This is a genomic window from Pedobacter sp. 22163 (assembly GCF_052045595.1).
In the GTDB taxonomy this organism is placed as follows: domain Bacteria; phylum Bacteroidota; class Bacteroidia; order Sphingobacteriales; family Sphingobacteriaceae; genus Pedobacter.
This window is the reverse complement of record NZ_JBQEPM010000007.1, coordinates 173,015-230,685: the sequence shown is the minus strand read 5'-3', so window position 1 is coordinate 230,685 and position 57,671 is coordinate 173,015. Positions and strand designations below refer to the sequence as shown.

Genomic DNA, 57,671 nt, shown 5'->3' with positions numbered 1-57,671 from the left:
CGTATAACAAGTACATGGATGCTTTTCAGTTTATTAAAGATGTGGCGGTAGATTGGGACGATACCAAAGTTTTAGAAGCAGAACCAGGCGATTATATCACTTTTGCGCGTAAAGCGAAAGGTAAAAATAACTGGTTTGTAGGCCGTACCAATGATGAAGTGGCCCGAACATCTAAAATCGATTTTAGCTTTTTGGATCCTGGCAAAAAATATACTGCAACCATTTATGCCGATGCAAAAGATGCCCATTACGAAACCAATCCTAAAGCCTATACCATTCGCAAAATGGAGGTAACCAATAAAACTAAATTAGCTCAATATTGTGCACCAGGTGGAGGATACGCGATTAGCATCATGGCGAAATAATTTTGTGTTTAGAATTGATGTGGTGTCGGTTGTTACCAACTGACACTACGTTATCTATCAGTAAGATGTAACATTCGACTAAACGCTGAATCTAGTCGTAACGTCTCGCTACGGCTTTTTGTGGCTATTTTTTGCCACGGATGTACACAGATAAACACGGATTAAAATCTATTTCAGTATCTGTCATGCTGGTTAGATCCTGAGGTGAAGTCAGAATGGCGATTGAGCGGGGTGCAGATCACACTAATAGCTGCAGAAAACAATCAATTTGCGGTAATCATCTTAATCTGCGGGACTATTTTTTGTATTTGATAATTAATCATGCGATGCCAACTTAACAGATCATAACAGCTGACTGCAGGAAAATACCTTATTTTATAATATCTTAGCAAACACATTTAAACTAAGCAATTTTTAACAGGATTACCATGGCCAGAACCAAAAACCATATCGAACTTCAATTTTTAAGCGAGCCCTCTGATGTTAATTATGGAGGTAAGGTACATGGTGGGATGATGATGAAATGGATTGATCAGGCTGCTTTTGCATGTGCCTTACAATGGAGCCAGACTTATTGCGTAACAGTTTATGTTGGGGGAATCCGTTTTTTTCATCCTGTTCATATCGGGCACTTGGTTAAAATGGAAGCACGCATTATTTACACGGGTAAAACCAGTATGCATATTGCCGTTGATGCTTTTTCGAAACCGGTAGGACAGACCGATTTTGTGAAGAATACACACTGTATTATAGTTTTTGTTGCAGTTGATGACGATGGACAACCAAAAGCAATCCCGGCCTTTAAGCCAAAAACCGAAAAAGAAATTGCCATGCATGGCTACGCCATTAAATTAATGGAACTGCGTAAAAGCATTGATAAAGAAATGGAGCCGTATATTGTGTAGCGCTGTGAGGGTGGCGTTTGGCGTGCGATTTTTCATTGCAAATTTCCTTCTTCCATTTTGCCTCTGCGATACTTTGCGTACAACTTTGCGGTCTTTGCGGTTAAAAGAAATAGAGTCTACTCCACAACTGGCAAGCTAAAACAAAATTTACTGCCTTCGCCAATAGCGCTTACCACCCATATTTTTCCGTTTTCGGCTTCAATAAAATCTTTAGAAATGGCAAGGCCTAAGCCTGAGCCTGATTTATTCTGCCCATCGGTTGGTACCTGGAAATACCTGTCGAACAACCTTTTCTGGTATTTTTCGTCAATACCTTTTCCAAAATCGCGCACAGAGAACTCAATAAATTTATCCTTTTGGAAAACATCGATCATCACTTTCGATTTTTCTGAACTGTACCGCAATGCATTCGATAAAAAGTTAACCAGTACCCAGGCTGTTTTCTGGATATCGGCATTCACATTCGGCAAGTTATGATTGCAGTTTAATACCAGTTGAATTGATTTTTGTTCGGCTTGAAATTTAACGGCATCAATGGCATAACTTACAATTTCTTCAGGTTTGGTTATGGCAAGAGTGAGTTTTAAATTACCGGTTTCTACCTGCGAAAGATCTAAAAGTTCGCTGGTGATTTTTAACAGTCTGTCGCTATCCTCTTTGATGTGGTTGAGCAACTCATGCTGTTCTTCGTTCATGGCACCCACACGCTCATCGTTTAGCAATTTTAAGCTCATTTTGATAGATGATAGTGGTGTTTTTAACTCGTGCGAAACTGTAGCGATAAAATTTGTTTTGGCTTCATCGAGTTCTTTAAACTGCGTAATATTTTTTAACGTGTAAACGCTTCCTGCAGATTTAGAAGAGGCTATTAAAGTGTTTTCATCCTGCTCTTCATAATTTGGAATGATGATTTCGCGGTTTTCCAACAGGAAATAAGATTCTTTATCATCAGCATAAATTTTTAGGGTATTATCATTTGTTTCGGGTTTAATGATCCGTTTAAGCAGCTCGTTCTTTTGCATCAGTTCGGCCACATTCTGGCCAATAACCTTATCCTCATCAAGACTCATCAGTTTTGCAGCGAGATGATTTAGAAAGAGTACTTCTCCCTGTTCATTTAAGCCGATTATGGCATCCTGCATTTGTGCAATAATGGCTTCGATACGGGATTTTTCGGATTTAATTTTAGATAAGTTGCTGTTTTCCCATTCGTTTAGTTTAACCACCATGCCGTTAAAGGAATCTGCCAGTTCTGTAAACTCATCTTCATTTTCGAAATGCAGGCGCTGTTTATAATTTTTACGACTGATCTGTTTAATCGCTGCACTAAATTCGGCAAGAGGGTTCGCCACAAAACCTGGAAAGTTTACAATGAACGTAAAGAGGATAATAAAGCTCAGGGTAGCGGCAATCATGATGTAGAGGTTTGCCCTCGATGAGGTTTCGTTAGCCAATTCATTTTTATCGTAAATGGCCTTCATATTTACCTGTTCGATATTTTGCAGCGCCATGCGCAAATTTTTAATGCTATTTTCTTTAATGGTTAACGATTGTGTGCCTTCTAGCGCGTTAAAAGCCGTTTCCAATTTCTGATAAGCCACTTTCTCGCCTGGTTCGGTAATGTTTAACCCTTCATTTTTTAAGTTTTCCTTAAATACGGTCAGTTGAGTACTGCTCAATGGAAATCGGTTCTGATCAATTACATTGCGCATAGCAGCAACATATTTCAGCGATTTGTAGTTGTCTTTAAGGATTACCTTGGATTTATCGGAAAGCTCATTTAAGAAAAAGAGCGCTATTAATCCGAAGGATAAAACGATTATAAAGAGAAACCCGAATCCGAGGCGGAGCTTGGTTTTGATTTTCATCTGTTTATGTTTTTTTTAGTGGTGATGAAGCGATCATGATTTGCTTATTTTATTGTGTGATATTTGAAAATCATTGATGGTTTCATGACTTTTTTAGTTTAACCGCAAAGGGAGGAGAGGTTTTCGCTATTAACGCAAAACAATTCTCTCTTTTTTGTGTAAAAATAGGTTATAATTAAATCTGTTTCCTGATTAACTAAATTATATAACAAAGGTTAGATAAATAGCATCTGTTTAGCCAGTAGTCAATAGCTATGCCAGTAGATTAGTTTATTATTTAAGTTGTTGTATAATAGTATTTTATGATGTTTTTGAGATTGTTTTAAGCAAAAAACATTTTCATTTTGGAAGGGTTTTTATCATTTTGAACCATTGCTTCTGAAGGTTTAATGCGCTGTTTTATGTTCCTAAACCTGATTGAAGTGGAAAGCCCGCAGCGCAGTGAGGACTTGCAACAGAAAGCAGGAGTGACGCTAATATGAAGCACAGGTTTTGCTTTCCAAAAAAAGAATGGATTTTTATTTTTTTGGAAAGCAGGTTTGGTAAAATTTAGGTTTGTACAGTTCCCGCTGTCTGCTTTACTGCGTGCCGCTTCCCATCGGGTTTAGGTGGCGCGGCTGGTAATAAGATTTAGGGCTGCAGGGCGTCTGAGCATAAAAATTTAATATCACTCAAAAGGTTTTAAGGTCATGGCACTTTCTTTTGTCCCTAAACCTGATCGCAGCGAACACGCAGTGCAACGGAGTAAAGCAGAGAGCAGGGACAAACGCTGCTATAAAATACAGGCTTTGCTTTTCAAAAAAAAGAATGGATTTTTATTTTTTCGCAAAGCAGGTTTGGTAAAATTTAGGTTGGTGCAGCCCCGCTGTCCGCTTTACTACGTGCCGCTTCCCATCGGGTTTAGGTGGCACGGTCTGTACCATGATTTAGGGTTGCAAGGTGCAGGAAAAATGAATGACGATTAGAATTTGATAAATTTTTCTATCTGCTCGTTGGTAAACTTAATCGTATCCGGATGATTGAAATTACCTTCCGTATCTAACTCGGTTTTAATATTTGGAATGTGCAAACGTAAGGGTAAAATATGCAGATGAATATAATGACAAACGCCAGTGAAATGATCTACACCACGGATATTGCCATATTTACCAGAAGAAATGCCGATTAAAGCGGCCTTTTTATCATAAAAACTATCAGGAAAATTACAGGCATCTATTAATACTTTTAGTACACCTGGGTAGCTTCCATTGTACTCTGGCATGATAAATAAAAACTTTTCGGTGTTATTAATCATGTTCTGGATTTCTTGAAAAGCTGCTGATCGTTTGCCATACATATCCGTATTCAAAACATCTATAGGCAAGTGCTCCAGGCTGAACAAACTGGCATCAGCGCCTTTTTCTTTTAGTTGCCTTTGGTAATATTTAGCAACTTTTAGCGTATTGCTATTGGGCCTGTTGGTAGCGGCTATAATTGTGATCATGGATAATTGTTAATAAGATGTGTAAAACCCAAACACGCTTCTTGCTAAAATTGCCATATAGTTTGTATCTTAGCTGATTGTGAAAAAGGCCGTAAACAATGCAAAAATAGAACTTTTTGCCAATTAAAACGCATAAATAACACAGCCCAAATAAACGTTAAGTAAATTTCGGATACATAGATGAGCAAAATTATTGCATTAGCAAATCAAAAAGGTGGTGTTGGTAAAACAACTTCATCTATAAACCTGGCTGCGAGTTTGGCCGTACTAGAATACAAAACTTTACTGGTTGATGCTGATCCTCAGGCAAATTCGACTTCAGGTATCGGTTTCGATCCCCGGAATATTAAAGATAGTATTTATGAGTGTATCATTAATGATATCGATCCCTTACAGGCCATCCAAAAAACGGATACGCCAAATTTAGATTTACTGCCCGCCCACATCGATCTGGTTGGTGCAGAGATCGAGATGATTAACCTGAACAACCGCGAGTACAAAATGAAAGCGGTTTTGGAGAAAATCAAAGATCAGTATGATTTTATTATCATCGATTGTTCACCATCCTTAGGTTTAATCACCATCAATGCTTTAACAGCGGCCGATTCGGTTATTATTCCTGTTCAGTGTGAGTACTTCGCGCTGGAAGGTTTGGGTAAGTTATTAAATACCATCAAAATTGTTCAGAACCGTTTAAACCCTGATCTGGAAATTGAAGGTATTTTACTAACCATGTACGATGTGCGTTTACGTTTATCAAACCAGGTGGTAGAAGAGGTAAAAACACATTTCCACGAACTCGTTTTCGATACCATTATTCAACGTAATACACGTTTAAGTGAGGCGCCGAGTTATGGCGTTTCGGTAATTATGCACGATGCCAACTGCAAAGGTGCCATTAACTACCTTAATCTTGCCCGCGAAATTGTAAAGAAAAACGGCCTTTTAAAGGAAGAAGAAAACATAGGAACAGCAACTTTATAAATTATAGATGACATCTTTTCAGCGAAAAACAGGTTTAGGAAGAGGGTTAAGTGCGCTTTTAGATGATAGCGAATCTTCTCATCCGCCGAAACAGCAGGTAAATGCTGTAAGCGAAACCGAGCAGATTGGCAATATCAGTCACGTAAGTTTAACTGAAGTTGAAACCAATCCATACCAGCCACGTACCGAATTTGACCAGGTAGCTTTAAACGAGCTTGCCGATTCGATTAAGATACAAGGTTTAATACAACCCATTACGGTTAGAAAACTTGGCGCAAACAAATACCAGCTCATTTCTGGCGAGCGTAGGTTCAGGGCTTCGAAACTGGCTGGCTTAACACAGATTCCAGCTTACATTCGCAGTGCCAACGACCAACAGATGTTGGAAATGGCCTTGATCGAAAATATTCAACGCGAAAATTTAAATGCCATTGAAGTAGCATTGAGTTTCCAAAGGATGATTGACGAGGTAGGCTTAAAACAAGAGCAATTAGGCGAACGTGTAGGTAAAAACCGTACAACGGTTACCAATTACCTGCGTTTGTTAAAACTTCCGCCAGCTATTCAGGCTTCCATCCGCGATCAGAAAATTAGCATGGGGCATGCAAGAGCCTTAATTAATGTTGATGGTGTTGACAAACAATTGTTTATCCACCAGGAAATTTTAGAAAAAGGATTATCGGTACGTAAGGTAGAAGAGCTTGTACGTAATCTGCAGCATGTACCTTTAAAAGGCAGCGAAAAATCGAAAGAAAAAGCTGTTTCTTTTCAATATCAAAAATTACAGGACGATCTGGCCTCTAAATTTGCTACCCGTGTAAAGTTAAAAGTAAGTCAGAACGGTAAAGGAGCAATAGAAATTCCTTTTATGAGTGATGACGACTTAAACCGAATTTTAGAGTTATTAGACTGGTAATGCAAAAGACTAAGCTTTTAATACTGGTTGCTGCATTTACATTTTTTCTTGTAAACTTAGCCTCGGCGCAGGTTAAGGATACGGTATTAAAACCTGCTGATACTTCAAAAATTAAATTATCTAAATCGTTAGACACTGCGGCTAAAAAACCGATGACCAGAAAGGATTCGATGAAAGCCAAGTATGTTAATCCGGGTAAGGTTGCCGGTAGAAAAGCGGTTTTCAGATCGATGATTATACCCGGCTGGGGGCAGTTGTATAATATGCAATTGCTTAATGACGGTTATGGTACAAGAGCTGGTAAAAGCCAGATATGGCAAAAACTGTACACGAGTGCTAAAATTGCAGGTATTTATGGAGGCATAACCGTACTTACCATGTCGTATATAGAAAGTAGCAAACAATATAATTTAGCACTAACAGAATTACAGTATCGCGACTCGCATGGTGATCAACCTGATCCTAACGGTCCTTTTGGCAGCCGTTATTCTACTACAGGCATAACCCAACGTAAAGATACCTATAGAAGAAATAAACAGATTGTATTGTTCTCTTACGGTTTGGTTTATTTCGCCAATGTAGTTGATGCCTATGTTGCAGCCCGTTTGCATTTTTTTAATATTGATGATAACCTTTCTTTTAAGGTAATGCCATCGATGATTAATACCAATTCGATGTATGGTTTCAATGCAACGCCTGCGTTAAAATTATCACTAACATTTTAATATCAAAAATCATCATGATACTCAATATTATATTACAGATGAAACTATAATTGTTTATCCGCTGCTAAGGGTTAGATATAAAAAGAATAAAAACTGAAAATAAATATAAACACATGAAACCATCATGATTTTTCAAACCAAACTTAAATGAATAAATGGCTCAAGCCTTCTTGAAACACCATTAAAACATCTACATTGGTGAAAAATCTGATAGCTTCATAACGATTAAAACTAAACTATAAACACATGAAAATTGCGCTTTTAGGATACGGTAAAATGGGGCAGATTATCGAAAAATTTGCGGTTGAACGTGGCCACGAAATTGTTCTAAAAATAACGATCGATAATCAGGATGATTTAACCAGACAAAATTTAAAATCGGCTGATGTAGCCATCGATTTTAGTACACCTGATTCGGTTTTAAAAAATATTGACGCCTGCTTTGATGCCAATGTGCCTATAGTTGTAGGTACAACAGGCTGGTATGGCAAACTCCAGGAGGTAAAAGATGATTGCAACAACAGTAACAATACGCTACTTTATGGGTCTAACTTTAGTATTGGCGTAAATTTATTCTTTAAGCTGAACCAAACTTTGGCCAAGCTGATGAATAACTACCCTGCCTATGAGGTTCAGGTTGAAGAAATTCATCATACACAAAAACTGGATGCACCAAGTGGTACGGCCATTACCCTTGCAGAAGGGATTGTAGATAACCTGGACAGAAAACAGGAGTGGTTAAACGAAGTGGTAGGAACTGATGTTGAATTGTTTCCGAAAGCAGAACAATTGCTGATAGAATCGCATAGGATAGAAAATATTCCAGGTACACACACTGTAATTTACAGCAGTGAGGTAGATGAAATAGAAATTAAACACACTGCCCATAATAGAGCTGGTTTTGCTTTAGGTGCAGTTGTGGCGGCAGAATGGTTGAAAGATAAAAAAGGATTTTTCAGCATTACTGATATTTTTGAATAGGAAATAGTTTTCAGTTGAAAATTGGCAGTTTTCAGTTAAGCGATTTATGCAATTAACTGAATAACCAAACAGATAAAAATCTGTGTAATCACACCGAAGGATAACAGGTAACCGATTAATAAATCGCAAACCAAAAATAAGATATATGAATTATAAATTCTGGCAACGAAAAAAAGATGCCCCAAAGAAGAAAAAAACTAAAACCCGTGAGTGGGTTGATGCAATTGTTTTTGCAGTAGTAGCAGCAACCATTATCCGCGTATTTTTTATTGAGGCTTACACCATTCCATCTGGTTCGATGGAAAGATCTTTGCTTATTGGCGATTTTCTTTTTGTGAGTAAAGTTAATTACGGTGCACGTATCCCGATGACTCCGGTTGCTTTTCCGTTTGCTCACCATACTATGCCTTTAACCACTTCTACCAAAGCTTATTGGGATGGTGTGCAGTGGAAATATCATCGTTTACCAGGTTTATCTAAAATTAAGAGAAACGATGTTGTGGTATTCAACTTTCCTGAAGGAGACACTGTGGCTGTAGAAAACCAGGCAGAAAGTTATTATGCATTAGAACGTACCATGGGCAGGCAGCAGGTTAGAAGCACATTTACGATAATAGACCGCCCGGTAGATAAACGGGAAAACTTTATTAAAAGATGTATCGGTATTCCGGGCGATGTAATTTCGATGAGCAATGGTGTTGCCAATGTAAATGGCAAAAATGAGCCTTTAAAAAACACTGGTATGATGCCATATCGCATCGAGTTTAAAACCATGGATTTTAATTATTCTGTACTTGATGAGTTTAAGCTGAATTTAGGCGGATCACCTGCTGTTGCAGATAAGACATACATTGTAGATGCCTCGCCAGAAATTGCTGATAAATTAAAAACATTTGATTTTGTAAAATCAGTTACCTTAAGTCCAGACCCTGCAGGAGCTGTTCCGGGAGGCGTTTTTCCGAACGATCCAAACAGAGTATGGAACAGGGATAACTTCGGGCCGATTAAAATCCCTTCAAAAGGATGGACCGTTAAAATTGATAGTAATACCATGCCGCTGTATTACAGGGCTATTAGAACTTACGAAGGAAACAAAGTAGAGCAAAAAGCAGGTGTTTGGTATATTAATGATAAAGTAGCCACTACTTATACTTTTAAAATGGACTACTATTGGATGATGGGTGATAACCGCCATAATTCGGCTGATTCGCGTTATTGGGGTTTTGTGCCCGAAGACCATATTGTAGGTAAAGCTTTATTTGTTTGGATGAGCTGGGATAGTACCGCATCTTTCTTGCATAAAATAAGATGGAGCAGGTTGTTTATGGGCATCCATTAATAAAATATAATTCTTTAAAAAGGGCGGATAATCAAAGATTATTCGCCCTTTTTGTTTATAGTCAATTGATAATTAACTTTTAAAAAAAATTAAAAAGTATTATGATGTTTTAAAAATATTTTTTAAGTTTGAGCTGTAATCAAATATCATGTCTGTAATTGTAGAGAAAAATCAGCGCCTTAGGGCTGGTGTTATTAAGCATTTATACTATAAGAAATCGCTATCGCTTACAGATTTGAGTAAGCTGACGCAAAAGAGTTTGCCTTTGGTTACCGCTGTGGTTAATAATTTGATAGCAGAAGGTTATATTATAGAAGAGGGTTTTGCACCGTCAACAGGTGGTAGAAGGGCTGCAATGTTCCTGATCAATCCAAATTTAAAAAAATATATTGTAGCCATTGCAATGGATCAGCTAACATCCAGGCTGACCATTTACGACCTTTCAAGAACAATGGTTACACCAGTTCGAACCTTAGAGTTCGAATTGGCGTCAAATGAAAGCAACATAGGCGATCTTGTAAATTTCATCAATACCAGTATCGATCAATCTAAAATCAACAGAACAGATATTTTAGGAGTTGGTATTGGTATGCCAGGTTTTGTTAATGCTGATGAGGGAATTAACCACTCTTTTCTTAAAGTTAAAGAAGGAACAACCTTACAAAATTATCTTTCTTCTAAAATCAATTTACCAGTACATATAGATAACGATTCTAGTCTGATTGCGCTGGCCGAATTAAATTTCGGAGAAGCTGTTAATTTAAAAGATGTGATGGTGGTTAATATTGGCTGGGGAACGGGCTTGGGAATAATTGTAAACGGCAAATTATACCGCGGCAGTAGTGGCAGTGCTGGTGAGTTTAGTCACATCCCACTTTCAGACAGCGACAATTTATGTTCCTGTGGCAGAAGAGGCTGCTTAGAGGTTGATACTTCATTATTAGTGATGGCTAAGCGGGCAGAAGAAGCAATAGCTGGAGGTGCTGAATCGAGTATGAAAAAACTGTTTAAAGACAAAAGTAAACACCCTGCTGATCATTTCTTACATGCTGTAAGCCAACAAGATCCTGTGGCCATATCAGTACTGGCTAAAGCTATTTTTCAATTGGGCAAAGGAGTAGCCACATTAATCCATCTTTTAAACCCTCAGTGTATTGTTTTAAGTGGAAGAGGCGCTAAAGCAGGTAAAATGCTTTTGCCGCCAATTCAACAAGCTATCCATGAGTTTTGTATTCCCCGAATAGCCGAACAGACCGAAATAAAGCTCTCTACCCTAACGGATGAAGCTGAATTATTGGCTGCAGGGAGTTTAACAGTAGAATATAATCAATTTGACTAAAGAGATTCTTAAATATAAAACCAAGGCATATGCAAAAATAAAAAATCAACTTACCAAGTCTCACGCTACCTTAAACTTATTTTAAACTAACTAAACTAAAAATTATGAAAAAAATGTACTTAAAGTGTATAAGTATGTTGTTGTTATGTTTTTTAACAATAACAGCTTTTGCACAGAAGAATATTACCGGTACGGTAAAAGACGCGTCAGGGCCTCTTCCCGGTGTAAGCGTTTCTGTTAAAGGAACTGCAAAAGTAACTCAAACAGATGGCAGTGGGAAATTCTCTATATCAGTAAGCCCTAACGAAATTTTAGTGTTTACTGCAATAGGTTATGCCAAGCAAGAAATTAGCATAAACACTCAAACATCAATAGATGTAATTCTAAAAGAAAGTTCTAATCAGCTAGATGAAGTTAACGTAGTAACAACTGCGTTGGGGATTAAGCGCCAGGAAAAATCTCTTGGTTATGCAGTAAGTACGGTAACGGCTAAGCAATTAACCGAAGCAGGCAACACAAATTTTGCATCAGCGCTCTATGGTAAAGCTGCAGGTGTTAAAATTACAACAGCTCCAGGTGGAGCTAGTAGTGCGGTAAACGTTCAGATCAGGGGTATTAACTCTATTAACTACAATCAACAACCTTTATATGTTGTGGATGGGGTAATGATCAGAAATGATGGGCAAAATGGTGCAGCAGGAGCAAACAACAATAACTATTGGGATGATCAACGTGTTCGTGGTAACGGTATCTTAGATATTAATCCTGCGGATATTGAAAGCTTAACGGTATTAAAGGGCGCAAGTGCTTCTGCGCTGTACGGTTCTGATGCGGCGAGTGGTGTTGTGGTAATTACCACTAAAAAAGGGTCTAAAAACAGAGGTTTGGGTGTTGATTTTAACTATCAGGGATCAATAGATCAGGTTGCTTTCTTACCTAATTTCCAAAATACTTATGGCCCGGGTTATGATAGAGAAACTAACGTAGCAAACGGTGCTACAGAAGAAGGTTGGATTCCTGATGCTAACTCTCCAAGTGGTTTCAGACCTTATTTCAGAGCTTACGGGAATTTTGGTCCTAAAATGGATGGCCAACAAGTAAGATGGTGGGATGGTTCAATTCGTTCATACTCTCCTCAACCAAATAACTACAGAGATGTGTATCAAAATGGATATACTTCTAATGCAAACGTTGCAATTTCTAATCAGACAGAAGGGGTTAACTATCGTTTCTCTGCTTCCCGTTTAGATTATAAAGGTACCCAGCCAGGAAATACCGGTGCTAAAAATACCTTTAATTTAAATTCTACTATCAAACTTGCACCTAAATTATCTGCAGATGTGATTGTAAGTTATGTAAATACCATTACCAAAAACAGGCCTTACCAATTAGGTCAGGTTTTAGGCTCGTTTGCTGGTTTTTTCAGCCGTGCGGAAGATATGGACTTGATGAAAGAGAAATTTCAAACGAGTAATGGTTACAAGTATGCTACTTTTGATCAAATTAATCGTCCTGAACCATTTATTTTTAATATTAGGGCGACAAATTTGTTGGATTTCTATTGGCAGCAATTGAAAAACCAATATGATGAGAACGAAAATAGGTTGTTATCCAGTTTCACTTTAAACTATGATGTGGCTAAAAACCTAAAGTTAAGAGGACGTATTGGTAATGACTATACCGGTGTTAAAACTGAAAATCGCCAGTTTACCGAAATTCCTAGTGCTTTGAATGCAAATAACAGTACAGGTGCTTATACTACAACTCAAGGGCAATACTCAGTTCTTTATGGTGATGCATTATTAACTTATTCAAATAAGATTGGGAAAGATTTTGGTCTTTCTGTGAGCGGTGGTTATCAAGGCAGAAAAGAGACTTATAAGGATTTGAAATCAAATACCACTTTAGGTTTGGTGAATGAAAACTTCTTCACTCTAAAAAATTCTTTCGGTATTTTGGAAACTACTGAAGCGCGTAAAGAGCAGCTAAAATATGCTTACTTAGGAATTATGAACCTTAGCTACAAAGATTTCTTATTTGCAGAAGGTACAGCCAGGCAAGAATATGTTTCAACTCTTCCTCCAGGAAATAACCAATACTCATATTATTCTGTAAACAGTGGTTTTGTATTTAGTGATCTTTGGAAGTTGCCTAAATTCTGGAGTTATGGAAAATTACGAGCTTCTTATGGTGTGGTGGGTAATGCACCCCCAATTTATGAGGCAAATGTTTCTTACACACAAACTTCTCAACAAACTATTAACGGATCTGTTCCTCAGTTGGTACCGGCTAGGAATTATGGAAACTTAAATCTACAACCAGAGAAAAAACATGAAGCAGAATTTGGCTTAGAAACTAGATTCTTAAATGGAAGATTAGGCTTAGATGTAAGTTATTATGATAATAAAATCAAAAATCAAATTTTACCATTAGAAGTGACATCCACAAACGGTGCACAAAATCAGATTGTAAACGTAGGTGAAATTGGTAACAGGGGCTTTGAGGTGGCTTTAAATGCTACTCCGGTTTCTGGTAAATTCAGATGGGATACTCGTTTGAATTTCTCGACTAATAAATCAAAAGTTAATTCTTTAAAAGACCAAAATTCAGAAATTCCATTTTATTATTCTGATCAGTCTACAGCGAAAATCGTAGCTAGAGCAGGAGAGGAATTGGGAAATATCTACATCCGACCAAGAAAAACTGATGCAAATGGCAATTACTTAATCAATGATGATGGTTACTATGTAATGGATAATTCTGTTTATGTTAAGGCAGGAAACATTATGCCTAAAGCGGTTGGCGGTTTCTCAAACACTTTTAGCTACGGAAACTTTGCATTAGACGTAACTATCGATTACCGTTTCGGTGGCAAAATGATTGCGCCTAACTTGAAATATATGCGTGGTGCAGGTATGTTAGAAAATTCAATGGAATTCAGAGATGCAGCTAGCGGCGGTTTAAGTTATAGCAGCAATGGTAAAACCTACAACGATGGTGTAGTTTTGCAGGGCGTAAACCAAACAACAGGATTGCCAAATACTAAGGTACTTTCTGCTGCTGATTATTACTTAACTACCTATAACTGGGGTGAAGGTTCATTAACTGAAGCAGAGATTTTTGATAATGATTATATCAAAATGAGAGAGGTTGTATTAAGCTATAAAATCCCAGCTTCTTTCACTAAAAAACTGAAAATTTCTAATTTAAGATTTTCATTGATCGGACGTAACTTGTTTTACATCCACAGAACTTTGAAAGATCTGGATCCAGAGGCACCGCTTGGAAACAAATGGTGGTCGCAAGGTGTAGATGTGGGCTCAACTGCAGCATCTAGAAACTTTGGATTCTCATTAAACGCAAATTTTTAGTCATTAATAAATAAGATATTATGAAAAAGTTAATCATAAAGGCAAGTTTTCTTGTATTCGCTTTAGCTGCAACGCTAGGCTGCAAGAAAGATATTGATGAAAAGTTTAACAATCCGGAACAGGTATTAGAGCCAAATTTACCCGGGTTATTTACTGCAATGCTCAATAATGATCGAGTAGCGGCAAAGTATTGGAATGTTCGTACTTTCTTGAGCACAATGCCTGGCGTCTATGCTCAAACAGCATATTTCTCGAATGGGAATGCTGCCTATCAACAAAATGATGGATATGCTCAAAATTATTGGGATGATTTTTATAGTACAGGTGGAAATGGAAGTGGTCCTTTAGCGATTTATCGAGTGATGGAGAACAAATTTAACTCACTTTCTACAGCTGATCAAAATAGTCAACGTATAATTTTACAAGCTGCTAAAGTTGTCCTGATTGAACAGGCTGCAAAGATGGTTGATTTGTGGGGAGATATCCCATATTCAGAAGCTGGTAGTCTTCCTGCAAGTAGCACTATTAAAAATCCAAAATACGACGAGCAAAAAGCACTTTACTCAACATTCATTTCTGATTTGTCTAGTTTGGCAACATATTTTAAGGCGACAACCACTACAGCAGCTTTTGCAAAATGTGATATATTGCTCAAGGGAGATGTTTCTAAATGGACTAGATATGCTAATTCATTACGCTTGAGGCTATTAATGCGTATTTCGAAGACTGACGAGGCAACGGCTAAAACTGCCATACTTCAAATGTTAGGCGACCAAACAAATTTCCCACTAGTAGACGGTGGTAATGTAGCAAATTACAGTCCAGTTAATTCTGATGTTTTATTGCAACCTTTAACAACAAGTAATAGTGACTTACATGATGCATTTTTTGAAGGTAGCTGGTATGCAACTGATTATATGTTAAATACTTTAATGCTCCCTGCCAACGACCCACGTATACCAGTGATTTACGACAAGTTTGGCGAGACCGTTAATGGAAAGTTTGTACAAAATGCAACTTATAAAGCAATGCCAAATACATTCACTACTACTGAACAAGAAAGTAATTTTAGAAAGTTTGCAGTATTAGATTCTGGGACATTTGTTTTCAACGTAAAACTTCCTGGAATTCTCATTACCGCCTCAGAAGTTAACTTGTTAAAAGCAGAAGCCTATGAGAGATGGGGAAGTACTACCGATGCGAAAACAGCATATGATTTAGGTCTAAAACAATCAGTCGCTTTCTATTATTATCTTAATAATGTAAATCCAGGTGCTTATGCCAAAGTTGATTTACCATCTACAGCAATAGTTGATGCCTGGGTAAATACTTCAACGGCATCATATAGTGGCACTGCAGCTGAAAAATTGGCTAAGATTGCAACTCAAAAATGGGCACATTTTGGTGTTCTTCAATCAACTGAAGCATGGTCTGAGTATAGAAGAACTGGATACCCTGTATTAACTTTTCAAACAACAGGTAAATTAGTTGGTTTTGAGACGCCACCAACTAGGCTGCTTTATCCAGGTAAAGAGAGAAGTTTAAATAGCGAAAACTATCAGGCAGTAGCATCAAAAGATACCCGCAAAACTAAAATATTCTGGATGCCTTAATCCTTGTAAATTAAATCCCGGCAGAAACTGCCGGGATTTTTAATTATATTAAAATATGAAATTACCTAGCCTTTTAATTGCCTTTATCTGTTGCGTTAATATCGCTTTTGCCCAACGAAACGATATCCTCAAAGAATCAACCAAATACGAATGGCCTAAAGATGAAGCAGTAAAAAAGAAATTAGAACACTGGCAGGATAAAAAGTTTGGGATGATTATCCACTGGGGTTTATATGCTGTTCCTGGAATTATTGAATCTTGGTCAATCTGTTCAGAAGACTGGATTGACAGAGACAGTACAATAAAGTACGATGATTACAAGAAATGGTATTGGGGCTTAAACGAGAAATTTAATCCAACAAAATTCGATCCTGAGCAATGGGCCAAAGCAGGTAAAAGTGCAGGAATGAAATACCTGGTGTTTACCACCAAACATCACGATGGCTTTGCCATGTTCGATACCAAACAATCTGATTTTAGCATTGCAAAAGGTCCTTTTTCAACCAATGCCAAAAAAGACGTAGCTAAATATGTGTTCGATGCTTTCCGTAAGGAAAATTTTATGATCGGTGCTTATTTTTCTAAACCCGATTGGCATTCTCAATACTATTGGTGGGATAAATATGCCACTGCAGATAGAAATAACAATTACGACATCAGAAAGAATCAATGGCGGTGGAATATGTTCAAAAGTTATACCCAGAACCAGATTGGAGAGCTAATGAACAATTACGGAAGTATTGATATTTTATGGTTAGATGGCGGATGGGTCCGTCCACGGGCTAGCGTAAATAAAGAAGTACTTTCTTGGGGAGCACCTATTCCAGAGTGGAGCCAGGATATTGATATGCCTAAGATTGCCGCTGATGCCAGAAAAGCACAACCTGGTTTAATTGTAGTGGATAGAACGGTACATGGCCAGTTTGAAAACTACCAAACCCCCGAACAAAAAATTCCTGAAAACCAGTTGGATTATCCATGGGAAAGCTGCATGACTTTAGGCGGAGCCTGGGGTTTTGTACCCAACGATCAATATAAATCGGCAGGTGAAGTGGTTCATAAATTAGTAGAAATAGTGGCCAAAGGTGGAAGTTTGCTTTTAGGTATTGGACCAAAAGCTGATGGAACGCTGCCTGATCATCTGATTACAAGATTGGATGAAATTGGTAAGTGGACCAGTAAAAATGGTGTTGCCATATACGGAACAAGAATTACCAAAAACTACCATGATGGACAGAACTGGTTTACGCAAAGTAAAGACGGTAAAACTATTTACGGTATCAGTTTAATTAGCAATACGCCAAACAAAGAAATTTCATGGCAAGGGAGTATTCCTAAAAAAGGCAGTCTCATTACTGTTTTAAGCACCAACCAAAAGGTAAAATGGACATTGAAAGATGGCAAGGTACACTTCGATTTTCCTAAAACAGAGGAGAAAACAGCCCTGACTTTTTCTTTTACGCCCGAAACTAATTAGCAATGCCGAAACCGAGAAGATACCTATATTTATTGCCTGCATTATTTTTCTGTAGTAGCCTTTTTGCTCAAGTTAAAGGGCAATCTTTACCCTATAAAAATCCGAAATTAAGTGTCGATTTGAGGGTAAAAGACCTCATTTCGAGAATGACACCAGAAGAAAAATTCTGGCAGTTATTTATGATTCCTGGAGATGTTACAACTGAAAATAAGACACAATTTAAAAACGGTATTTTTGGTTTGCAGGTAAGTGCTGCTGCCCAGGGAAGTGGTAATGCACAACAAATGTTAACCTATAATACCTCTGAAGATGGACTTTCTCTGGCTAAAAAAGTAAATAAAATTCAAAAATTTTTTGTTGAGGAAACCCGTTTGGGCATTCCCATCATTCCATTTGATGAGGCTTTACACGGTTTGGTTAGGCAAGGTGCTACTGCTTTTCCACAATCAATTGGTTTAGCTGCAAGTTTTGATACTACTTTAGTAGCCAAAATTGGTGCCGCTATTGCCAATGAGGCAAGGGCACGTGGCTTGAGAGATCTTTTGGCACCTGTAATCAATATGGCTACAGATGTAAGATGGGGCAGGGTAGAAGAAACCTATGGAGAAGACCCTTATCTAACAACCGTTCTGGGCCATGCTTTTATGAATGCCATAGAAAGGCAGAATATCATTGTTACCCCAAAACATTTTATTGCCAATGTTGGCGATGGCGGGCGGGATAGCTACCCGATAGAGATGGATAAACATTTTTTAGAAGAAATCCACTTTCCTGCATTTAAAGATGGGGTTAAAAACATAGGTATCCGTTCATTAATGACTTCCTATAACAGCGTTTTTGGTACACCGGCAACCTCAAATAAATGGCTGCTCACCACTAAACTAAAAACAGAATGGGGCTTTAAAGGTTTCGTAATTTCTGATGCAGGTGCAGTTGGAGGTGCCAATGTATTACATTTTACAGCTAAAGATTATAAAGATGCTACGGCGCAATCGATTAATGCCGGCCTTGATGTAATCTTCCAGGTAGATTATAACCATTATAAACTTTTTCTGCCCGCATTTTTAGATGGTAGCATTCCCAAATCGAGAATAGATGATGCATTGTCAAGGGTGCTGAAAGCTAAATTCGAGCTGGGGCTGTTTGAGCATCCTTACGTGGATGAAAGTATTGCTGAAAAGATGCTGAGCGATCAAAGTAATCACAATCTAGCCAAAGAGGCCGCTTTAAAATCTTTTGTGCTCCTGAAAAATGATAACAACACGCTTCCGTTAAAAAGTGAAAAGCAGATCTTACTGGTAGGGGAAGATGCGATTGAAGCCAGATTAGGTGGCTACAGCGGTACCGGAAACAATAAGATAAATATATTGGAGGGCTTAAAAAACGCAGTATCCAATAACATTAAGGTTAATTATGTAAAAGGCAGTAGCCGGGAACTGCAATCTTATATTCCGATAGACAGCCAGTTTCTTTCTGCTAATCAGAAAGCAGGATTAACGGGAAGCTATTACAAAGGGCTTCAGTTCTCAGGGAAACCCGTTAAAGAAGTAAATGATAAGGCCGTTAATTTCAGTTGGACATTATACCCGCCAGATGAGCAGCTCCAACTGGATGATTATTCGGTAAGGTGGGCCGGTAAAATCAAGGTGCCACAAAATTCCGATGTTAATATCGGATTGGAGGGAAATGATGGTTACCGATTATATTTGGATAACCAGTTACTGATCGATAATTGGGACAAAAAATCTTTCAATACGAAGACCGTTCCATTTCATTTTGAGAAAAATAAGGAGTATGCAATTAAGGTCGAGTTTTTTGAGCCCAAAGGCAATGGTAAAATCAAACTGATCTGGGATTATAATATCAGGGAATCAAACGAAATAGCTGATGCGGTGACTGCTGCAAAAAATAACGATGCAATCGTATTTGTTGCTGGTATAAAAGAAGGAGAGTTTTTAGATCGGGCGATGTTAAACCTGCCTGGTAATCAAGAAATGCTATTGGAAGAACTCGCAAAAACCGGGAAACCTATTATTGTGGTATTAACCGGTGGAAGTGCCATTAATATGCAGCCTTGGTTAAATAAAGTAAGTGCAGTTTTAAATGTTTGGTACCCAGGCGAAGCAGGCGGTAGCGCCATTGCCGACGTATTGCTTGGCAAGGCAAATCCATCAGGTAAACTTCCAATTACTTACCCGATTGATGAATCGCAGTTACCATTGGTCTACAACCACAAACCTACTGGAAGAGGCGATGATTATAACAACTTAAGCGGCGAACCACTTTTTCCATTTGGATACGGATTAAGTTATACCAACTTTTCTTACCACAATTTGAGGTTTAACCGTAAAAGTATCGCTAAAAATGAAACCGCTAACTTAAGCTTCGAGCTTAAAAATACTGGCAATTATGATGGTGAAGAAGTGGTGCAGTTGTACATGAGGCCGCTATTAAGCAAATTGGCGCAGCCAGTTCTTGCATTGAGGGCTTTTCAGAGGGTACATTTAAAGGTTGGCGAAACAAAGGTAATTTCATTCAAACTGGATAAAGAGGTGCTGCAAACACTCAATATCAATAATGTATGGGAAGTAGCTCCTGGGGAATATAGGATTATGATTGGATCATCAAGTAAATCACTTTATTTAAAAGATAACTTAACTGTTAAGCCTTAAAAAAAATACCTCCTATGGTTGGGGATAAACAATATCAAGTAATTTTGCTGCAGATTCTGGTTAAATCTGCGGCTTTTTTATGTTCAGGATTTTTGCCGCGGAAACATTAATTTACCATGGATGTCATCCTGAGCGTAGTCGAAGGATCTTTAACCTAACTCAGCTATCCCTAACTTCACTGCAAGTTCATTCAGATCCTTTATCACAACATCAATGATCGGAATACCGCTGATTTTCCTTTCCTGTTCAAATTCATGTTCAGGTTCGCCAGGGATGATTACTTTTTTATCAGGATCTATCGTTTTTGCACTTTTAAAGCGTTCTACCCAATTATCTAAATGATTTTTGAAGTCTTCAGCTGGTCTGAAACCATCTACACGCATAGCGCCCAAAAAGTGGCCAAGTCCTTCGCCGACCGGATTGGCCGATGGCTCTAAGAAAGCCACAAATGGAGGTACCCAAGGGCCATAATTCGCGCCAGATAACACCGCTGATAAAATATCGACCGTAGCACTTAACCCATAACCTTTATGACTGCCATGATCTTTATCACTGCCCAAAGGAAGGAGCGAACCGCCATTTTTTAATTCGTTCGGATCGGTAGAGTTTTCTCCATTTTTATCCTGAACCCAGCCATCCGGAATATTTTTATTTGCTCTTTGGGCAATTTCCAGTTTTCCGTTTGCTGCCGCTGCTGTGGCCATATCTACAATTACTGGTGGGTATTTCCCTGCAGGAAAAGCATAACACATAGGGTTGGTGCCCAATAAACGTTCGTTCGCATAAGTAGGGGCAACCAAAGGGCTTGCATTGGTCATACTGATGCCGATCATATCTTTTTCCACCGCCATTAGAGCATGGTAACCTGCAATACCAAAATGGTTGGAGTTTTTAACCGATACCCATCCGCTACCGTATTTTTCTGCTTTTGCTATAGCAACTTTCATGGCAAATGGTGCAACCACTAAGCCTAAGCCTGCATCACCATCTACAGTGGCAGTAGTAGGTGTTTCATGTACGATTTTAATATTAGGTGTCGCATTTATTCTTTTCTTTTCCCAAAGGCGTACATAACCGCTTAAACGGGCAACGCCATGCGAGTCGATTCCACGTAAATCTGAACGGATTAACACATCGGTTGCTAAATTGGCATGCTCATCAGAACAGCCCATTTTTTTAAAAACGTTATAAGTAAAATTCCTAAGATTGGTTTCTGTAAAAGTGATGAAATTCATGTTAGTATTAAGTGTCAAGATTTGATCGCCGGACTCCCGACTCCGGACTAATATTATGGCAATAAAACAGTAAAATCGCCTCCCAGTGGTTCGAAGTTTTCTATGCACGATGAAAGAAAATCTTCTCCATAGTTTACATACATGGGTGCAATATTCAAGGTTCTTTCCTGAAGTGCTCCATTCGGGAAAAGTCTTTTCTTTACATTATCAATCTGCAGCAATGCTGTTTCATGTTTCCTTTTCTCTGCGCGGAATAGTTTCTTCTCCAGGTTAGCCAATAAATGATTGGTCCGCTGTTTTGCTGTGTCTGTTGATACGGAAAGCGTTTTATCTATTTTATAGGCATTTAGCTTAATTTGATCGAAAATGCTGTTAATGGCTCTGGTTTCATCAGCCAGGCTCAATTGGGCAGTTGTATTTCGCTTTACCCAAATGTTTTTTAACGCTTCAACTGGTAAAAATATATCTTCTAAAGAAAAACCTAAATGGTATAAATTCTGCGCACTGCGTTTATCAATCAATAAAGCTGAGTTACGAAGCAATAAAACCGGGAAATCAACTTTATAAAAGTCGAAATTTGCCTTTAACTGCATCCAGTAAGCTACTTCTGCACCGCCACCTATATAAGCCAGGTTTGGTAAAATCACTTCCTGGTACATGGGGCGCATCACCACATTCGGACTAAAACGCTCGGGATGTGATTCAATTTCGGCTTTTAGTTCCGTTTCCGTAAAACTAATGTCTGTATGATTTACAATGTATTTTCCTTTTTCGAAGATCAAACGCTCACGCAGATTGTCGATAAGGTAAAAGAAGTTAATATCACGGCCATTCACCTGGGTTTTATAGCCTAAACTCTCCAGGTTTTTTGAACTTTCGTCGATATTTTTTGCACTATTATGCTGAATGATATCTTCGGTAATGATATTCGCGAATTGCTTTTTTAGTTGTGTATCATCAGCATTTACAATCACCAGGCCATATTTCTCGAATAAGTTATTCACTAGGAACCTGGTGGCATCGGCTAAATTTTCATGTTCTAAATAAGCCTGCTCTACCAATTTGGCAATCCGTTTTCCTTTTTTAGAGATCCCGAGGTATCCTTTATAAGCCGTTACTGCTGCGGCAACTGTTTTGGTGCTTAGTCTTCCGGTGGCGCCATTCGTTTGCTGTATCCAGCTAATGTTCTTTTCATCAACACTTACATGGTTAATTTCATCAAAATCGTGATCCTCTGTCGCCATCCAATAAACCGGAACAAAGTTTTTATCGGGATGTGCCATTTTTAACTCGATGGCTAAATTAATGGTAGTTACAATTTTGTAAATAAAATAAAGCGGCCCGGTAAAAAGATTCAACTGGTGGCCTGTTGTAACCGTAAAGGTATTCGATGAGCCTAAAAGTTCTATGTTTTTGGTAACCGATTTGTTTGGCTGTAAATGTTGGTATTGATCTTGTAAAACCTGAACTAAAGTTTCTCTGTTCCCTAGAAAATTTCTATGCTCAATTGCTTTGGCTAAGCCCTCCATATCAGGACGATAGCTGTAAAAAGCTTTAAGCTGTTCTTCGTCGTTAATATAATCTAAAACCAGTTTTGAAAATGATCCGGTTTCCTGATATGAAATATATTTTGCCTGCATGATGTGCGAAAGTAATGCAATTTAAGGATAATCGTAAAGTCGCGCCACTATTTTACAATTGTTAAATAATTTTTTGCCACGACCACTTGCCGTCATGTCATTAAATTAAGAGTTTTTAACCACAGATGGATACAGATGTTTATATCTGTGTGCATCCTAATTTATCTATGGTAAATTATGTTTACCCATGAGCATGGCTTAACTTAAGGACATTGGCCTTGCTCTTCGGGCACGGAAGCACAGAAACTCTGCATGGTTGCCCTTCTGAGCGGAGTCGAAGGATCTTTAGGATACAAAATAATTAAAGGTTGCTTTCAATCGCGCCAACTTTTTCGCGGTACAAATCAATCGGGCTATCTAAAAGTACTGCAATTACGGTTAATTCAGGATCTAATTTATCTTTAGGTACCTGAATGTAAACAATTCCCGGTATTTTGCTCCAATACAGTTTGTTATAAATTTCGTGCGGCAGCATGGTACCTTCTCCCACAATCCTGATCCTGCTGATGTTGTTTTTTAAACCTTTAATGGCAATTGGCCCGGTTGGTGTGCCTTCTACAAATAAGTAAAGGGTTTGTTTATCTGCAGAAAGTGCCGTATTGCCCTGGTAATGTCCTGCCGGAATTCCACCCGTTGTTTTGTATAATGCTTCTGCATTTTTGATTACCCAGTTGCTAATCTTTTGATCTGCGCTTTTAATTCCAGGGTTAAAGTCTAAGCCATCAGCAGGTAAACCGGTATTTTGAAATACATTTGTACCTGCATTTAAGTTAATGGCCAGCCTGTTCAGATTTAAGTTGGTTAAACCCCGTTGTTTGGGCGCAGCATATAAGTCTGCGAGCGAAAGGATTTCCTGTTTGTCTTCATCGAGCTGGATAGGGCCGTTTAATGATACTTTTAGAACGGTTACATCGCTGTCAAAGTCTGCTTCCTTAAAATTAAGGAGATAATCTGTTTCATTTAGCTTAATTGTATTTGGCTGTGCTTTGCTGCCAACTACTTCAATTTTGTTGATTTTTGATTTTATACCTGATAGTAAAATCCCATTTTTGGTTTTATAATCGAGATACAGGTACAATACATCTTTGTTTTTGGATAAGGTAGTTTTACCGATAATATGCCCATCCGGGATTCCGGCCTGTGTACCATAAATGGCCTCTGCATGTTTTTGAGTCCAGCGGCCTAAATCTTTTAAAATCTTAACCTGTTCTGGCGCAATAGTTCCATCTGCTTTCGGTCCAATATCAAGCAATAAGTTACCGCCCATGCTGATACAATCAACCAGCGTGCGGATGATCATGTTTGATGATTTATAATGATTGTCATAAGGCTGATAGCCCCACGAATCATTCATGGTATAACAAAGTTCCCATTCTGGTGAGCTTGGTTTTACAACGGGAACACCTTGCTCCGGTGTATCGTAATCGCCATGCCCGTTTAAGCGAGAATTGATAATGATGTTCTGATTTACCTTGCGTAAATTTGTCAATATATTCTTGGCCTGCCATTCCTCTCCACTATGTTCCCAATCGCCATCAAACCATACCAAATCAGGATTATACCTGGCCGACAGTTCGTTTAATTGCCCTTGAAAGTAATTCTGGAATTTTTTAAAGCGTACTGGATCCTGTTTATAATCATAACGTTTCCTGTCGCGGGTAAAACCATCATAGTCCGGGTAGCTCCAATCAGGTAAAGAAAAATATAATCCTGTTTTAAGTCCCGATTTTTTAAGTTCAGCCGCAAATGGAGTGATTAAATCTTTTTTTGCAGCGCTATTTTTTAATGTGGTAGTGGCTAAGGGAGCTTTACTATTCCACAGGGCAACACCATCATGATGTTTTGTGGTAATTACAGCATATTTAGCACCACTTTCTTTAATCAGTTTTACCCATTCTTCTGGTTTGTATTTTGCAGCGGTAAAACCATCAAGCTGTTTCATGTAGGCATCATGATTGATATAATTGTTAAAAAACGACCACGATTCGGAAATGCCATTAACCGAATAAATACCCCAATGGATGAAAATGCCCAGTTTGGCATCGGCAAACCATTGCATTTTTTGATCAGAAACCTTTTGTTGAGCAGAAAGCCCGCTGTGGATGAATAGTGAAGATAAAATGATGAAAAACTTTAAATAACGCATGATCGTGTTTAGTATATCTAAACGTTAAATATAATGTTTTACAGCTGTTTTTTAAACAAAAATTGGGTGTGAAGTCAGATATTACCATCTGACTGGAGATTAATTTAGTAAAGGAATTGTAGATGGATATTATATTGATTGAAAGGTAACTATAGAAGCCTTAAATTAAGAATCTGTTATATGTCAGATGGTAACATCTGACATCACATATATCTGTTGATGCGACACCGAACAGATATACTAATAGATTTAGCTTCGCTGAGCACTTCGTGGTTCTCGACTGCGTTGCCCTCCGCTCGAAATGACGATCCTCAAAACAACAAAATTTACCCATAAAAAAAGCCGCTCTGAATAATCAGAACGGCTGTAAAATATTTGGTTTAGTGATTTACCATTTTTTTCTGCGTTCGCCACTGCCACCTTCACGGTTTCCGCCTTCTCTGCGTGGACCTCCGGTGTTGCCACCTTTGTCGTCACGGCTACGTCCAGAGAAATCTCTGAAACCGCCACCGCTATTTCCGCCTTCACGTCTTCCGCTACCGCCGCCAGAACTTCTTCTGTCGCCGCCGCCACGATAACCGCCGCCGCCACCGCCGCTTCTGCGTTCACCGCCGAAACCACCGCCACCGCTACGTCTTTCGCCGCCACCGCGTCTTTCTCCTGCGCCTTCACCACGACCACCGTCTCCACTTTTCTCGATACGTACCTGACGACCGTTAAACTCAACAGATTTAAAGCCTTCAAAAACTTTGTCAGCTACATCGTCTTCCACTTCAAAGAAAGAGAAAACACCTTTTAAATCGATTTTACCAACGCTTTTGCCACCAATTTTACCGTTGTTACAGATAAATGACAACATATCGCCACGGGTAAACTCATCCACAGAACCTAAGTTGATGAACAAACGGGTGTAACCTTCGCTACCACGTCCACGTCCGGCACCTCTTTCGCCTCTGTCTGCACCACGATCGTCGCCAACTGCTGCATTTAAATCAGGTGCTTTAGAATAGTAATCCAAGAAACGGTTAAATTCTAATGAAGCAAAACGTTTAATTACATCTTCTTTTGATAAATCAGCAAATTCATCCATAATACGTGGAATGTACTGATCAATCTGTTCGTTATTAACTTCTACATTGTGTACTTTATGTACCAAAGAGAACAATTGTTTTTCACAAACATCAAATCCTGTAGGAAGCTCAGCTTTGGTAAATTGTTTACCAATAATACGTTCTAACTGACGGATTTTTCCTAATTCTTTAGAGTTGATGATACAGATAGAGATACCGGTTTTACCAGCACGACCAGTACGGCCAGAACGGTGGGTATAACTTTCAATTTCGTCAGGTAAAGAGTAATTGATTACGTGAGTTACGTTGTTTACATCGATACCACGTGCGGCAACATCAGTAGCAATTAATAATTGCATGTTACGCTCACGGAAACGTTGCATAACTTTATCACGTTGTTGTTGCGATAAATCGCCGTGTAAAGCGTCAGCATTGTAACCATCTTTAATTAAGTGCTCGGCAACATCTTGTGTATCCAATTTGGTTTTACAAAATACTACGGCAAAAATTTCAGGGTTAAAATCTACAATACGTTTTAAGGCAGCATATTTATCACGTGCACGAACAATGTAATATTCGTGTTCGATGTTTACGTTACCTGTATTTTTTGTGCCCATGGTTAATTCAACAGGGTTATCCATATAGTTTTTAGCTATACGGCGAACTTCTGCAGGCATTGTAGCCGAGAATAACCAGGTTTTTTTGTCATCAGGAGTAGTTGATAAAATATCGTTGATGTCGTCCTGGAAACCCATGTTCAACATCTCGTCAGCTTCATCAAGCACAACATATTTAACGTTAGTGAAGTCAATGGCTTTACGGCCAATGATATCCAACATACGGCCGGGCGTGGCCACTACGATCTGAACGCCTTGGCGTATTTCGCGTAGTTGTTGCATAATGTTCGCGCCACCGTAAACGGCAACAACGTGGGCATTAGCAACGTTTTTAGAAAAGTTTTTAAGGTCGTTAGCGATTTGCAAGCATAACTCACGGGTAGGGCATAAAATTAATGCCTGCGGTTTTGTTACTTTAAAATCGATTAGTTCTAACAGCGGCAAACCAAATGCGGCTGTTTTTCCTGTTCCTGTTTGGGCCAAACCAACAAAATCATTAGTGCCTTCTAACAGTACAGGAATACTTTGCTCCTGAATAGGTGTTGGAGTTTCAAATCCAAGATCCTTTACGGCATTAACGACGTCATCACTTATCCCCAATAATTGAAATGGGTTTGTCATTCGTCTTTTTATTTTTAATTGAGCCGCAAAGGTAAGGTTAATATTCCGTATTTCACAGATAATCAAGTAAATAGTTTTTTAAGCTAAATATTTGAAAATAAGGAGGTAACAGTCGATGCAAGATGGATGATGAAAAAGGTAAGGTGTAGAAGGTTTTAATTGAGGTCGTGATTGCGATAGGAACATGTGTTTTTTGTTTGGAAAGCGGCTGTCTTGGGCTTAGGTTGCCTCAGTCCCGTTTTTCGTTTCAATCTTTTTAAACCTTTCAGGTTTTTAAAAAGGATTTCCACTTCAACCGGGTTTAGGTGGCTGGGGTAATGCAGCTATTTTCGTTTGTATTTGAATAACCACTTGGGCAGTTCATCAGTTAAAATTGCGGGAGCGAAAATATCGTTGTGGGCCAGATTGTCGAATTCCCAAAACCTGATTTTATTGTTGTATTTTAACTCTTCAAAAAACTTTTCATCACTATTAAAAGGATTCTCCGTATCCATATTTCCGTGGATCAACCAAATTGGAATGTTCGTGAGTGTTTTTACTTTGTCGAATTGCGGTATGCCGGAAATGCTTATACCTGCAGCGAATAAATCAGGCTTTAACGATAGGGCATTGATCACCGAAGAAGCGCCCATCGAAAAACCGATGAGGTAAATCCTTTTCTCATCAATATTTAAAGTGTTTTTTAAGCTATCAATCAGCTGTAATGCGGTTGTTAAACACGGCTGTGGTATAGAAGTAAGTATATTTCTGCTTTGGTCCATCACGTAATTTGACGATCGCGAAGGGAACTGCGGTGCCAAAATAAAAGCTGGGAATTTTGCCTGTGTTTCATCCGTAGCAAATAGTTTTGCCAAAATACCCAGCTGGCTGCTATTGTCGTTTCCAACCGCATTTGATCCATGAAATACAATCACCAGTGGAAGTTTTCTGTTTGTACTTTTTGGTTTTAACAAGCGGTATACAATTGGTGTATCACCAGCGCCTTTGAATTCCCCTTTCGTAAAAATATCGGCATTTAAACCTTTTATTTCCGCTATTCTCTGTTTAAGGTAGATCGAATCGACACTTTTAGCGATTTTGGTTTTCCCAAAAGTATGGATGCTTTTGTTGCAAGCACTTAAAATAGCTGAACTAATCAGTAGAAAAAAAACAGATTGAAAAATTTTCTTAAACATCAGAATGTGTTCTTCTTTTCTAAATTAGGTAGAGATTCATCAATTCTTCTAGCCAGTTCCGGTAATTTGATTGTTGGTACCGCGGGGAATAAATGGTGTTCTAGGTGATAAAACATGCTGAAAGTAACCTTGTTTTTCCATCCCTCTCTTTGTGTTCTCGCAAAATCAGGATTTTCCTCTGTATCATGATGAACTGACCAAACAGCGAAAAATGCCATTAAAAATTCAGCGATTACCATTATAATTACGTGATAAATTAAGAAGTTCACCTGAAAATAAAAGATCAGACTTAAAAATCCAATGATGGATAATAATTCAATAATTACATTTTTGACATATTTCTTATTGCCCAATTGTAAGGTAACTTTATGGATTAAAAACATATGTATAGGGCCGTAAAGTATTGCTCCGTACCAAGTCATTCCCGCAGATTTGCCTTCATAATCTTCTTCAGTTAGGCAATATTTGTGGTGGCGGATATGATTAAATTTGATGGCATGTATTGAAGATACCATTAAGATGCTATTAAAATACAAAGAGAACCACGTTAAGAATTTGTTTGTTCCCAATGAATTGTGAAAGCCATTGTGAACTTGCCGTAATCCGGTTAAGAAAAAGAATGCCGAAAATGGTAGTGCAATTAAATAATAACCATAGTAAGCAAATGTTAAGGAAATCAATAACCATGGGATTGTTAAGTTGTTTTCTATCAACATTTCTTTTATCGAAAGGCTCCTTAAGTCTTTCCATTCAACTTTTTTGAGTATTTCTGAGTGCGTCATATTACGATGATTATGTGAGCGTTTGTCGGTATTCCTATCGCAACCTTTCGGCCGAACGGATCAATCTTTCGTCTTTATTGATACCGAAAATGCCCAGTACAACGAATAAAATAGCCAAAGCAGGTAGGTACGCTCCAGCACCAAAACTAGCACCTTCAATACCGCCAGGTAGTTTTTTAGCATAAATGCTGCACCAAAAAGCAAAACCTCCAATTAGTATCATCGAAATAATTGCAATACGTTTTTGAAAACTTCTTTTTTTATAGTTGAAGATATTCATTAAACAAATAAATGCAACAGCGATATTGGTAATAATTAAAGGTAAAAAAGATTGAACTTTAAGACTTATGCCTGCTTTAATGGTTAAAGTTTGGTATAGCCCGGTGGTGTATACCGCTGATTCTGTTCCTGCAGCATCTTTTGTGGCGATAGGTAAAAACAACATTAAAGTCAAAGTTAATGCAGCTAAAAAAAACCAGATCGATTGTATTCTTTGTATCATGTTAATTTTTTAATTTAAAAGCAAACTTAGATAAAATTGCCATTGCTTGCAATTGTGATTTAATCGGATTTATTTGTTATGCCGTCATTTTTTTACTGGCTGTAAGGCGGTGAAATGCGAATCACTGTAAATGAATTGATAATGGCCATCAGGATATAGTTTTAAAGATGTTCCACAGGTAGCTAATGTATTAAAAATGTTTTTACGTAAAAATCCGTTGTCGATAATGATGTTCTTATTTCTAAGTTTTAATTTGTTAAAGTTTTTGCCTTTTTCCCTAAATTGATATACCGATGATTTAGGATGGGCATTTTGATAGGCCGCAATATAGAGGTTCATCCCATTTACTACATTGGAAATATATTCATTGCTTTGTTGGTCTAACATATTCCAACAGTCGTCATTATTAAAATCGTATTTAATAATAATTGTATCTTTTACAACACTACCAGAAGCATTGAATAAGTAATTTCGAATACTATCTACTTTTGCCAGTTCGTAAACTCCACTATGCTCTTTGTTAGTCCCGTATAATTTAAGTTCTGCACAAGAAAAAATAATCATGCAAATAGTAAGGAAAGCGAGGGTTGTAATGATTTTGATTTTCATAGCGCATTTTAGATTCTTGATGAGAGATTATAAATCTATAATTTTTTTAGCTATTTAATATTTTACAGTCGAAATATATTTAATTCCGCTTTACTAGGCCATCTAATAAAAGGAAAAAAGTATTTTTGCATCGCTTTGAGTAAAAAAAGGTATTTCATCCAATTGGCTTATGATGGCAGCTTGTACCATGGCTGGCAAACACAACCTAATGCAATCACCGTTCAGGAATTGTTAGATAAGGCGATGTCTGTTTTTTTTCGGCAACCAATCGAAACTTTGGGCTGTGGCAGAACGGACGCAGGCGTACACGCTACTGATTTTTATGCGCATTTTGATGTTGAAGGTGTAGAAGAGGCAAAGGTTTTAAGTGCGGTAACCGGTATCAACGCTATGTTGCCTTATCAAATTGCAGCAAAACGGATTATACCGGTACATCATGATGCCCATGCCCGCTTTGATGCCACTGCCCGTGCTTATAAATATTACCTTCACTTCGAAAAGGATCCTTTCAAACTTAACCGATCGTGGTTGGTTAAAGATAAATTGGATATGGAAGCGATGAACAATGCAGCGGCACTGTTATTAAATTATACCGATTTTTCGTGTTTTAGTAAATCAAACACGCAAACTTTTACCAATAACTGTAAAATAACTAAAGCCGTTTTTGAACAACAGGAAGATGGATTGGTTTTTACCATCCAGGCCGACCGTTTTCTACGCAACATGGTGAGGGCCATTATGGGTACTTTGGTACAGATCGGTAAAAAAGAAATAAATTTAACAGATTTTAAAGCAATTATAGAAAGTAAAAACCGTAGTAAGGCTGGTCAATCTGTGCCTGCCTGCGGTTTGTATTTAGTGAAGATAGAATATCCTTATATAAGGTAGAAGGTTAAAGGCGTAAGGCGGAAGGTACAGCGACCGCCATGAAAGAAATAGAAGGCTAGGTCGCCACTTTATTAGAAAGATATTAGTATTTAATTTTTTAAGATTACATAAGGCCTTAAACCCTAAACCTTACACCCTAAACCCTAAGCATGGCAGTTACAGGAGACGTATACAACACCGGATTACTGAAACGTATTTTTCAATACGTAAAGCCTTACCGTGCCGTTTTTGTATGGTCGGTTATTTTAACCATTCTGCTTGCAGCCATTTCTCCCGTACGTCCGTTTTTAATTAAGTATACACTCGATCATTATATTTTAACTGGAAATTATTCTGGCCTGGTGAATATGACCATGTTGATGATTTTTATGTTGATCTTACAAACTTTGATTCAATATAACCACACGCTTTTAACCAATACATTAGGTCAATCGGTTATCCGCGATCTTCGGATCAATGTTTTTAACCACATTACAAAACTCCGCTTAAAGTTCTTCGATAAAACACCCATCGGACAATTAATTACCAGAACGGTTTCAGATCTGGAAACCATTGCCGATATCTTTTCAGAAGGTTTAATCTCGATGATAGGCGATAGTTTGCAGGTGGTGGTAATTGTGTGCGTAATGTTATATACCGATTGGCAATTGAGTTTAGTGGTGCTTTTACCCATTCCGTTATTGATTATTGCTACCCGGAAATTTCAGAAAGCAATTAAGGTGGCTTTTCAGGAAATCAGGAATGAGGTTTCTAACCTGAACACTTTTTTACAGGAACACATTACAGGCGTTTCTATTGTGCAGTATTTTGCCAGGGAGAAACAGGAATACAGAAAATTCTATGCTATTAACAAGCGCTATCGCGATGCTAATATCCGTTCTAATTGGTATTATTCTATCTTTTTTCCGGTGGTGGAGTTAATCTCGGCCATGTCCTTAGGTTTGTTGGTATGGTATGGCGCAAAAAGTATTCTTTCTAAACCATTAGATGTAACACCCGGAACCATTACACAGTTTATTATGTACCTGGGTATGGTTTTTACACCAATCCGCCAGCTGGCCGATAAGTTTAATACGCTGCAGATGGGAATGGTGGGTGCCGAACGTGTTTTTAAAGTTTTGGATACTGATGAAACTACGCCAAATACGGGGACGCAAAAGCCAGCCAAATTAGACGGGGATATTAAATTCGAAAAGGTTTGGTTTGCCTATAACGACGAGAACTACGTGCTGAAAGACCTTACATTCGAAGTGAAGGCTGGCGAAACTGTGGCCTTGGTGGGGGCAACGGGTGCTGGTAAATCTTCCACAATTAATATCCTGAACCGTTTTTATGAAGTGAAAAGGGGAGATATCACTGTAGATGGCATTCATATCGAAGATTTTGATCTGGATTACTTAAGAAGCCACATTGCTACTGTACTTCAGGATGTTTTCTTGTTTTCTGATACGATTTTAAATAACATTACACTAAATAACCCCGAAATTACCATCGAAGAAGTAGTGAATGCGGCCAAAAAAGTTGGTGCGCACGATTTTATCGAACGTTTACCGGGTGGCTATCAATATAATGTGATGGAAAGAGGTGCTACGCTCTCGGCTGGTCAGGCACAGTTGATTTCGTTTATCCGTGCCCTCGTGCATAATCCGGCTATTTTAGTTTTAGATGAGGCCACTTCATCAGTTGATACCGAAACAGAATTACTGATCCAGAAGGCTATTGATAACTTAATGGAAGGCCGTACTTCAATTGTAATCGCTCACCGATTGTCCACCATTCAAAAGGCCGATCAGATTATTGTGCTCGATAAAGGTGAAATTAAAGAGAAAGGCACACATCAACAGTTGTTAAAATTAAATGGCTACTATAAAAAGCTTTACGATCTGCAGTTCTCATCCAAAGGGATAGCCAAAGTTTAAGCGTATTTATTCTCAAGGATTTTCTTAATTTAACAGCTTCTTAAACCCAATAGGAAGATGAAACGGTTAAAATTACTTGCTTTGTTCTTGTTTTCGGCTTTAGCCCTGCAGGTTTCTGCACAGCAGAAAAAATATGTAATGGTGATTCACGGTGGTGCCGGCACCATTCTCAAAAAGAACATGAGTCCCGAAAAAGAGGCTGCTTATATCGCTGCCTTAACAAAAGCACTAAATGCAGGTTATGCAGAAATTAAAGCAGGTAAATCGAGCCTCGATGCCGTTGAAGCAACCATTCATGTTTTAGAAAACGATCCACATTTTAATGCTGGCAAAGGTGCTGTTTTTACACATGATGGCAGAAATGAGCTCGACGCAGCAATAATGGATGGAAAAACCTTAATGGCGGGATCCGTTGCTGGAGTAACTACCATAAAAAATCCAATTTCTGCAGCAAGAGCCGTGATGGAAAAATCAGAACATGTAATGATGGTTGGCGCAGGTGCCGATCAGTTTGCAAAAGAGGTCGGATTGGAAATCGTTAATCCTAAATATTTCTGGACCAAGGAACGTTGGGATGGCTTACAACAGGCCATTAAAGAAGATTCTACCAAAGCAGTGTTAGATCATGGAAGTAAAAAATCGGAATTATTTGGTATTAAAAATCACGATTATAAATTTGGTACAGTGGGCTGCGTGGCTTTAGATCAGGCTGGAAACCTGGCAGCGGGAACTTCAACCGGTGGTATGACGAACAAAAAATACGGACGTGTGGGCGATGCACCAATTATAGGGGCAGGGACCTATTGCAATAATGAAACAGCAGGAATTTCCTGTACAGGTTGGGGCGAGTTTTATATCCGCAATGTGGTAGCCAAAACGATTTCCGATTTAATGGAATATAAGGGCTTATCTGTTGCAGAGGCATCAAAAATTGCTTTAGATAAAGTAGGCAAAATGGGTGGCGACGGTGGTTTGATTGCTTTAGATAAAAAAGGAAATATGACTATGCCCTTTAATACCGAGGGTATGTATAGAGGTGCAATTACTGCCGACGGTAAAATTGAGGTCAGTATTTATAAATAAAATTATTTTAAGCTTACTGTCTGTTCAATATTCAATAGCAAGCCAAAACACCTAAAAAAATAAAGATGACATTTATAGAATTTGTAAAAAAAGTATTCTCCAATTTAACCTTTCAGGTTATCATAGCCATCATCATAGGAATTAATGTTGGGATTTTCTTCCCCGGTTTTGCGCCTACAGCTAAATTAATCAGTCAGGGTTTTATCAACCTGATTAGCATGTTAATTGCACCAATTATATTCTTTACCATTGTTTTAGGTATTGCTCACATGGGCGATATGAAAAAAGTAGGCAGAGTAGGAGGCAAAGCATTATTATATTTCGAAATTGTAAGCACAGTGGCTATTGCAATTGGTTTAGTGGTGGCCAATGTTTTAAAGCCAGGTGCCGGAATGATAACTAAGGCTAGCGATGCTACAAAAATTGTTGGTTATGCCGAGCAAGCTAAAGATATGAACTGGGCAGAATTCTTTCTGCATATTATCCCGCATAATGTGATTGCCGCTTTTGCTGAGGGAAATATTTTACAGATTTTGCTGTTTGCCATTCTTTTTGGTTATGGTTTAAATAAATTAGGAGGAGAAGGAACAAGCGTTTTAAATGCCTTCGATAAAATATCGAAAGTACTCTTCAAAATCATGAAGGTAATTATGCGTTTAGCGCCAATTGGGGCTTTCGGCGGGATGGCTTTTAGCATCGGTACCCATGGTTTGGAAAGTATAGTGGGCATGGCCAAACTAATGGGCTCGGTTTATTTAACCTGCTTCTTGTTTATTTTTATTGTTTTAAATGGAATTTGCAGGTACTATAACTTTAGCTTATGGGCTTACCTGAAGTATATCCGACAGGAAATTTTAATTGTACTGGGTACTTCTTCCTCCGAATCGGCCCTGCCAAGCATGATGCAGAAAATGGAAGCCATTGGTTGCGATAAATCAGTTGTTGGTTTGGTTATCCCTACAGGCTATTCTTTTAATCTTGATGGAACGGCGATTTACCTGGCCATGGCCGTTATATTTCTTTGTCAGGTTTTTCATGTCGACTTATCCTTGGGTCAGCAGATTACGGTTTTGGGCGTACTCATGGTTACTTCTAAAGGTGCAGCTGGGGTAACAGGAAGCGGTTTTATCGTTTTGGTATCAACCTTAACAGCTCTGAAAATTATGCCGATAGAACATATCTCCATATTAATTGGTGTAGACCGTTTTATGAGCGAAGCAAGGGCTATAACCAATGTAATCGGAAACGGAGTGGCTACTATTGTGATTGCTAAAAGTGAAAAGCAATTTGATGAAGCAAAGTATCAGAAAGCAATTCAGCCTGCAATGATAGAAAAAGCAGAGGAGGTGTAGTTTGGCATTTTCAGTTGTGGGTTTCAGTTCTGGGTGCAGATAATTTAGCCACGGAAAATTTCTTGTATTTATGTTATAGTAAATCTTTGTTTTTATAGCACATGTAAAAGCCTTCTACCCTCAATCTTCACACCTTCAACCTTTTTTATGTACCTTTGTGCTAGAAACATGCACACAGCTTGTTTAATTAATCCACAGCACATTGGCTCAAGAAGAACAAAATAACCGCAAGGAAAAAAGCGAGTTACACCCACGCAACAAACACCGTTCGCGTTACAATTTCAAACAACTTATTGCAACCTCAAAAGAATTAAAACGTTTCGTTTTTAAAAACGAACATAATGATGATTCTATCGATTTTGCAGATCAAAGTGCCGTTAAAGCACTTAATAGGGCATTGTTGAAATATTTTTATAACATTTCACAATGGGACATTCCTCAGGATTTTCTTTGTCCGCCTATTCCTGGCCGGGCTGATTATATTCACTATGTTGCCGATCTATTAGGGTCAAGCAATAAAGGTAAAAATCCTAAAGGGGCTAATATTAATGTATTGGATATTGGTGTAGGCGCAAACTGTATTTACCCCATCATTGGTCACCAGGAATATAGCTGGAGTTTCGTAGGTTCTGAGATCGATCCACTTTCGGTCGATTCTGCAAAACGCATTATCGAAGCCAATAAGCCATTACAAGGGGCAGTGGAAATCCGTCAGCAATCTTCAAAAATGGGTATTTTTAGAGGCATTGTTGGTGGCAAAGAAAGGTTCGATGCTGTGGTTTGTAACCCGCCGTTTCATGCTTCTTTAAAAGAAGCCGAGCAGGGTACCCGCCAAAAATGGCGTAATCTGGGTGGAAATGAAAAGGAAGTAAAACACGTATTAAACTTTGGTGGTAACAAGGCAGAGCTTTGGTGTCCGGGTGGTGAACGTGCTTTTGTAGAGCAAATGATTATCCAGAGTGAGCAGATTAAAAATCAGGTTTTATGGTTTACCTCATTGGTATCAAAAAGTGCCAACTTAAAAAGTATCTACAGCGCATTGGTTAAAGCAAATGCTTTTGAGGTAACCACCGTTCAAATGAGCCAGGGACAAAAAATAAGCCGTTTCGTAGCATGGACCTTTCATGACGAAGCTGCACAGGCTGAATGGGTAAAATCCTGGAAAACGGAACCAAAACCAAAGGTAGAAAAGCCTAAGTCTGAAGCCAAAAATCTTTAGGGTGAATTTTATATAGTATATTTTATCTGTTCGTCACCCTGAATTTATTTCAGGGTCTATTTTGATTAGAATAGCATTTAAGATTCTGAAATAAATTCAGAATGACGAATTACGAGAGATAAGTAAAGCAAAGCCGGATTAACGATTAAAGTTGGCCCGGCTTTTCGTTTTTAGGATTATGATGCGGGAAAAGCCAAGCTACATTCTGCGTTTATCATCTAAAATTAGCGGGAATAAATACGTTTGAATGGTTTCCACAGATTACACGGATGCTCGCAGATTTTGCAACTAGAACCGTCAACCGAGAACTGTAAACTGTTTACTAATTAACTGGTCTTTGCCTCGAAAATATACCCGGCAAAAGCAGTTACTGCCATGGCAACCGTTCCCCAGAAACAAATCCGTAATATCCCTTTAATCATACTAGAACCTCCTGCCTTCGCTGCAACTGCACCTGATAAGGCCAGGAACACAATAGCAAACCCGTATTGATAAAACACCATCGACTTTATCGGAGCAAGAAAAGCAACTAAAAAAGGTAAAATACCGCCAGTAATAAAGGAGGCTCCAGATGCAAAAGCAGCTTGAAGCGGTTTGGGTTGTGTAATTTCGTTAATACCCAGTTCATCTCTGGCATGTGTGCCTAAGGCATCTTTCTCGGTCAATTTTATGGCTACCTGCATGGCCAAATCTTCATCAAGCCCCTGCGCAACATATATCTTAGCGAGTTCTTTTAGCTCCAATTCGGGCATAGTTTCGAGTTCTATTTTCTCGCGTGCAAGATCTGCTTTTTCAATGTCGGACTGAGAACTTACCGAAACATATTCTCCTGCTGCCATAGATAATGCTCCAGCAACCAGCCCTGCTAGTGCCGCCAATACAATCGGACTTCTGGTATCACTCGCTGCGGCAATACCAATAACTAAACTGGCTGTAGAAATAATGCCGTCGTTGGCACCAAGCACTGCTGCCCTTAACCAGCCCGTTCTATTGGTATAATGTTTTTCTAATTCCATTTTTGGTGATGTGTTCTCTATTTCTTGTCAGTCTGAGCGGAGTCGAAGACCCTCATCTGCCGAAAATCATCATTTCTTTTCGTAAACAATCAGAATAGTCAAATCATTACCGGCATTTGGGGCAATACCATGCGAACTACCTGGACGGGTTAAAATGGCATCACCAGGTTTAACCGCAAAAGTTTTTCCGTTCATCTGCATGGTTCCGTTTCCGCTGAGTACGTAATAAATCTCATCTTCTTTTTGCAAATGATAGCCTATAGCAGAGCCTGATTTTAAAATTCTTTTTCGGAATGCTGTTTTAAGATTTTTGGCCCCACTAAAAAAGTTAAAGCCGATGGTTTTACCCCCGCCGTTATGCGTACCGGGTTCTTCTTTGGCCACTTCAATATCATTTTGGAGGATGTATTTACTGGTATCAGTACTTTGTGCGCTGGCCTTAACTGAAATAAAGGTTGCAACAAAAATGGTTACGATTGGGATTAGTTTCTTGATCATATACGTTTTATAATTGGCTTAAAGTTTTGTCAGGTTTTTAAGACTTTCCGCCTTGGCCTTTAGTCTTTCCGCTGGTCTTTAGTCTTTCTACTCAAAAGGTAAATTTAAGCGTTTTGCCTGGATGTTGCCACAAGCACCAGCACTTTGTTACTAAACCTGATGGTAGTGGTCCCGACTTTATCTCTGGAGGAGCGGATAGCAGGAGTGTAGCCCTCCAAAAGCGCTGAACTGCTCATTTACTAATCTTAATGTTGATATTTTGATTTGAAAACGTATGGTTTGCCGTTCTTAGGTGGGGTTCCGTCCTGCCACCCACTGTAGCTCCGATAGAAGACCTGTGAAACAAGCAAGCACACCAAAATATAACATAAACCAGTGCTTAAATCGGAGGCTGCCGTTCCTGTCAGGTTTATAATGAAAGGCTTGCTCCAGACATGTTGCCATAAGCACCAGTACTTTGTTACTAAACCCGATCACAGTGGTTCTGGTTTTCACCAGAAGTAACGGAGAGCGGGAGTGCAGCCCTCCAAAAGCACAGGAATGCTCATTTCCTAATCCTAAATGTTGATATTTTAATTTGAAAACGAACGGTTTGTTTTTGCTTCTGAATAAAGCGTATGACGGGCTACCGCTGCCATAAAGCATTTCCTTACATTTTCCTGAAAAAACGGACTAAATAATATGGTTTTAGATTTGAATTCCAGTTCAATAATATTAGCTTTGCACAAAAAAAATATTGATACATGAGCGTTTTAGTAAATAAAGATTCTAAGGTTATCGTTCAGGGTTTTACCGGAAACGAAGGAACTTACCACGCTGAGCAGATGCTGGCCTATGGTACAAACGTAGTTGGTGGTGTAACGCCTGGCAAAGGTGGGCAATTGCATTTAGATAAGCCTGTTTTTAATACTGTTAAAGATGCCGTTGACAAAACGGGTGCAAATGTATCTATCATTTTTGTGCCACCAGCTTTTGCTGCTGATGCAATTATGGAAGCTGCCGAAGGTGGTATTAAAGTTATTGTTTGTATTACTGAGGGTATCCCAACTAAGGATATGATTCAGGTTAAAGAATATATTGCTGACCGTGATGTTACACTTATCGGCCCTAACTGCCCAGGTGTGATTACTGCTGATGAGGCTAAAATTGGTATCATGCCAGGATTTATCTTCAAAAAAGGTCATGTAGGTGTGGTTTCTAAATCAGGAACTTTAACTTACGAAGCTGTAGATCAGGTTGTTAAGGCTGGTTTAGGTATTACAACGGCTATTGGTATCGGTGGTGACCCAATTATTGGAACACCTACTGTAGAAGCAGTTAAATTATTAATGAACGATCCTGAAACTCATGGTATCATCATGATTGGTGAAATTGGTGGTGGGATGGAAGCAGAAGCTGCCCGCTGGATCAAAGAACACGGTACTAAACCTGTTGTTGGTTTCATCGCTGGCCAAACTGCGCCTCCGGGACGTAGAATGGGGCATGCTGGTGCTATTGTTGGTGGTGCTGATGATACTGCGGCTGCTAAAATGAAAATTATGCGCGAGTGTGGTATCCGTGTAGTAGAAAGCCCTGCTGAAATCGGTGCTGCAATGGCAGAAGAATTAGCAAAATAAGATTTAAAAATCTCTTTATAGAAAAGCGTTTCGATTAATTTCGGGACGCTTTTTTGTTTGGTACTATTTTAACCGCAAAGGATGCAAAGTTTATGTCTAACCACTAAGGCGCAAAGAACACAAAGTTGGGGTGTTACTGCCATCTTTCTTCTTATGCCGTCATTCCCGCGTAGGCCTAATTCGTTTAATCAGTTTTTGTTTTCTTTGGACTGATTGAGCCCTTCGGGTTTGTGTTCAATATATCTTACAACTTTAAATTAGCGTCGATGAACACAAAACCACTGCGTTTTAGGTTTAGCAGTGCTATTTGTCTTTCCAGCAACTTTTTTTTGATTTCCTGGCCTTTGGGATTGATGTCGTTCTCCGGTTAAAGCAATGGGTTATGTGAGGAAGCTAGCAAAATGCCTAAAAATTTACCTCAAAAAGATGTGTCCACACGATAGGCGCAGTCGGAAATCTTGAAATTTTAGGTTTAAACCACCAGCCCTCGTTTCCCTCTCCTCCAGGAGAGGGACATGCAGAAAAAGGAAATAACCTACCAACTTTGTCAGGGTGAGGTAAACACTACCCCATTCTCTTAAACCTGCAAACCAAAACAGAATCCATAGCGTATATTGAGGTATGAAAACGATGTTAAATAAACTATTTTTGGTTTCTGCTGTTGTTTTAATAACAGGTATTTCTGCTTGTGCCCAAAAGCAAGATAAGAAAGCCGTAAAACAATCGAAGGAAACAGAACAAATCATACCAAAAAAGAAAATGAACTGGAATCCATTAACACCCGAAGAAGAAAGAGTAATTGTAAATAAAGGTACAGAATACCCTGGTACAGGTAAATATGAACATACAACGGATAAAGGAACTTATACTTGTAAGCGCTGTAATGCGGCCTTATACCGTTCGGAAAGTAAGTTCGATGCACACTGCGGCTGGCCTGCTTTTGATGATGAAATTAAAGGCGCTGTTAAGCGTATTCCTGATGCTGATGGCTCGCGTACAGAAATTGTTTGTGCCAACTGTGGCGCGCATCTTGGTCACGTATTTTTGGGCGAAGGATTTACCAATAAAGACACCCGTCATTGCGTAAATTCGATCTCAATGAATTTCGTGCCAGATCAAAAATAAGGTGGATGTAGAAGGGTTAGGTAGAGGGCGTGCAGCGATAAGTTGTACGCCTTTTTTAATGCACAAAATCAAGCTGTTTTTCCACAAATTATTGATTATAAACTAAATGCTTATATTTGCAGGCTCGATAAAGAAAATTTTAGCCTATGAAGTATCTGCTGTTATTAAGTTTTTGTTTCCTGTTTTTACAAGGTAAAGCACAAGATTCTGGTTCATCAAACGAACCGGATAGTATCAAAAAAACAGTTCTCGCCACTTATTATCACAGAAAATTCGAAGGCCGCCGCACCACCAGCGGCGCCAAGTACAGGGCAAAAAAGCTAACAGCTGCCCATCGTACACTGCCATTCGGCACCTTGGTTACAGTAACCAATCCAGACAACGGAAAATCAGTAGTTGTGAAGGTAAATGACCGCGGTCCTTTCTCTAAAAGATTGGCTATAGATCTATCTGAACGTGCTGCAAAACAGATCGGTATCTTTCGTAAAGGCATAGCTAAAGTAAGCCTTAGTTATACGGTTGAGTGATACTCCTTTTGGCTCTATTTGGAGCCAATTATACCCCTCAAACTTAAGTTATTAACACTCATTTTGGTTTGCTAAGCCCTTGAAAAGAAACGATTAGCTTTTTTTTCGCTTGAAAATGATATTCGACTGATCATTTTTCCCCAGCAATTGAACAGGGTGTTAACAACTTTGGTTCACAAAAAAGGGCCACCGTATATATATTTGTTATAACAAAGTTCTTTAACTTCTTGCGCTTGAAAACAAATATAAAAGCTTAGTTTTTAGTAATTTATACGTACATCACCTGATTGCAATTTTAAATTTTTCCTAACTAAAAACTCAGTTGTTTGCCAGGCAATAGGGTTAGCACTTTCACAACAGCGTTTTGATAAAAGACATTACAATCATCATATAAAATTGATGGATGCGTGCCTTTGTCGGCTCTGTTAAAAAAATAGAATTAAAAAATATCAGCGTATGGAACAGGAATTATTACTACAAGAAAACAAAGATAGATTTGTGCTTTTGCCGATTAAGTATCCGGCAATTTGGGAAATGTATAAAAAGACCGAAGCTAGTTTTTGGACTGCAGAAGAGATTGATCTTTCTGACGACCAGAAACACTGGGACAATTTAAACGATGGCGAAAGACATTTCATTTCGCACATCCTTGCTTTCTTTTCTGCTAGTGATGGTATTGTGAACGAAAATCTTGCGGTAAACTTCATGAGTGAGGTTCAATTGCCAGAAGCACGTTGTTTTTATGGCTTCCAGATTATGATGGAAAATATCCATGCCGAAACCTACGCCCTGTTAATCGATACTTATATTAAAGATCCCGAAGAAAAAGACCGTTTGTTCCATGCTATTGATACCGTACCTGCGGTAAAAAGAAAAGCAGAATGGGCTTTACGCTGGATCGAAAACGGAACTTTTGCCGAACGTTTAGTGGCATTTGCTGCGGTTGAAGGTATTTTCTTCAGCGGAAGTTTCTGCTCTATTTTCTGGTTAAAGAAACGTGGTTTAATGCCGGGATTAACTTTCAGTAACGAACTGATCTCGAGAGACGAGGGTTCACACTGCGAATTTGCTTGTTTACTTTACAGCATGTTAAGCAATAAGTTGAGCGAAGAAGCGGTTCATGGCATTATTAGTGATGCTGTAGAAATTGAAAAAGAATTTATTACTGATGCCTTACCAGTTGCGTTAATTGGTATGAATGCAAAATTAATGAGTCAGTATATTGAGTTTGTAGCCGACAGATGGTTACAGGAGCTGGGTTATAAAAAAATCTACAATGCAACCAATCCATTCGATTTTATGGAAATGATTTCATTGCAGGGTAAAACCAACTTCTTTGAGAAACGTGTTGGCGATTATCAGAAAAGTGGCGTATTAACCTCTGCTGATAATAACAAACAGGCGTTTTCTTTAGATGAAGACTTTTAAGGTGGAAAGCAAAAGGTTTTAATCTCGCTACTTGATACCTGCTACTCGATACTAATAAATAAATATAAAAAATACAAAGTGATGATTAGGTCTTGATACTTGATACTCACGACTTAATAATAAAACTTAAATCTCATAAAATATGTTCGTACTAAAAAGAGATGGCCGCAAAGAAGCGGTGCAATTTGACAAAATCACAGCCCGCATTCAAAAGTTGTGCTATAGTTTAAATTCAGATCTGGTAGACCCAATCGATGTGGCCAAAAAGGTTATCGAAGGTTTATATGATGGTGTAACAACATCTGAGTTGGATAACCTTGCTGCAGAAACTGCTGCCTCGTTAACAACAAAACACCCTGATTACGCTTTGTTGGCATCCCGTATTGCGGTTTCCAACCTACATAAAAACACCACTAAATCATTCTCGGGTACGATGAAAATGTTGTACGAATATTTCGACCCGAAAGCGCAGAAAGATGCTCCTCTTATCGCTGATGATGTTTATGAGATTATAGAAAAAAACAAGGATATTTTAGATAGTTCTATCATTTACGACCGTGATTTCGGTTTCGATTATTTCGGTTTTAAAACGTTAGAAAAATCTTACCTTTTAAAAGTTAACGGTCAGATTGTAGAACGCCCTCAACATTTGTTTATGCGTGTTTCTGTTGGTATCCACAAAGAAGATATCGAGAGTGCAATCAAAACCTATAACTTAATGAGCGAGCGTTGGTTTACACATGCTACACCAACTTTGTTTAACGCAGCTACACCAAAACCTCAAATGTCGTCATGTTTCTTGTTAACCATGCAGGATGATAGCATTGAAGGTATTTACGATACATTAAAGCAAACGGCTAAAATTTCGCAAAGTGCTGGTGGTATTGGGTTAAGCATCCACAACATCCGTGCAACGGGTTCGTATATTGGTGGCACAAACGGTACAAGTAACGGTATTATTCCAATGTTACGTGTATTTAACGATACAGCCCGTTATGTAGATCAGGGTGGAGGTAAACGTAAAGGTGCTTTCGCAATCTATTTAGAACCTTGGCATGCAGATGTTTTCGAATTCTTAGATCTTCGTAAAAACCATGGTAAAGAAGAAATGCGTGCACGTGATTTATTCTATGCCCTTTGGATTAACGATTTGTTTATGCAACGTGTTAAAGATAATGGCGATTGGACATTATTCTGTCCGCACGAAGCACCAGGCTTAGCAGATTGTTTCGGCAAGGAATTCGAAGAATTATACGCTAAATACGAAGCAGAAGGCCGTGGCCGTAAAACCATTAAAGCACAAGAACTTTGGTTTGCTATCTTAGATTCGCAGATTGAAACCGGTACACCTTACATGTTGTTTAAAGATGCAGCGAACAGCAAATCTAACCAACAGAACTTAGGTACCATTAAGAGCTCTAACTTGTGTACCGAAATTATCGAGTACACCTCTAAAGATGAAGTTGCGGTTTGTAACTTAGCATCGTTGGCATTGCCTCGTTTCGTAATCAATGGTGCTTTCGATCACCAAAAATTATACGATGTAACTTATCAGGCTACTTTAAACCTGAACAAAATCATCGATCATAACTATTATCCAGTACCAGAAGCCGAAAACTCAAACATGCGCCATCGTCCCGTTGGTTTAGGTGTACAAGGTTTGGCTGATGCCTTTATCTTATTGCGTTTACCTTTCGAAAGTGATGAGGCTAAACGTTTAAATAAAGATATTTTCGAGACGATTTATTTTGCTTCGATGACGGCTTCGCACGATTTAGCTGTGAAAAATGGTCCTTACCAAACCTTTAAAGGTTCGCCATTATCAAAAGGCAAGTTCCAGTTCGATTTATGGAATGTTACACCTGATAGTGGCCGTTGGGACTGGAATGCATTACGCAAAAAAGTAGTTAAAGATGGTGTGTACAACTCACTATTGGTTGCACCAATGCCAACTGCATCTACTTCTCAGATTTTAGGTAACAACGAATGTTTCGAGCCATATACTTCTAATATTTATACCCGCCGTGTATTAAGTGGAGAGTTTGTAGTGGTAAACAAACACTTATTGAAAGATTTAGTAGCGTTAGGTTTATGGAACAACGATATGAAAAATCAGATCATATTGGCTAACGGTTCAATCCAGGCTATCGATTCAATTCCCGATTATATTAAAGAATTGTATAAAACCGTTTGGGAGATCAAGATGCGTAATATCATCGATATGGCTGCCGATCGTGGTGCATATATTTGCCAATCGCAATCGTTAAACTTGTTCGTAAACGCACCAAATACATCAAAATTAACTTCAATGCACTTCTATGCATGGGAGAAAGGTTTAAAAACCGGTATGTATTACTTGCGTACACAAGCAGCTTCTCAGGCCGTTAAATTTACGGTAGAGAACCAGGGTGGTAAAGCAATTGAAGCGGTTATTCCAGCTGAAATGACACAAGATCAGGTTGCAGAAGAAATCGTTGACGGACCAGTTTGTTCAATGGAAGAAGGCTGTATCAGCTGCTCAGGTTAACCCCTAAATCCCCTAAAGGGGACTTTAAAGAATCTAATAATATCGTAAGGTTTTGGGCAAACGCTCAAAACCTTATTTTTTGTCCTTACTTTTGTGTCATAATAGGTTTCACCTTAAACCTTACCCCTTATGCCTTCAACCTTGAAACATAGCAAACACGAAATCATTCCTTGCGAGCGATGTAACAGTGCTATTGAATGCAAGGCAAATTCGTATACCAAGTGCCAGTGCAGTGTAGTGCAGCTCAGCATTAACGAAGTACAGTACATCTCTGAGCTGTATGATGGCTGCCTGTGTGCCAAATGTTTATTCGAATTACAACGCGAATATAGAGAAGAAATTGGCGTATAACACTTTGTGATTTTGGTGTCTTTGTGGTTAAAATAATTTAAAAAGTAGGTTCTTGTACTTTCGGGTAGGTTCCAGTCCCGCTTTTCCCTTCTGCCACGATATAAAAATCATGGGCATTCGTGCAATCGGTTTAGCTTATTAAGGGTTCTGCTCTTTTCTGAGAGCGACTCATTTTTGCTCATCTTTCTTTCTTGCAATCTAAAACATGACCAAATAGTGTATCCCTTTGTGGTCAACTATAGAGGTCTAAAAAAGGCCACATTTTTTTGATTAATTGTAATTTATACAATTAAAATTTCTGCAACTATCTCAGTAAAACTAAATGGCTAGTTTTTAGGGTTTATAAGCATTCAGCTAGGCTATTCCGTAAAATGTCATCTGCAGATGACATTTCGCTCTAGATCGATCCTGAGCCATCTTTTAGGCCTTAAAATCAATAAAAAATAGTTTAAAAATAAGTGTTAAAAATGGTAACAAAGCACAGCGTTTGATATCTATATCGTGCTTGATAAATGGTTTATCAGGTTAAAAAAAATAGAAAATATAAAAGATTATGGAAGCGCTCATTTCTAATTACTGGTGGGTTTTGGTGGCACTGTTGTGCATAGTTTTATACAAATATATTTTACGTTTCTTATTCGGGATGGTCATCGTACCTGAAGATAGGATCGGGTTGATTACCAAAAAATTCGTGCTCTTTGGTTCCGATCGGGAGCTGCCCGATGGCCGCATCATCGCGGTTAAAGGAGAGGCCGGTTTCCAGGGGAAAACCTTAGCCCCTGGGTTGTATTTTGGGATGTGGTTTTGGCAGTACAGCGTAACAATGGAACAGTTTACCATTATTCCTGAAGGAAAAATCGGACTGATTATGGCCAAAGATGGTTCTGAAATTCCAACGGGAAATATCCTCGGACAGCGCGTAGAATCTGATAATTTTCAGGATGCGGTGAAGTTTCTCGAAAATGGCGGTCAGCGAGGTCGGCAAACGTCTTACATTACCTCGGGTTCTTATCGTATCAATACGATGCTGTTTCAGGTTTCGGTTACGGATATGATCCGCATTCAGGAAAGCATGGTGGGCATTGTAACCACTCTGGACGGATTACCGATTGAAGCGAACCAAATTGCCGGTAAATTGGTTGATGGCCACAACAATTTCCAGGATTTTGATGCCTTTATAAAACAAGGCGGTAACCGTGGTTTGCAGCCCCAGGTAATTTTGGCGGGCTCTTATAACCTCAATCCGTGGGCAATCCAATTGGAAGAAATCCCGATGACTGAAATCGCAATCGGTTATGTTGGTGTTGTAATCTCATTTATTGGTACTGATGGGAACGACTTAACCGGTGCCGATTTTAAACATGGTAATATCGTTGGCAAAGGCTCAAAAGGCGTTTGGTTGGAACCGCTTGGTCCGGGTAAATATCCGATTAACAAATACATTATGAAGGTAGAACTGGTGCCAACAACCAATTTGGTGTTAAACTGGGCATCGGCACGTAGTGAGGCACATAATCTGGATAAAAACCTATCAACCATTACCGTACGTTCTAAAGATGGTTTCCCCTTTAATTTAGATGTTGCACAGATTATCCACGTACCAACTACAGAAGCCCCTAAGGTAATTGCACGTTTTGGGAATATGGTGAATCTGGTTTCGCAGGTTTTAGAACCCACAATTGGCAACTATTTCCGCAACTCCGCGCAGGGAAGTGATGTGATTGCTTTTTTAAGTACCCGTAAAGAGCGTCAGGAATCGGCAAAAGAACATATCCGTAAAGTGCTTGATGAATATAACGTAAATGCGGTTGATACGCTGATCGGTGACATTGTTCCGCCAGAATCGTTAATGAAAACTTTGACAGATCGTAAAATTGCGGAAGAGCAAAAGGTTACTTACGAAACCCAAAAACAGGCACAGGAAACTCGTCAGGGAATGGAGAAAGAAACTGCGATTGCCGATATGCAGAAAGATATTGTAAAGGCACAACAAAGTGTCGAGATTGCCGAACGTACCGCAAGTGCAACTGTAAAAAAATCGGAAGGTGATGCGGCTGGTGTAAAACTCGCAGTAGGAGCAGAGGCTGAGGCCACTAAAATGAGGGCACATGCTGAGGCTGAAGCAACCAAGGCAAGAGCACAGGCCGATTCGGAAGCGATAAAGTTAAGGGCATCTGCGGAGGCTGAACAGATTTCGTTAACCGGTAGTGCCGAAGCAGGTAAAATCTTAGCGGTAGGTAAATCAACCGCTGAAGCTTACGAGCTTGCTGTGAAAGCTTTAGGCGGCGAAAACTTTACCCGTTACAAAATTACCGAGGAGTTATCAAAAGGTAATGTGAAACTGATCCCTGATGTATTAATTGGTGGTAGTGGAGGTAATCACGGCGGTTCAGCGATGGATGGTCTGTTGGGATTGAAGTTGATGGAGCTGATGGACCCAGCGCAACGCAAAGAAGTGGTAGCTGTTGCAGAAATTGTAGAAACAAAAGCCAAACCTAAAAAGGATAATATAAATCCTTAATTTGGTTTTAAAGTAAAACGGAAAGCCTCGATGAGAATCGGGGCTTTTTCATTATTAGCAATTGACTTGGGACGTTAGGTGGGTTAACGTCAATAGCTGTGAAAACCATGCCATCTAAACGGGATAGGAATGGCAGCCTCCGATTTAAGCACTTATCTTTGTTGTTTTATGGCATGCTTGCTTGTTTCACAGGTTTCATCGGAGCTATAATGGATGAGCCCGACTGACAGCCGTTTGAAATGCTGCCTTTGCTTTTCCGAAAAACAGAAAAACAATTACATTATTATGCCGTTCTACTTTTAAACAAAATAGTAACTTTGCAGCCAGATTTAGAATGATAGAATTTTGAATGATTGAATGGCTTAATAATTCATTCATTCCATCATTCTTGCATCCAATAATTTAGAAACATGAAGAAAGTAAAAGTTGGCTTAGTGCAAATGAGTTGTACTAAAGATAAACAAGAGAATTTAGATAAAGCGATTGCTAAAGTAAGGGAAGCAGCTGCAAAAGGTGCACAAATTGTGTGTTTGCAAGAGCTTTTTACTTCTTTGTATTTCTGCGATGTTGAAGATTACGACAATTTCGATTTAGCTGAAGCTATCCCAGGACCATCTACTGATGCTTTGCAAGTGGTAGCTAAAGAATTGGGTGTGGTAATTATCGCTTCTTTGTTTGAAAAACGTGCTGAAGGTTTATACCACAATACAACTGCAGTTTTAGATGCTGATGGTTCATATTTAGGTAAATACCGTAAAATGCATATTCCTGATGATCCGGCTTACTATGAAAAGTTTTATTTCACCCCTGGCGACTTAGGCTACAAGGTTTTTCAAACCAAGTTTGCTAAAATTGGTATTCTGATCTGTTGGGATCAATGGTATCCCGAAGCTTCACGTATTACAGCGTTAATGGGTGCAGATATCATGTTTTATCCAACTGCAATTGGCTGGGCTACCGATCAGGACGAAGAAACCAACCAAGATCAATACAATGCCTGGCAAACCATCCAACGTTCACATGCGGTTGCAAACGGTGTGCCTGTAGTGAGTGTAAACCGCGTAGGCTTTGAGCAAGATGGCGCCATGAAATTCTGGGGTGGAAGTTTCGCCACAAACGCACAAGGCAAAATGCTTTATTTAGGTTCTCACGATCAGGAAGAAACCGCGGTAGTTGAACTGGATTTATCAGAATCTGATTTCTTCCGTAAACACTGGCCTTTTTTAAGAGACAGAAGAATTGATTCTTATCAGCCGATTACAAAAAGGTATATTGACGGGGATTAAGCAGTAAGGTTAAAGACCAAAGCTTAAAGCGAAAACCCATAATAAAAATCCATGGTTCGTGTCCTCACGGACCATTCATTTTATAAATTAAAATTAGATGTCAAACTTTCCTCCAAGAAAAGATTTAAATATCAATCAGTTCGATTATTCACCGAAGAAGCAAGGTTATACTTTCCCTGCCGAGTGGGCTAAACATGAGGCAACCTGGTTAAGCTGGCCGCATAAAGAGGAGAGCTGGCCTGGGAAAATCGAAACCATTTACGAACCATATTCCCAGTTTATCAAAGCTGTTGCCGAAGGGGAAAAAGTACGCATCAATGTGAAAGATGAAGAAATGAAGGCCTTTGCTGTTTCTGAATTAACAAAAGTAGATGCCGACTTAAGTCAGATCGAATTTTATTTTAATGAAACCAACGATGCCTGGTGCCGCGATCACGGTCCTGCGTTTTTGCTGAAAGGAAATGAGAAAGCGGTCGTAGATTGGGGTTATAATGCCTGGGGTGGAAAATACCCACCGTTTGACCTTGATGATGTGGTTCCGACAAAAATTGCCAAACATTTCGATTTGCCTTTGTTTACACCAGATATTGTGATGGAAGGAGGTTCAGTAGAATTTAATGGCGCTGGAACGGTTTTAACCACCACTGCTTGTTTATTGAACGAAAACCGTAATCCGCATTTAAGCAAAGAGCAGATTGAAAAATATTTGCTAGAATATTATGGTCAAGATCAGGTATTATGGTTAGGGGATGGAATTGTTGGCGACGATACAGACGGCCACATTGATGATATTACGCGTTTTGTAAACGAGGATACGGTTTTGACTGTTATAGAAAGCAATCCGCTGGATGAAAACTATATCTTATTACAAGAGAATCTAGAGGCCTTAAAAGCCATGAAGCTGAAAGATGGCAGATCATTGAATATTGTTCAGTTGCCTATGCCATCGCCGGTTATTCATGAAGATACCCGTTTACCTGCATCTTATGCAAATTTTTACATTGCTAATGCCGCGGTAATTGTGCCAATTTTTGATGACGTAAACGATGAAAAAGCACTCGAAATTATTAAAGGCTGTTTCCCTGATCGCAAAGTGATCGGCATCAATTCGGTTGATATTATTTGGGGATTGGGAAGTTTTCATTGTCTGAGCCAGCAGGAACCCACCCCCCTAACCCCCTGAAGGGGGAACACCTATTGTGTTAAACAATTCACAATTAATATTAACTTTACCAAAATTAAATTTTTTATACATTATATAAAAGTCCCCTTTAGGGGATTTAGGGGTTATGAAATTATTAGAAGGAAAAACAGCATTAATTACAGGCGCATCTAAAGGAATCGGTCGTAAAATAGCTGAAAAATTTGCCGAGCAGGGCGCTAATGTAGCTTTTACGTATTTATCATCAGTAGAAAAAGGCGAAGCTTTAGAACAAGAATTGCAAAGCTTTGGAACAAAAGTTAAAGGTTATCGTTCTGATGCTTCTAAATTTGCTGAAGCTGAACAATTGATCAACGATATCGTAGCTGAATTTGGTACCATTGATATCGTGGTAAACAATGCAGGTATTACCAAAGATGGTTTATTGATGCGTATGAGCGAAGAAAACTGGGATGATGTGATCAATATTAATCTAAAATCGATTTTCAACGTAACCAAGGCAGCTTCTAAAGTAATGATGAAAGCCCGTAAAGGTGTTTTTATTAATATGGGTTCTATTGTGGGTACTACAGGTAATGCCGGTCAAGCCAATTACGCTGCATCCAAAGCTGGTATCATCGGTTTTACCAAGTCAATCGCTAAAGAATTAGGTTCGAGAAATATCCGAGCAAATGTTGTTGCACCAGGATTTATCCGTACCGAAATGACAGATATTCTTGATCCGAAAGTTGTTGAAGGATGGGAAAAAGATATTCCATTAAAACGTGCCGGAGAAACTGAAGATATTGCCAATGTTTGCGTATTCTTAGCCTCAGATATGAGTGCTTACGTAACTGGCCAAACTTTATCTGTTTGCGGCGGGATGCTGTAAGAGAGGTAGAGGGTTAAAAGGTTTAGGGTAGAGGGTTTCTTTCCAAAGCCATAAAAATATTAAGAAGTCGAGTTTTTAAAACTTGACTTCTTTTGTTACTTCACAACATATTTTCCTTTTACCTCACTTACGTTAGCTTGGTTTTTATTTTTCTCAAATGCTAAATATCCTGGCTGCAACGATTTCCAAAAACTGGCCTGTGTAGGGAATTGAGTAATATATTTCTTCATATTACCATCTGTCATTTTAAAAGGATAGATGGTAACAGGAATCTTTTCCTGGCCCGAATTTCTGGCCTCAACCCCTAAAATATAAACTTCTTTAATTTTTTCGTCGGTTAATGGAATGCATCCAACAGTAACGCAATTGCCGTGGATGTAAATATCGCTTCCGGGTTTTCTACCCTTTCCAGTTCGGGCATAATCTACGGCGTTTGGATAATTTACGCCTAATGATAGGTGAAAATTACTCATTGGGTTAAAAACATTGATGTAATAAAAACCCTCAGGTGTTTGCCCATCTCCTTCAATCACTTTTGGGCCAATGGTGCCAGAATGTGCACAGAAATCATATGTTCTAAACAACGAATATGTTCTAGCAGAATTGTTCTTTAACCATACTTCCAGTTTTCCTTCTGTTTTGTAGGCATTGATTACCATAGAAAATCGATCGCCATAGCCACCTGCCAGAACAAATTTTCTCAATGTTTCCCATTTTTCATTGTAGGCCTTTTCTACTCTTTCGAATTTAATTTGAGTGGCTTTAAAATTATTTTGGGCATTTACCATAAGGCTTAGAGACACTAGAAACGTTAAACAGATTAATTTCATAAATTTTGATTTGGTTAAAGCTAATGAATTTATAATTTTTTACCGCAAAGGCCGCGGAGATTTCCTTATTACCTTAACGCAAAGAGCGCTAAGTTTAGATAATTGCAGGATGCACATCGTCTTAGCGATACTTTGCGTAAATTCTTTGTGTGCTTTGCGGTTAAAAATCTTGAAAATTTCCTCAAAATTACCATCTTTATAAAAGTATGAACAGTTTTTTTTCGGGTACATCTATTTTGTTTTTTCTCGGTTGCCTGGCGTTGGGCGTGCTGTATGCCTGGTTGCTGTATCGTGGCAACAAAAATTTGGATAAAAAACTTCAGTATGGCTTAACTACCCTGCGGATTATCGTAGTTACTACCATTGCGTGGTTAATATTTGCACCGCTCATCAAAACATTAAATTATACTTTAGATAAACCCGTAATCATTATCGGACAAGATAATTCTCTTTCCGTAGGTCAGGTTAAGGCAGCAGGTTTCGACCAAAAATTATATGAAAATAATCTTAGAGCTTTACAAGATAAACTATCAGACAAGTATGAGGTAAAAACGCTTCACTTTGGTGATCAGGTTGCAGATGGTTTCGATTTTAAAAATCAGGGTAAATTAACAGATGCCTCGGCTTTTTTTCAGAAAGTTAGAGATGAATATACCAATAGAAATGTTGGCGCCATTATTTTAGCCACCGATGGGATTTTTAATCGCGGTGGAAACCCGCTGTACAGCGTAAATCAGATTAATGCACCGGTTTATGCCATTGCCTTGGGCGATAGTATCCCAAAGCGCGATATCTTAATTTCGAACGTAAATTACAATAACATTGTGTACCTGGATGACGATTTTACAATCGAAGTTCAGGTTCAGGCTTTTCAAAGTGATGGCGAAAGCACTTCTTTAACGGTTAGCCAAAATGGTGCAAAGGTAGAACAGCAAAACATATCGGTTAATGGAGGCTCTTTTGTTAAAACGATCCCTGTCAAGATTCATGCGGGTAAAATTGGTGTTCAGAAATATACCGTTCAGCTCGCGGCACTGAAAAATGAAATTACTACCCGGAATAATATTCAAACTTTTTATGTCGAAGTTATTGACGGCAGGCAGAAAGTATTACTTGCAGCGGTGGCACCACACCCTGATTTGGGCGTGTTAAAAGAGGCAATTTCGCTCAATAAACACTACGAAGCTAAACTTGCACTTGCTGATGATTTAAATACAACAGATCCCTCTAAATTCGATTTAATCGTATTGTATCAATTACCTGATTTGCAGAATATTTCGTCAGCGTTTTTAAAGAAGTTAACTGGATTAAAGAAGCCAATCTGGTACATTTTGGGCGCACAGAGCAATACAAATGCTTTTAATCAAATGCAAAATCAGGTCAACCTGGGTTCTGCAAATGGTTCCATTCAGGAAGTGTATGCCGATTTTGACAATGGTTTTACGAGTTTCAACCTTACTGAAGAAGATAAAAAACAGTTTTCATCTTTCGATCCTTTGTTAAGTCCGTTTGGGAGGTTAACTGTAAATGCAGGCGCAACACCTGTTTTTAATCAACGTATAGGCAAAGTAAGCACACAGCAACCATTATTGTTCTTCGCGAATGAAAATGGCTTAAAGACAGGCTATTTGATGGGAGAAGGGCTTTGGAGATGGAAACTTTCAGAAGCTGAAAACGAAAGCAATCAACTGGTTTTAAACGATCTGATTTCTAAAACGGTTCAATACCTCTCTGTTAAAGATGATAAGAGAAGGTTTAAGGTGTTTACTTCAAAGTCTGCCTACGATGAAAATGAAACCATCCAGTTTAACGGCACCCTTTATAACGATAGCTATCAACCTGTAAATGAGTCGGAAGTTAATCTTCAGGTTAAAAATGAAGCGGGCAAAGTGTTTAACTATATTTTTTCTAAAACCGAAAATGCTTATCAGCTAGATGCGGGAACCATGCCTGCTGGGAATTATTCTTATCTCGCCAATACCGAGTTGGGTAGAAAGAAATTCACGGCTACAGGTAGTTTCTATGTAAATGCGTTGATTGCAGAATTTCAGCAAACAACAGCCAATCACCAGCTTTTAAATACCATATCTAAACAAAGTAATGGCAAGCTGTTTATGCCCGAAAACCTGCTCAAAATAGCTGATGAGATTGCTAAAAACGAAAATATTAATACCATCAGTTACGAAGACCGCAAATACGATGAATTGATTAGCATGAAATGGCTGTTCGGCTTAATTTTAATTTTGCTGGGAGTAGAGTGGTTTTTAAGAAAAAGAAATGGGGAACTTTAAGTTTAGCGGTTCTTTGTGCAGTCAGATGTTACCATCTGACTGATAGATTGTTTTGAAATTGAGTAAACCACAGTATTCAATTAATTTGAAAATGTCAGGTGGTAACACCTGACACCACGAAAAAGATTATATGGGATTAAGAAACAGAAGTTTATTTCTGGAGAAAAAATGTTTTTTCGTGACTACCAGTTGTTATAAACATTTAAAACTTCTCCAAACTGAAGCTTGCAAATTAGTAATTGCCAATAGTTTAAATTTCGTCGCTGCTAAATATAAAATTTCAATTCTTGGTTATGTAATCATGCCTAATCACTTTCATGTCTTATTCTATTTCAACGATGAAAATAAATTATCGGATAGTATGCGCGATTTGAAAAAGTTTTGCGCTTTTGAGATTCGAAAATGTCTAGAATCTAGCAAGAATTCAATGCTAAATTTAATAAGGATTGGGAATGGTAAGCAGGTCTTTAAAGTTTGGGAGGATAGGTTTGATGATGTCTGGATTGGTAACAAAGAGCTTCTTGAAATTAAATTGGAATATATTCATCAGAACCCGTTGCAATCTCATTGGAATTTGAGCGAGTATCCTGAAAATTATAAGTATAGCAGTGCTACTTTTTACTTAGGTACTCCGGATAATGTTGTTAAAATAATTGATTATAGAAATATTTTTGATTGATTGTATCCATTGATAGATGTGTAGTCAGATGTTACCATCTGACTGATAAATAATCCTTAAATTGGAGAATAATGGATGGTGTTCAAATAATTTGAAAGAGTCAGGTGGTAACACTTGACACCACAGAAATGGAGAATTCAGAGGATACTATCAAAATCACTGATTATAGAGATGTTTTTGAGTGATAGTCTTAGTTGGTGGCTGTGCAGTCAGATGTTACCATCTGACTGTGGAGTGAATATATAAAGTGAGATTAAACTCTCTTTTTGAATAGTTTTGAAAGTGTCAGATGGTAACATCTGACACCACGAAAAAGAAAACTTTAAACTGAAAATGCACCTAGTGCCATTCATCCCTGTAAACAAACTTGGGCATATGCCATTCGAAGCGGATAGAAAGTAATCTTAGGGCTAATCCAATAACAGCGGCTGTAATGGTAGCCAGCATCTCACTTCCATGAAAATGCTCTACGCCGATATAAACCGCGCCGGTAACTATCGCTGCGCTGGCATAAATCTCTTTTCTAAAAAGAAATGGAACTTCATTGCAGAGTACATCACGAAGTACCCCACCGGCACAACCCGTAATCATTCCGCTAAAAAGTACAATTAGATAAGGTAAATGGATTTCTTGTGCAACCTGACAGCCGATAATCGTGAAAACCACCAAACCTAAAGCATCAAGGTAAAGAAATAGCTTTTTGAGTTTAGTCATAATCGAGGCAATAAAAGCTGCAAGTAAGGCTGCTACTGCAGTAATTACCAAATATTCAGGATGTTCTACCCAGCTCATTGGATAATGGCCAAATAATACATTTCTAACTGTTCCACCGCCTAATGCCGTAACCCAGGCAATAATACAAACCCCAACCCAATCCATATCACGTCTGCCTGCAGAAAGTGCAGCAGTCATGGCTTCAGCGGTTATGGCGATAATGTAGAGAATGTGAAGCATTAAATAGGTTAACTGTTTGAATTGGTTAATCGGTTAACTGGAAATGGATTGTTCTATTGTTGAAATTGCTAACTTCAACCTGTTAACTGAATACTGCCAGCTGAAAACTAATCCTTCTTCTCTTCTTGAATAATTACGAAAACATCTTCATTGTCTTTTTTCATGAAATATTTTTCGCGGGCAAATTTTTCAGCCGTATTCAGATTGGTGTTCAGTTCGTTTAAATCTTTTTTAACCTGTGCGGTTTCTTTCTCGAAATATTCTTTTTCTTCCTGCAGTTTATTGGCCTGACTGCGGTACTCATACTGCGACATCATGTCGTTTTTGTCGAAAAATAGCATCCACATCGCAAAAGCGACAGTAGCAAGGAAATATTTATTGCGGAAAAGATCTATTAAACGTTTCATATATTTTGATATGAGATTTTAGATGTAAGATTTGAGAAAACCCGAATCCGACAAACAAATATAGGATTAAAATAAAAACATCCGAAGATTTAAAATCTCCGGATGTTCTGCAAATAAGTTTTTCAACTTGTTAACACCTCTCTGCCTTTGGCATCTCTCCTAAAGGAGAGAACAAGAAGTCCCCTTCAGGGGATTTAGGGGTTATTTCTTAGCGTATTTAAATTTTGAACCGATGAAACGAGCGTTTTCACCTAATTCTTCTTCAATACGTAATAATTGATTGTATTTAGCAATTCTGTCTGAACGTGATGCAGAACCAGTTTTAATCTGTCCGCAGTTTAATGCAACAGCTAAATCAGCAATCGTAACATCTTCAGTTTCGCCAGAACGGTGACTCATTACCGAAGTATAGCCACTGTTTTGAGCTAATGTTACCGCATTAATGGTTTCAGTTAAAGAACCGATCTGGTTTACTTTTACCAGGATTGAGTTAGCAGTAGCCTCATCAATACCACGTTGTAAACGCGTAACATTAGTTACAAATAAATCATCACCAACCAATTGAACATGGTCACCAATTTTATCGGTTAAGCTTTTCCAGCCATTCCAGTCGTTTTCATCCATACCATCTTCAATAGAGATAATTGGATATTTTGCAGAAAGATCAGCTAAATATTGTGCCTGCT

46 protein-coding genes (2 of these 46 running past the window's edge) are annotated in these 57,671 nt (G+C 38.6%); 29 read left to right on the top strand and 17 right to left on the bottom strand.

Going from position 1 to position 57,671, the window contains the following annotated elements; all coding sequences use genetic code 11:
- Positions 1 to 365, top strand: the final stretch of a protein-coding gene (locus tag ACTJKN_RS19050) for a glycoside hydrolase family 97 protein (RefSeq protein ID WP_440827315.1). 1,780 nt of this gene lie to the left of the window's left edge; only the last 365 of its 2,145 coding nucleotides appear in the window; its start codon lies off the left edge, out of view; it ends in the stop codon at positions 363 to 365.
- Positions 366 to 793: 428 nt separating this feature from the next.
- Positions 794 to 1,270 carry an acyl-CoA thioesterase gene (locus ACTJKN_RS19045; protein WP_440827314.1) on the top strand — a complete coding sequence of 159 codons (477 nt, stop codon included), beginning with the start codon at positions 794 to 796 and terminating at the stop codon, positions 1,268 to 1,270.
- 116 nt (positions 1,271 to 1,386) lie between these two features.
- Here ACTJKN_RS19045 and ACTJKN_RS19040 read toward each other — a convergent pair whose 3' ends face one another.
- Both ACTJKN_RS19040 and ACTJKN_RS19035 read right to left on the bottom strand, forming a co-directional pair.
- Positions 1,387 to 3,138, bottom strand: coding sequence for an ATP-binding protein (locus ACTJKN_RS19040; protein WP_440827313.1), 1,752 nt, complete (start codon positions 3,136 to 3,138; stop codon positions 1,387 to 1,389).
- A 961-nt stretch (positions 3,139 to 4,099) separates the two neighbouring features.
- Complete coding sequence (locus ACTJKN_RS19035) at positions 4,100 to 4,621, bottom strand: NADPH-dependent FMN reductase (RefSeq protein ID WP_440827312.1); 522 nt, start codon at positions 4,619 to 4,621, stop codon at positions 4,100 to 4,102.
- A 180-nt stretch (positions 4,622 to 4,801) separates the two neighbouring features.
- Here ACTJKN_RS19035 and ACTJKN_RS19030 point away from each other — a divergent pair, with 180 nt between their 5' ends.
- From ACTJKN_RS19030 to ACTJKN_RS18985, 10 genes are all read left to right on the top strand, one after another.
- On the top strand, positions 4,802 to 5,605 hold the full coding sequence (locus ACTJKN_RS19030; RefSeq protein ID WP_029280114.1) for a ParA family protein: 804 nt from the start codon (positions 4,802 to 4,804) through the stop codon (positions 5,603 to 5,605).
- A gap of 7 nt (positions 5,606 to 5,612) precedes the next feature.
- Entirely contained in the window at positions 5,613 to 6,521 is a 909-nt protein-coding gene (locus tag ACTJKN_RS19025) for a ParB/RepB/Spo0J family partition protein (RefSeq protein ID WP_029280116.1), read from the top strand.
- Entirely contained in the window at positions 6,521 to 7,246 is a 726-nt protein-coding gene (locus ACTJKN_RS19020; RefSeq protein ID WP_440827311.1) for a DUF5683 domain-containing protein, read from the top strand. The genes ACTJKN_RS19025 and ACTJKN_RS19020 overlap by 1 nt, the downstream gene beginning before the upstream one ends.
- A 246-nt stretch (positions 7,247 to 7,492) precedes the next feature.
- Positions 7,493 to 8,227: a 4-hydroxy-tetrahydrodipicolinate reductase gene (dapB, locus tag ACTJKN_RS19015; RefSeq protein ID WP_230146256.1), complete on the top strand. Its 735-nt coding sequence runs from the start codon at positions 7,493 to 7,495 to the stop codon at positions 8,225 to 8,227.
- Between the two features lie 145 nt (positions 8,228 to 8,372).
- Positions 8,373 to 9,566, top strand: a complete 1,194-nt coding sequence (gene lepB / locus ACTJKN_RS19010) for a signal peptidase I (RefSeq protein WP_440827310.1) — start codon at positions 8,373 to 8,375, stop codon at positions 9,564 to 9,566.
- Positions 9,567 to 9,714: 148 nt separating this feature from the next.
- The gene (locus tag ACTJKN_RS19005) at positions 9,715 to 10,905 is read left to right on the top strand and encodes an ROK family protein (protein ID WP_440827309.1); all 1,191 of its coding nucleotides are present in this window, start codon (positions 9,715 to 9,717) and stop codon (positions 10,903 to 10,905) included.
- Positions 10,906 to 11,009: 104 nt separating this feature from the next.
- Entirely contained in the window at positions 11,010 to 14,276 is a 3,267-nt protein-coding gene (locus ACTJKN_RS19000) for a SusC/RagA family TonB-linked outer membrane protein (protein ID WP_440827308.1), read from the top strand.
- A gap of 20 nt (positions 14,277 to 14,296) precedes the next feature.
- Entirely contained in the window at positions 14,297 to 15,889 is a 1,593-nt protein-coding gene (locus tag ACTJKN_RS18995) for a SusD/RagB family nutrient-binding outer membrane lipoprotein (RefSeq protein WP_440827307.1), read from the top strand.
- A gap of 55 nt (positions 15,890 to 15,944) precedes the next feature.
- A complete protein-coding gene (locus ACTJKN_RS18990; protein WP_440827306.1) occupies positions 15,945 to 17,366 on the top strand; it encodes an alpha-L-fucosidase in 1,422 nt (473 codons plus the stop codon).
- A 2-nt stretch (positions 17,367 to 17,368) separates the two neighbouring features.
- On the top strand, positions 17,369 to 20,038 hold the full coding sequence (locus ACTJKN_RS18985; RefSeq protein ID WP_440827305.1) for a glycoside hydrolase family 3 C-terminal domain-containing protein: 2,670 nt from the start codon (positions 17,369 to 17,371) through the stop codon (positions 20,036 to 20,038).
- A 149-nt stretch (positions 20,039 to 20,187) separates the two neighbouring features.
- On the opposite strand, the gene ACTJKN_RS18980 is transcribed toward ACTJKN_RS18985, so the two are convergent.
- From ACTJKN_RS18980 to ACTJKN_RS18945, 8 genes are all read right to left on the bottom strand, one after another.
- A complete protein-coding gene (locus ACTJKN_RS18980; RefSeq protein ID WP_440827304.1) occupies positions 20,188 to 21,273 on the bottom strand; it encodes an Ldh family oxidoreductase in 1,086 nt (361 codons plus the stop codon).
- 53 nt (positions 21,274 to 21,326) lie between these two features.
- A complete protein-coding gene (gene bshC / locus ACTJKN_RS18975; RefSeq protein WP_440827303.1) occupies positions 21,327 to 22,913 on the bottom strand; it encodes a bacillithiol biosynthesis cysteine-adding enzyme BshC in 1,587 nt (528 codons plus the stop codon).
- A 301-nt stretch (positions 22,914 to 23,214) separates the two neighbouring features.
- Complete coding sequence (locus ACTJKN_RS18970) at positions 23,215 to 25,059, bottom strand: alpha-L-fucosidase (protein WP_440827302.1); 1,845 nt, start codon at positions 25,057 to 25,059, stop codon at positions 23,215 to 23,217.
- Between the two features lie 388 nt (positions 25,060 to 25,447).
- Positions 25,448 to 27,367: a DEAD/DEAH box helicase gene (locus tag ACTJKN_RS18965; RefSeq protein WP_440827301.1), complete on the bottom strand. Its 1,920-nt coding sequence runs from the start codon at positions 27,365 to 27,367 to the stop codon at positions 25,448 to 25,450.
- Between the two features lie 323 nt (positions 27,368 to 27,690).
- On the bottom strand, positions 27,691 to 28,542 hold the full coding sequence (locus ACTJKN_RS18960; protein WP_440827300.1) for a prolyl oligopeptidase family serine peptidase: 852 nt from the start codon (positions 28,540 to 28,542) through the stop codon (positions 27,691 to 27,693).
- A complete protein-coding gene (locus ACTJKN_RS18955; RefSeq protein ID WP_440827299.1) occupies positions 28,542 to 29,324 on the bottom strand; it encodes a fatty acid desaturase family protein in 783 nt (260 codons plus the stop codon). Before ACTJKN_RS18955 ends, ACTJKN_RS18960 begins: the two co-directional genes overlap by 1 nt.
- A 34-nt stretch (positions 29,325 to 29,358) precedes the next feature.
- Complete coding sequence (locus tag ACTJKN_RS18950) at positions 29,359 to 29,826, bottom strand: DUF4293 domain-containing protein (RefSeq protein ID WP_440827298.1); 468 nt, start codon at positions 29,824 to 29,826, stop codon at positions 29,359 to 29,361.
- 84 nt (positions 29,827 to 29,910) lie between these two features.
- Positions 29,911 to 30,435, bottom strand: coding sequence for a hypothetical protein (locus ACTJKN_RS18945; protein WP_440827297.1), 525 nt, complete (start codon positions 30,433 to 30,435; stop codon positions 29,911 to 29,913).
- A 135-nt stretch (positions 30,436 to 30,570) separates the two neighbouring features.
- Here ACTJKN_RS18945 and truA point away from each other — a divergent pair, with 135 nt between their 5' ends.
- The 5 genes from truA to rlmF all read left to right on the top strand — a co-directional run bounded on the left by truA (position 30,571) and on the right by rlmF (position 36,896).
- The gene (gene truA / locus ACTJKN_RS18940; RefSeq protein ID WP_440827296.1) at positions 30,571 to 31,323 is read left to right on the top strand and encodes a tRNA pseudouridine(38-40) synthase TruA; all 753 of its coding nucleotides are present in this window, start codon (positions 30,571 to 30,573) and stop codon (positions 31,321 to 31,323) included.
- A 149-nt stretch (positions 31,324 to 31,472) separates the two neighbouring features.
- Positions 31,473 to 33,242, top strand: coding sequence for an ABC transporter ATP-binding protein (locus ACTJKN_RS18935; RefSeq protein ID WP_440827295.1), 1,770 nt, complete (start codon positions 31,473 to 31,475; stop codon positions 33,240 to 33,242).
- 57 nt (positions 33,243 to 33,299) lie between these two features.
- Positions 33,300 to 34,325, top strand: a complete 1,026-nt coding sequence (locus tag ACTJKN_RS18930; RefSeq protein WP_440827294.1) for an isoaspartyl peptidase/L-asparaginase family protein — start codon at positions 33,300 to 33,302, stop codon at positions 34,323 to 34,325.
- 65 nt (positions 34,326 to 34,390) lie between these two features.
- Complete coding sequence (gene dctA, locus ACTJKN_RS18925) at positions 34,391 to 35,677, top strand: C4-dicarboxylate transporter DctA (RefSeq protein WP_440827293.1); 1,287 nt, start codon at positions 34,391 to 34,393, stop codon at positions 35,675 to 35,677.
- 202 nt (positions 35,678 to 35,879) lie between these two features.
- Positions 35,880 to 36,896, top strand: coding sequence for a 23S rRNA (adenine(1618)-N(6))-methyltransferase RlmF (gene rlmF, locus ACTJKN_RS18920; RefSeq protein ID WP_440827292.1), 1,017 nt, complete (start codon positions 35,880 to 35,882; stop codon positions 36,894 to 36,896).
- A 326-nt stretch (positions 36,897 to 37,222) separates the two neighbouring features.
- On the opposite strand, the gene ACTJKN_RS18915 is transcribed toward rlmF, so the two are convergent.
- The 3 genes from ACTJKN_RS18915 to ACTJKN_RS18905 form a co-directional block, all read right to left on the bottom strand.
- Positions 37,223 to 37,912 carry a VIT1/CCC1 transporter family protein gene (locus ACTJKN_RS18915; protein ID WP_440827291.1) on the bottom strand — a complete coding sequence of 230 codons (690 nt, stop codon included), beginning with the start codon at positions 37,910 to 37,912 and terminating at the stop codon, positions 37,223 to 37,225.
- Positions 37,913 to 37,981: 69 nt separating this feature from the next.
- A complete protein-coding gene (locus ACTJKN_RS18910) occupies positions 37,982 to 38,410 on the bottom strand; it encodes a cupin domain-containing protein (protein WP_440827290.1) in 429 nt (142 codons plus the stop codon).
- 104 nt (positions 38,411 to 38,514) lie between these two features.
- Positions 38,515 to 38,646: a hypothetical protein gene (locus ACTJKN_RS18905; protein WP_440827289.1), complete on the bottom strand. Its 132-nt coding sequence runs from the start codon at positions 38,644 to 38,646 to the stop codon at positions 38,515 to 38,517.
- Positions 38,647 to 39,153: 507 nt separating this feature from the next.
- On the opposite strand from ACTJKN_RS18905, the gene sucD reads away from it, so the two are divergent.
- The 10 genes from sucD (at position 39,154) to fabG (ending at position 51,824) form a co-directional block, all read left to right on the top strand.
- Positions 39,154 to 40,026 (top strand): succinate--CoA ligase subunit alpha, encoded by an 873-nt coding sequence (gene sucD / locus ACTJKN_RS18900; protein WP_029279034.1) that lies wholly within the window; start codon positions 39,154 to 39,156, stop codon positions 40,024 to 40,026.
- Between the two features lie 621 nt (positions 40,027 to 40,647).
- Positions 40,648 to 41,151, top strand: a complete 504-nt coding sequence (locus ACTJKN_RS18895; RefSeq protein WP_215131388.1) for a methionine-R-sulfoxide reductase — start codon at positions 40,648 to 40,650, stop codon at positions 41,149 to 41,151.
- Between the two features lie 146 nt (positions 41,152 to 41,297).
- Positions 41,298 to 41,678: a septal ring lytic transglycosylase RlpA family protein gene (locus ACTJKN_RS18890; RefSeq protein WP_440827288.1), complete on the top strand. Its 381-nt coding sequence runs from the start codon at positions 41,298 to 41,300 to the stop codon at positions 41,676 to 41,678.
- A 456-nt stretch (positions 41,679 to 42,134) separates the two neighbouring features.
- On the top strand, positions 42,135 to 43,106 hold the full coding sequence (locus tag ACTJKN_RS18885) for a ribonucleoside-diphosphate reductase small subunit (protein WP_025145778.1): 972 nt from the start codon (positions 42,135 to 42,137) through the stop codon (positions 43,104 to 43,106).
- A gap of 142 nt (positions 43,107 to 43,248) precedes the next feature.
- Positions 43,249 to 45,633 carry a ribonucleoside-diphosphate reductase subunit alpha gene (locus ACTJKN_RS18880; RefSeq protein WP_029279029.1) on the top strand — a complete coding sequence of 795 codons (2,385 nt, stop codon included), beginning with the start codon at positions 43,249 to 43,251 and terminating at the stop codon, positions 45,631 to 45,633.
- A gap of 129 nt (positions 45,634 to 45,762) precedes the next feature.
- Positions 45,763 to 45,984: a cysteine-rich CWC family protein gene (locus ACTJKN_RS18875; protein WP_440827287.1), complete on the top strand. Its 222-nt coding sequence runs from the start codon at positions 45,763 to 45,765 to the stop codon at positions 45,982 to 45,984.
- A gap of 553 nt (positions 45,985 to 46,537) precedes the next feature.
- On the top strand, positions 46,538 to 48,505 hold the full coding sequence (locus tag ACTJKN_RS18870; protein WP_230149667.1) for an SPFH domain-containing protein: 1,968 nt from the start codon (positions 46,538 to 46,540) through the stop codon (positions 48,503 to 48,505).
- Between the two features lie 410 nt (positions 48,506 to 48,915).
- Positions 48,916 to 49,791 (top strand): carbon-nitrogen hydrolase, encoded by an 876-nt coding sequence (locus tag ACTJKN_RS18865; RefSeq protein WP_440827286.1) that lies wholly within the window; start codon positions 48,916 to 48,918, stop codon positions 49,789 to 49,791.
- Positions 49,792 to 49,888: 97 nt separating this feature from the next.
- Positions 49,889 to 50,974, top strand: a complete 1,086-nt coding sequence (locus tag ACTJKN_RS18860; RefSeq protein WP_440827285.1) for an agmatine deiminase family protein — start codon at positions 49,889 to 49,891, stop codon at positions 50,972 to 50,974.
- Between the two features lie 106 nt (positions 50,975 to 51,080).
- Positions 51,081 to 51,824, top strand: a complete 744-nt coding sequence (gene fabG / locus ACTJKN_RS18855; protein WP_057933957.1) for a 3-oxoacyl-[acyl-carrier-protein] reductase — start codon at positions 51,081 to 51,083, stop codon at positions 51,822 to 51,824.
- A 95-nt stretch (positions 51,825 to 51,919) separates the two neighbouring features.
- On the opposite strand, the gene ACTJKN_RS18850 is transcribed toward fabG, so the two are convergent.
- The gene (locus ACTJKN_RS18850) at positions 51,920 to 52,627 is read right to left on the bottom strand and encodes a L,D-transpeptidase family protein (protein WP_440827284.1); all 708 of its coding nucleotides are present in this window, start codon (positions 52,625 to 52,627) and stop codon (positions 51,920 to 51,922) included.
- 233 nt (positions 52,628 to 52,860) lie between these two features.
- On the opposite strand from ACTJKN_RS18850, the gene ACTJKN_RS18845 reads away from it, so the two are divergent.
- Together ACTJKN_RS18845 and ACTJKN_RS18840 are read left to right on the top strand one after the other, a co-directional pair.
- Positions 52,861 to 54,945: a hypothetical protein gene (locus ACTJKN_RS18845; RefSeq protein ID WP_440827283.1), complete on the top strand. Its 2,085-nt coding sequence runs from the start codon at positions 52,861 to 52,863 to the stop codon at positions 54,943 to 54,945.
- Positions 54,946 to 55,075: 130 nt separating this feature from the next.
- Positions 55,076 to 55,624, top strand: a complete 549-nt coding sequence (locus ACTJKN_RS18840) for an REP-associated tyrosine transposase (protein ID WP_440827282.1) — start codon at positions 55,076 to 55,078, stop codon at positions 55,622 to 55,624.
- Between the two features lie 339 nt (positions 55,625 to 55,963).
- Here ACTJKN_RS18840 and ACTJKN_RS18835 read toward each other — a convergent pair whose 3' ends face one another.
- The 3 genes from ACTJKN_RS18835 to eno all read right to left on the bottom strand — a co-directional run.
- On the bottom strand, positions 55,964 to 56,578 hold the full coding sequence (locus ACTJKN_RS18835; RefSeq protein WP_440827281.1) for a trimeric intracellular cation channel family protein: 615 nt from the start codon (positions 56,576 to 56,578) through the stop codon (positions 55,964 to 55,966).
- Between the two features lie 107 nt (positions 56,579 to 56,685).
- Positions 56,686 to 56,985 carry an FtsB family cell division protein gene (locus tag ACTJKN_RS18830; RefSeq protein ID WP_025145767.1) on the bottom strand — a complete coding sequence of 100 codons (300 nt, stop codon included), beginning with the start codon at positions 56,983 to 56,985 and terminating at the stop codon, positions 56,686 to 56,688.
- 201 nt (positions 56,986 to 57,186) lie between these two features.
- Positions 57,187 to 57,671, bottom strand: the end of a protein-coding gene (gene eno / locus ACTJKN_RS18825) for a phosphopyruvate hydratase (RefSeq protein WP_440827280.1). It continues 811 nt past the right edge of the window; only the last 485 of its 1,296 coding nucleotides appear in the window; its start codon lies beyond the right edge, outside the window — the gene reads right to left on this strand; the stop codon is at positions 57,187 to 57,189.

Excerpts from the sequence above, each read along its gene's own strand:
- ACTJKN_RS19045 (WP_440827314.1), top strand. The coding sequence starts at position 794 with ATGGCCAGAACCAAAAACCATATCGAACTTCAATTTTTAAGCGAGCCC.
- ACTJKN_RS19040 (WP_440827313.1), bottom strand. The coding sequence starts at position 3,138 with ATGAAAATCAAAACCAAGCTCCGCCTCGGATTCGGGTTTCTCTTTATA.
- ACTJKN_RS19035 (WP_440827312.1), bottom strand. The coding sequence starts at position 4,621 with ATGATCACAATTATAGCCGCTACCAACAGGCCCAATAGCAATACGCTA.
- ACTJKN_RS19030 (WP_029280114.1), top strand. The coding sequence starts at position 4,802 with ATGAGCAAAATTATTGCATTAGCAAATCAAAAAGGTGGTGTTGGTAAA.
- ACTJKN_RS19025 (WP_029280116.1), top strand. The coding sequence starts at position 5,613 with ATGACATCTTTTCAGCGAAAAACAGGTTTAGGAAGAGGGTTAAGTGCG.
- ACTJKN_RS19020 (WP_440827311.1), top strand. The coding sequence starts at position 6,521 with ATGCAAAAGACTAAGCTTTTAATACTGGTTGCTGCATTTACATTTTTT.
- dapB (WP_230146256.1), top strand. The coding sequence starts at position 7,493 with ATGAAAATTGCGCTTTTAGGATACGGTAAAATGGGGCAGATTATCGAA.
- lepB (WP_440827310.1), top strand. The coding sequence starts at position 8,373 with ATGAATTATAAATTCTGGCAACGAAAAAAAGATGCCCCAAAGAAGAAA.
- ACTJKN_RS19005 (WP_440827309.1), top strand. The coding sequence starts at position 9,715 with ATGTCTGTAATTGTAGAGAAAAATCAGCGCCTTAGGGCTGGTGTTATT.
- ACTJKN_RS19000 (WP_440827308.1), top strand. The coding sequence starts at position 11,010 with ATGAAAAAAATGTACTTAAAGTGTATAAGTATGTTGTTGTTATGTTTT.
- ACTJKN_RS18995 (WP_440827307.1), top strand. The coding sequence starts at position 14,297 with ATGAAAAAGTTAATCATAAAGGCAAGTTTTCTTGTATTCGCTTTAGCT.
- ACTJKN_RS18990 (WP_440827306.1), top strand. The coding sequence starts at position 15,945 with ATGAAATTACCTAGCCTTTTAATTGCCTTTATCTGTTGCGTTAATATC.
- ACTJKN_RS18985 (WP_440827305.1), top strand. The coding sequence starts at position 17,369 with ATGCCGAAACCGAGAAGATACCTATATTTATTGCCTGCATTATTTTTC.
- ACTJKN_RS18980 (WP_440827304.1), bottom strand. The coding sequence starts at position 21,273 with ATGAATTTCATCACTTTTACAGAAACCAATCTTAGGAATTTTACTTAT.
- bshC (WP_440827303.1), bottom strand. The coding sequence starts at position 22,913 with ATGCAGGCAAAATATATTTCATATCAGGAAACCGGATCATTTTCAAAA.
- ACTJKN_RS18970 (WP_440827302.1), bottom strand. The coding sequence starts at position 25,059 with ATGCGTTATTTAAAGTTTTTCATCATTTTATCTTCACTATTCATCCAC.
- ACTJKN_RS18965 (WP_440827301.1), bottom strand. The coding sequence starts at position 27,367 with ATGACAAACCCATTTCAATTATTGGGGATAAGTGATGACGTCGTTAAT.
- ACTJKN_RS18960 (WP_440827300.1), bottom strand. The coding sequence starts at position 28,542 with ATGTTTAAGAAAATTTTTCAATCTGTTTTTTTTCTACTGATTAGTTCA.
- ACTJKN_RS18955 (WP_440827299.1), bottom strand. The coding sequence starts at position 29,324 with ATGACGCACTCAGAAATACTCAAAAAAGTTGAATGGAAAGACTTAAGG.
- ACTJKN_RS18950 (WP_440827298.1), bottom strand. The coding sequence starts at position 29,826 with ATGATACAAAGAATACAATCGATCTGGTTTTTTTTAGCTGCATTAACT.
- ACTJKN_RS18945 (WP_440827297.1), bottom strand. The coding sequence starts at position 30,435 with ATGAAAATCAAAATCATTACAACCCTCGCTTTCCTTACTATTTGCATG.
- ACTJKN_RS18935 (WP_440827295.1), top strand. The coding sequence starts at position 31,473 with ATGGCAGTTACAGGAGACGTATACAACACCGGATTACTGAAACGTATT.
- ACTJKN_RS18930 (WP_440827294.1), top strand. The coding sequence starts at position 33,300 with ATGAAACGGTTAAAATTACTTGCTTTGTTCTTGTTTTCGGCTTTAGCC.
- dctA (WP_440827293.1), top strand. The coding sequence starts at position 34,391 with ATGACATTTATAGAATTTGTAAAAAAAGTATTCTCCAATTTAACCTTT.
- ACTJKN_RS18915 (WP_440827291.1), bottom strand. The coding sequence starts at position 37,912 with ATGGAATTAGAAAAACATTATACCAATAGAACGGGCTGGTTAAGGGCA.
- ACTJKN_RS18910 (WP_440827290.1), bottom strand. The coding sequence starts at position 38,410 with ATGATCAAGAAACTAATCCCAATCGTAACCATTTTTGTTGCAACCTTT.
- ACTJKN_RS18905 (WP_440827289.1), bottom strand. The coding sequence starts at position 38,646 with ATGAGCAGTTCAGCGCTTTTGGAGGGCTACACTCCTGCTATCCGCTCC.
- sucD (WP_029279034.1), top strand. The coding sequence starts at position 39,154 with ATGAGCGTTTTAGTAAATAAAGATTCTAAGGTTATCGTTCAGGGTTTT.
- ACTJKN_RS18895 (WP_215131388.1), top strand. The coding sequence starts at position 40,648 with ATGAAAACGATGTTAAATAAACTATTTTTGGTTTCTGCTGTTGTTTTA.
- ACTJKN_RS18890 (WP_440827288.1), top strand. The coding sequence starts at position 41,298 with ATGAAGTATCTGCTGTTATTAAGTTTTTGTTTCCTGTTTTTACAAGGT.
- ACTJKN_RS18885 (WP_025145778.1), top strand. The coding sequence starts at position 42,135 with ATGGAACAGGAATTATTACTACAAGAAAACAAAGATAGATTTGTGCTT.
- ACTJKN_RS18880 (WP_029279029.1), top strand. The coding sequence starts at position 43,249 with ATGTTCGTACTAAAAAGAGATGGCCGCAAAGAAGCGGTGCAATTTGAC.
- ACTJKN_RS18875 (WP_440827287.1), top strand. The coding sequence starts at position 45,763 with ATGCCTTCAACCTTGAAACATAGCAAACACGAAATCATTCCTTGCGAG.
- ACTJKN_RS18870 (WP_230149667.1), top strand. The coding sequence starts at position 46,538 with ATGGAAGCGCTCATTTCTAATTACTGGTGGGTTTTGGTGGCACTGTTG.
- ACTJKN_RS18865 (WP_440827286.1), top strand. The coding sequence starts at position 48,916 with ATGAAGAAAGTAAAAGTTGGCTTAGTGCAAATGAGTTGTACTAAAGAT.
- ACTJKN_RS18860 (WP_440827285.1), top strand. The coding sequence starts at position 49,889 with ATGTCAAACTTTCCTCCAAGAAAAGATTTAAATATCAATCAGTTCGAT.
- fabG (WP_057933957.1), top strand. The coding sequence starts at position 51,081 with ATGAAATTATTAGAAGGAAAAACAGCATTAATTACAGGCGCATCTAAA.
- ACTJKN_RS18845 (WP_440827283.1), top strand. The coding sequence starts at position 52,861 with ATGAACAGTTTTTTTTCGGGTACATCTATTTTGTTTTTTCTCGGTTGC.
- ACTJKN_RS18840 (WP_440827282.1), top strand. The coding sequence starts at position 55,076 with ATGGGATTAAGAAACAGAAGTTTATTTCTGGAGAAAAAATGTTTTTTC.
- ACTJKN_RS18835 (WP_440827281.1), bottom strand. The coding sequence starts at position 56,578 with ATGCTTCACATTCTCTACATTATCGCCATAACCGCTGAAGCCATGACT.
- ACTJKN_RS18830 (WP_025145767.1), bottom strand. The coding sequence starts at position 56,985 with ATGAAACGTTTAATAGATCTTTTCCGCAATAAATATTTCCTTGCTACT.